Source organism: Psychrobacter sp. 1U2, from assembly GCF_051847575.1.
In genome coordinates this window covers 1-57,671 of record NZ_JBPYDC010000017.1, presented here as the reverse complement: position 1 = coordinate 57,671, position 57,671 = coordinate 1, and the positions used below count along the sequence as shown (strand labels likewise).

The 57,671-nt window shown below is 44.9% G+C and carries 52 protein-coding genes (1 of these 52 running past the window's edge); 26 read left to right on the top strand and 26 right to left on the bottom strand.

Features of this window, described 5'->3' with window-relative positions; genetic code table 11:
• A protein-coding gene (locus tag ACS8FD_RS09350; RefSeq protein WP_439275574.1) for an NRDE family protein crosses the window boundary here: on the top strand, window positions 1-715 show its 3' portion. Its footprint begins 134 nt before the window's first position; only the last 715 of its 849 coding nucleotides appear in the window; the start codon falls outside the window, past its left edge; its stop codon occupies window positions 713-715.
• Window positions 716-829: 114 nt separating this feature from the next.
• Here the strand turns inward: ACS8FD_RS09350 and ACS8FD_RS09345 are convergent, their stop codons facing one another.
• Entirely contained in the window at window positions 830-1,351 is a 522-nt protein-coding gene (locus tag ACS8FD_RS09345; protein WP_025646064.1) for an RNA pyrophosphohydrolase, read from the bottom strand.
• Window positions 1,352-1,729: 378 nt separating this feature from the next.
• Here ACS8FD_RS09345 and ACS8FD_RS09340 point away from each other — a divergent pair, with 378 nt between their 5' ends.
• Entirely contained in the window at window positions 1,730-2,143 is a 414-nt protein-coding gene (locus ACS8FD_RS09340; RefSeq protein ID WP_439275573.1) for an OsmC family protein, read from the top strand.
• 15 nt (window positions 2,144-2,158) lie between these two features.
• On the top strand, window positions 2,159-2,584 hold the full coding sequence (locus ACS8FD_RS09335; RefSeq protein ID WP_439275572.1) for an MAPEG family protein: 426 nt from the start codon (window positions 2,159-2,161) through the stop codon (window positions 2,582-2,584).
• A 117-nt stretch (window positions 2,585-2,701) separates the two neighbouring features.
• On the opposite strand, the gene ACS8FD_RS09330 is transcribed toward ACS8FD_RS09335, so the two are convergent.
• From ACS8FD_RS09330 to ACS8FD_RS09300, 7 genes are all read right to left on the bottom strand, one after another.
• Entirely contained in the window at window positions 2,702-3,721 is a 1,020-nt protein-coding gene (locus ACS8FD_RS09330) for a tRNA dihydrouridine synthase (protein ID WP_439275571.1), read from the bottom strand.
• A gap of 86 nt (window positions 3,722-3,807) precedes the next feature.
• On the bottom strand, window positions 3,808-5,304 hold the full coding sequence (locus tag ACS8FD_RS09325) for a UvrD-helicase domain-containing protein (RefSeq protein ID WP_439275570.1): 1,497 nt from the start codon (window positions 5,302-5,304) through the stop codon (window positions 3,808-3,810).
• A gap of 260 nt (window positions 5,305-5,564) precedes the next feature.
• The gene (gene tatC / locus ACS8FD_RS09320; RefSeq protein WP_439275579.1) at window positions 5,565-6,302 is read right to left on the bottom strand and encodes a twin-arginine translocase subunit TatC; all 738 of its coding nucleotides are present in this window, start codon (window positions 6,300-6,302) and stop codon (window positions 5,565-5,567) included.
• A gap of 137 nt (window positions 6,303-6,439) precedes the next feature.
• Window positions 6,440-7,120: a Sec-independent protein translocase protein TatB gene (tatB, locus tag ACS8FD_RS09315; RefSeq protein WP_439275569.1), complete on the bottom strand. Its 681-nt coding sequence runs from the start codon at window positions 7,118-7,120 to the stop codon at window positions 6,440-6,442.
• 75 nt (window positions 7,121-7,195) lie between these two features.
• Complete coding sequence (gene tatA / locus ACS8FD_RS09310; protein ID WP_439275568.1) at window positions 7,196-7,477, bottom strand: Sec-independent protein translocase subunit TatA; 282 nt, start codon at window positions 7,475-7,477, stop codon at window positions 7,196-7,198.
• 246 nt (window positions 7,478-7,723) lie between these two features.
• Entirely contained in the window at window positions 7,724-8,563 is an 840-nt protein-coding gene (hisIE, locus tag ACS8FD_RS09305) for a bifunctional phosphoribosyl-AMP cyclohydrolase/phosphoribosyl-ATP diphosphatase HisIE (protein WP_439275567.1), read from the bottom strand.
• Window positions 8,564-8,696: 133 nt separating this feature from the next.
• Entirely contained in the window at window positions 8,697-9,149 is a 453-nt protein-coding gene (locus ACS8FD_RS09300) for an acyl-CoA thioesterase (protein WP_439275566.1), read from the bottom strand.
• Window positions 9,150-9,566: 417 nt separating this feature from the next.
• Here ACS8FD_RS09300 and rpmI point away from each other — a divergent pair, with 417 nt between their 5' ends.
• The 8 genes from rpmI (at window position 9,567) to ACS8FD_RS09260 (ending at window position 16,594) form a co-directional block, all read left to right on the top strand.
• Window positions 9,567-9,764 carry a 50S ribosomal protein L35 gene (gene rpmI / locus ACS8FD_RS09295; RefSeq protein WP_439242378.1) on the top strand — a complete coding sequence of 66 codons (198 nt, stop codon included), beginning with the start codon at window positions 9,567-9,569 and terminating at the stop codon, window positions 9,762-9,764.
• A gap of 52 nt (window positions 9,765-9,816) precedes the next feature.
• Window positions 9,817-10,173 (top strand): 50S ribosomal protein L20, encoded by a 357-nt coding sequence (gene rplT, locus ACS8FD_RS09290; protein WP_439242380.1) that lies wholly within the window; start codon window positions 9,817-9,819, stop codon window positions 10,171-10,173.
• A gap of 270 nt (window positions 10,174-10,443) precedes the next feature.
• A complete protein-coding gene (gene pheS, locus ACS8FD_RS09285; RefSeq protein ID WP_439275565.1) occupies window positions 10,444-11,496 on the top strand; it encodes a phenylalanine--tRNA ligase subunit alpha in 1,053 nt (350 codons plus the stop codon).
• A 98-nt stretch (window positions 11,497-11,594) separates the two neighbouring features.
• Window positions 11,595-14,000, top strand: a complete 2,406-nt coding sequence (pheT, locus tag ACS8FD_RS09280) for a phenylalanine--tRNA ligase subunit beta (RefSeq protein ID WP_439275564.1) — start codon at window positions 11,595-11,597, stop codon at window positions 13,998-14,000.
• A 242-nt stretch (window positions 14,001-14,242) separates the two neighbouring features.
• Window positions 14,243-14,542: an integration host factor subunit alpha gene (locus tag ACS8FD_RS09275; protein ID WP_439275563.1), complete on the top strand. Its 300-nt coding sequence runs from the start codon at window positions 14,243-14,245 to the stop codon at window positions 14,540-14,542.
• 378 nt (window positions 14,543-14,920) lie between these two features.
• Window positions 14,921-15,529: a hypothetical protein gene (locus tag ACS8FD_RS09270; protein WP_439275562.1), complete on the top strand. Its 609-nt coding sequence runs from the start codon at window positions 14,921-14,923 to the stop codon at window positions 15,527-15,529.
• Window positions 15,530-15,597: 68 nt separating this feature from the next.
• Window positions 15,598-16,128 carry a BLUF domain-containing protein gene (locus ACS8FD_RS09265; protein ID WP_439275561.1) on the top strand — a complete coding sequence of 177 codons (531 nt, stop codon included), beginning with the start codon at window positions 15,598-15,600 and terminating at the stop codon, window positions 16,126-16,128.
• Window positions 16,129-16,162: 34 nt separating this feature from the next.
• Window positions 16,163-16,594, top strand: a complete 432-nt coding sequence (locus tag ACS8FD_RS09260; RefSeq protein WP_439275560.1) for a BLUF domain-containing protein — start codon at window positions 16,163-16,165, stop codon at window positions 16,592-16,594.
• A gap of 119 nt (window positions 16,595-16,713) precedes the next feature.
• On the opposite strand, the gene ACS8FD_RS09255 is transcribed toward ACS8FD_RS09260, so the two are convergent.
• Window positions 16,714-17,070: a hypothetical protein gene (locus tag ACS8FD_RS09255; RefSeq protein WP_439275559.1), complete on the bottom strand. Its 357-nt coding sequence runs from the start codon at window positions 17,068-17,070 to the stop codon at window positions 16,714-16,716.
• 588 nt (window positions 17,071-17,658) lie between these two features.
• Here ACS8FD_RS09255 and ypfJ point away from each other — a divergent pair.
• Window positions 17,659-18,546, top strand: a complete 888-nt coding sequence (ypfJ, locus tag ACS8FD_RS09250; RefSeq protein WP_439275558.1) for a KPN_02809 family neutral zinc metallopeptidase — start codon at window positions 17,659-17,661, stop codon at window positions 18,544-18,546.
• 138 nt (window positions 18,547-18,684) lie between these two features.
• Here ypfJ and ACS8FD_RS09245 read toward each other — a convergent pair whose 3' ends face one another.
• The 3 genes from ACS8FD_RS09245 to trxA all read right to left on the bottom strand — a co-directional run bounded on the left by ACS8FD_RS09245 (window position 18,685) and on the right by trxA (window position 21,493).
• Entirely contained in the window at window positions 18,685-18,927 is a 243-nt protein-coding gene (locus ACS8FD_RS09245) for a hypothetical protein (RefSeq protein ID WP_439275557.1), read from the bottom strand.
• Window positions 18,928-19,389: 462 nt separating this feature from the next.
• Complete coding sequence (rho, locus tag ACS8FD_RS09240) at window positions 19,390-20,661, bottom strand: transcription termination factor Rho (RefSeq protein WP_439275556.1); 1,272 nt, start codon at window positions 20,659-20,661, stop codon at window positions 19,390-19,392.
• 505 nt (window positions 20,662-21,166) lie between these two features.
• Window positions 21,167-21,493: a thioredoxin gene (trxA, locus tag ACS8FD_RS09235; RefSeq protein WP_439275555.1), complete on the bottom strand. Its 327-nt coding sequence runs from the start codon at window positions 21,491-21,493 to the stop codon at window positions 21,167-21,169.
• 340 nt (window positions 21,494-21,833) lie between these two features.
• Between trxA and ACS8FD_RS09230 the strand changes: the two genes are divergently transcribed.
• Window positions 21,834-22,610 carry an RluA family pseudouridine synthase gene (locus ACS8FD_RS09230; protein WP_439275554.1) on the top strand — a complete coding sequence of 259 codons (777 nt, stop codon included), beginning with the start codon at window positions 21,834-21,836 and terminating at the stop codon, window positions 22,608-22,610.
• 159 nt (window positions 22,611-22,769) lie between these two features.
• Window positions 22,770-24,302 carry a flavin-containing monooxygenase gene (locus ACS8FD_RS09225; protein ID WP_439275578.1) on the top strand — a complete coding sequence of 511 codons (1,533 nt, stop codon included), beginning with the start codon at window positions 22,770-22,772 and terminating at the stop codon, window positions 24,300-24,302.
• Window positions 24,303-24,313: 11 nt separating this feature from the next.
• Here ACS8FD_RS09225 and ACS8FD_RS09220 read toward each other — a convergent pair whose 3' ends face one another.
• Window positions 24,314-25,258, bottom strand: a complete 945-nt coding sequence (locus ACS8FD_RS09220) for a D-2-hydroxyacid dehydrogenase (RefSeq protein WP_439275553.1) — start codon at window positions 25,256-25,258, stop codon at window positions 24,314-24,316.
• Window positions 25,259-25,306: 48 nt separating this feature from the next.
• Window positions 25,307-26,260, bottom strand: a complete 954-nt coding sequence (locus tag ACS8FD_RS09215) for an NAD(P)-dependent oxidoreductase (protein ID WP_439275552.1) — start codon at window positions 26,258-26,260, stop codon at window positions 25,307-25,309.
• A 299-nt stretch (window positions 26,261-26,559) separates the two neighbouring features.
• Here ACS8FD_RS09215 and rapA point away from each other — a divergent pair, with 299 nt between their 5' ends.
• Both rapA and ACS8FD_RS09205 read left to right on the top strand, forming a co-directional pair.
• On the top strand, window positions 26,560-29,469 hold the full coding sequence (gene rapA, locus ACS8FD_RS09210; protein WP_439275551.1) for an RNA polymerase-associated protein RapA: 2,910 nt from the start codon (window positions 26,560-26,562) through the stop codon (window positions 29,467-29,469).
• A gap of 267 nt (window positions 29,470-29,736) precedes the next feature.
• On the top strand, window positions 29,737-30,648 hold the full coding sequence (locus ACS8FD_RS09205; RefSeq protein ID WP_439275550.1) for an acyl-CoA thioesterase: 912 nt from the start codon (window positions 29,737-29,739) through the stop codon (window positions 30,646-30,648).
• A gap of 57 nt (window positions 30,649-30,705) precedes the next feature.
• Here ACS8FD_RS09205 and mutY read toward each other — a convergent pair whose 3' ends face one another.
• The 5 genes from mutY to ACS8FD_RS09180 all read right to left on the bottom strand — a co-directional run bounded on the left by mutY (window position 30,706) and on the right by ACS8FD_RS09180 (window position 38,062).
• A complete protein-coding gene (gene mutY / locus ACS8FD_RS09200) occupies window positions 30,706-31,962 on the bottom strand; it encodes an A/G-specific adenine glycosylase (RefSeq protein ID WP_439275549.1) in 1,257 nt (418 codons plus the stop codon).
• A 118-nt stretch (window positions 31,963-32,080) separates the two neighbouring features.
• A complete protein-coding gene (locus ACS8FD_RS09195) occupies window positions 32,081-33,001 on the bottom strand; it encodes a GIY-YIG nuclease family protein (protein WP_439275548.1) in 921 nt (306 codons plus the stop codon).
• A 45-nt stretch (window positions 33,002-33,046) separates the two neighbouring features.
• On the bottom strand, window positions 33,047-34,000 hold the full coding sequence (gene ylqF, locus ACS8FD_RS09190; protein ID WP_439275547.1) for a ribosome biogenesis GTPase YlqF: 954 nt from the start codon (window positions 33,998-34,000) through the stop codon (window positions 33,047-33,049).
• Window positions 34,001-34,087: 87 nt separating this feature from the next.
• Window positions 34,088-37,150, bottom strand: a complete 3,063-nt coding sequence (locus tag ACS8FD_RS09185; RefSeq protein WP_439275577.1) for a DUF2339 domain-containing protein — start codon at window positions 37,148-37,150, stop codon at window positions 34,088-34,090.
• A gap of 171 nt (window positions 37,151-37,321) precedes the next feature.
• The gene (locus ACS8FD_RS09180) at window positions 37,322-38,062 is read right to left on the bottom strand and encodes a dienelactone hydrolase family protein (protein ID WP_439275546.1); all 741 of its coding nucleotides are present in this window, start codon (window positions 38,060-38,062) and stop codon (window positions 37,322-37,324) included.
• Window positions 38,063-38,239: 177 nt separating this feature from the next.
• Between ACS8FD_RS09180 and ACS8FD_RS09175 the strand changes: the two genes are divergently transcribed.
• Entirely contained in the window at window positions 38,240-38,824 is a 585-nt protein-coding gene (locus ACS8FD_RS09175) for a YcgN family cysteine cluster protein (protein WP_439275545.1), read from the top strand.
• A 16-nt stretch (window positions 38,825-38,840) separates the two neighbouring features.
• On the opposite strand, the gene ACS8FD_RS09170 is transcribed toward ACS8FD_RS09175, so the two are convergent.
• On the bottom strand, window positions 38,841-40,139 hold the full coding sequence (locus ACS8FD_RS09170; RefSeq protein ID WP_439275544.1) for an Lnb N-terminal periplasmic domain-containing protein: 1,299 nt from the start codon (window positions 40,137-40,139) through the stop codon (window positions 38,841-38,843).
• 298 nt (window positions 40,140-40,437) lie between these two features.
• Between ACS8FD_RS09170 and ACS8FD_RS09165 the strand changes: the two genes are divergently transcribed.
• The 5 genes from ACS8FD_RS09165 to ACS8FD_RS09145 all read left to right on the top strand — a co-directional run bounded on the left by ACS8FD_RS09165 (window position 40,438) and on the right by ACS8FD_RS09145 (window position 47,632).
• Window positions 40,438-41,337 carry a CBS domain-containing protein gene (locus tag ACS8FD_RS09165; protein ID WP_439275543.1) on the top strand — a complete coding sequence of 300 codons (900 nt, stop codon included), beginning with the start codon at window positions 40,438-40,440 and terminating at the stop codon, window positions 41,335-41,337.
• A gap of 180 nt (window positions 41,338-41,517) precedes the next feature.
• Window positions 41,518-43,092, top strand: a complete 1,575-nt coding sequence (lnt, locus tag ACS8FD_RS09160) for an apolipoprotein N-acyltransferase (protein WP_439275542.1) — start codon at window positions 41,518-41,520, stop codon at window positions 43,090-43,092.
• Window positions 43,093-43,217: 125 nt separating this feature from the next.
• Window positions 43,218-43,676 (top strand): hypothetical protein, encoded by a 459-nt coding sequence (locus ACS8FD_RS09155; protein ID WP_439275541.1) that lies wholly within the window; start codon window positions 43,218-43,220, stop codon window positions 43,674-43,676.
• A gap of 354 nt (window positions 43,677-44,030) precedes the next feature.
• A complete protein-coding gene (locus tag ACS8FD_RS09150) occupies window positions 44,031-45,593 on the top strand; it encodes a peptide MFS transporter (RefSeq protein WP_439275540.1) in 1,563 nt (520 codons plus the stop codon).
• A gap of 221 nt (window positions 45,594-45,814) precedes the next feature.
• A complete protein-coding gene (locus tag ACS8FD_RS09145; protein WP_439275539.1) occupies window positions 45,815-47,632 on the top strand; it encodes an aminopeptidase P family protein in 1,818 nt (605 codons plus the stop codon).
• Window positions 47,633-47,759: 127 nt separating this feature from the next.
• Here the strand turns inward: ACS8FD_RS09145 and ACS8FD_RS09140 are convergent, their stop codons facing one another.
• The 3 genes from ACS8FD_RS09140 to ACS8FD_RS09130 all read right to left on the bottom strand — a co-directional run bounded on the left by ACS8FD_RS09140 (window position 47,760) and on the right by ACS8FD_RS09130 (window position 51,391).
• Complete coding sequence (locus ACS8FD_RS09140) at window positions 47,760-48,524, bottom strand: hypothetical protein (RefSeq protein WP_439275538.1); 765 nt, start codon at window positions 48,522-48,524, stop codon at window positions 47,760-47,762.
• Between the two features lie 137 nt (window positions 48,525-48,661).
• The gene (gene fabF, locus ACS8FD_RS09135; RefSeq protein WP_439275537.1) at window positions 48,662-49,984 is read right to left on the bottom strand and encodes a beta-ketoacyl-ACP synthase II; all 1,323 of its coding nucleotides are present in this window, start codon (window positions 49,982-49,984) and stop codon (window positions 48,662-48,664) included.
• A 93-nt stretch (window positions 49,985-50,077) separates the two neighbouring features.
• A complete protein-coding gene (locus ACS8FD_RS09130; RefSeq protein WP_439275536.1) occupies window positions 50,078-51,391 on the bottom strand; it encodes an anhydro-N-acetylmuramic acid kinase in 1,314 nt (437 codons plus the stop codon).
• Window positions 51,392-51,511: 120 nt separating this feature from the next.
• On the opposite strand from ACS8FD_RS09130, the gene tyrS reads away from it, so the two are divergent.
• On the top strand, window positions 51,512-52,723 hold the full coding sequence (gene tyrS, locus ACS8FD_RS09125; protein ID WP_439275535.1) for a tyrosine--tRNA ligase: 1,212 nt from the start codon (window positions 51,512-51,514) through the stop codon (window positions 52,721-52,723).
• 85 nt (window positions 52,724-52,808) lie between these two features.
• Complete coding sequence (locus ACS8FD_RS09120) at window positions 52,809-53,057, top strand: DUF1653 domain-containing protein (RefSeq protein ID WP_439275534.1); 249 nt, start codon at window positions 52,809-52,811, stop codon at window positions 53,055-53,057.
• Between the two features lie 63 nt (window positions 53,058-53,120).
• On the opposite strand, the gene ACS8FD_RS09115 is transcribed toward ACS8FD_RS09120, so the two are convergent.
• Window positions 53,121-54,089, bottom strand: a complete 969-nt coding sequence (locus tag ACS8FD_RS09115) for an alpha/beta fold hydrolase (protein WP_439275533.1) — start codon at window positions 54,087-54,089, stop codon at window positions 53,121-53,123.
• A gap of 311 nt (window positions 54,090-54,400) precedes the next feature.
• On the opposite strand from ACS8FD_RS09115, the gene ACS8FD_RS09110 reads away from it, so the two are divergent.
• Entirely contained in the window at window positions 54,401-55,075 is a 675-nt protein-coding gene (locus tag ACS8FD_RS09110) for a hypothetical protein (RefSeq protein WP_439275532.1), read from the top strand.
• Window positions 55,076-55,122: 47 nt separating this feature from the next.
• Here the strand turns inward: ACS8FD_RS09110 and ACS8FD_RS09105 are convergent, their stop codons facing one another.
• Complete coding sequence (locus ACS8FD_RS09105) at window positions 55,123-55,869, bottom strand: SDR family NAD(P)-dependent oxidoreductase (RefSeq protein ID WP_439275531.1); 747 nt, start codon at window positions 55,867-55,869, stop codon at window positions 55,123-55,125.
• 80 nt (window positions 55,870-55,949) lie between these two features.
• On the bottom strand, window positions 55,950-56,597 hold the full coding sequence (gene upp / locus ACS8FD_RS09100; RefSeq protein ID WP_439275530.1) for a uracil phosphoribosyltransferase: 648 nt from the start codon (window positions 56,595-56,597) through the stop codon (window positions 55,950-55,952).
• A 193-nt stretch (window positions 56,598-56,790) separates the two neighbouring features.
• On the opposite strand from upp, the gene ACS8FD_RS09095 reads away from it, so the two are divergent.
• Window positions 56,791-57,462, top strand: coding sequence for a DNA glycosylase (locus tag ACS8FD_RS09095; protein ID WP_439275576.1), 672 nt, complete (start codon window positions 56,791-56,793; stop codon window positions 57,460-57,462).
• Window positions 57,463-57,671: the final 209 nt, after the last annotated feature.

Sequence of the window (57,671 nt, the reverse complement as noted above, 5' to 3'; positions counted from 1 at the left end):
TGACAGCCAAAGCGGCGGCACTTGGTTAGGCATTTATCGACAAGAGCGTCAACAACAGAATCAGCAGTCTACCGAAGACAAACAAACCCATCTTCATCAGCAAAACGGACGCTGGGCGGCAGTATTAAACTTCCGCGATGGCGTACAAGCCAGCTCTGATGAACGCTCACGTGGTGAATTAGTGACCAGTTTTTTGACAAGTAAACTAAGCCCGATGGCTTTTGCACGGCAGATTAGGCTACAAGATTATGCAGGATTTAATCTAATTGTTGGTGACAGCCAGCAAGCGGTTATTGTCAATAATCGGGGTTATGCGCCAACCGCTTTGCATGCAGGATTACACGTCTTCTCAAACGGACAGCCTGATGAAGGTTGGTTCAAAACCGAAAAGCTACGCGCGCGCTTGCGTCAAGAAGTCCTGCCGCTCATCGCTGAGGATAGCTCGCTTGAGTATTGGCAAGCGGCTGCGCTTAATGCGATGTCGGATAATACCTCAGCGCCTGAAGAGAAACTGCCGGAAACGGGCGTGCCAAAAGCCATAGAGCAAGCATTATCGTCCGTGTATATCGATGCGGTCGCTCTGAGTAATACGGATACGCCAATGCCAAGTTACGGCACGCGTACGCAAAGCATTTTGACCTTGCATCATGGAAAAGATCAGTCAGCAATAAAGGCGCAATTGATTAGCCGTGAAACTGATAACAGCAATAGCTAAGCCACCAAAGTCAGCTGTATAAAGCCTTTATAGAATATAGTGACATAAAAAATGCCCGCCATAATACCTAATAGTTTAGATATTACAGCGAGCATTTTGCATATAAAAGAGCGTCTATTCCATCAATAAATGATTATTTTGTTCGGGGATAATCAGCTCTTGTCTAAGGGGTAATTCGCGTGCCAGCTCTTGCAAAGCACGACGATACACCCCGCGTTTAAAGTGAATCACTTGTCCGAGCGGATACCAGTAGCTGACCCATTGCCAATGGTCAAATTCAGGTTTACCCTCGTCGAAGCGGATATGTTGAGTGTTCGGCTCATCTAAGCGTAGCAAAAACCATTTTTGTTTTTGCCCAATACATAAAGGATACTGCCCATGGCGCACGTAGCGCTTTGGCAAGCGATAGCGTAACCAGTCTTGAGTGACCGCCAATAAGTCGACATGGCGCGGATGCAGCCCGACCTCTTCCCAGAGTTCGCGATACATCGCATCCATTGGCGTCTCGCCGCGGTCGATACCGCCTTGCGGAAACTGCCAAGCGTTGTGACCGATACGCTTTGCCCACAATACTTGCCCTTGTGTATTTGCCAAGATGATGCCGACATTGGCGCGAAAGCCGTCTGCATCTATCATGACTTAACCTTTTCATTTGTTTAAAATAACTTATTACAAGGTGACATCCGATAGCCAACATAATTATTATAGGGTAGTGAGTATTGATGCCATATTAGAATAAGTTTTATTACCCTTATTAAAACAAGAAATGGTCAAAATGTGTAACGATAATTTGCTATAAAATGTTTCACAAATTTAACGATTTAAAATCAGCCACTTATAAAATAACATTTGTTGAGTATTACCAAGGGTATTAATCACAAAATTTGCTCACTTTGGCTCAGGCAGGCTTTGAGGTTATTATTCTAGACAGACCCTAGATGCAACTAATGCTAAACTAGTGCTAAACTAAGCGTATGAATCATTACAGCAAATAAATAAGACTAGGATAAGAAAATGGCACAATCAAAAGCGAGCGTGACTTGGCAAGAGAATAAAGCTTTTATGGGCGTAGCGCCATCAGGGCATAACGTTCAGATCGACGCTGATAAAGAGAAGGGCGCAAGTCCCATGGAGCTCGTACTATTAGGGCTTGGTGGCTGTGCCAGTTACGATGTGGTGTCTATTTTACAAAAATCGCGGCAAGAGGTACAGAGTGTGCACTGTGAGCTGACCGCACAGCGGGCGGAAACTATCCCAGCAGTGTACACAGATATCCATCTACATTTCATGGTTACTGGACAAGATATCGCTGAAAAACAAGTTGAGAAGGCGATTAAACTATCCGCTGATAAGTACTGCTCAGCTAGCCGTATGTTGGTAGATGGCGGCGTCAACATCACTCATGATTTTATAATAACAACAGGCTAAGGGGCAGAGTGACAGATGAATGTACTTTTTGGCTTTATCCCTGATACTGCCGCTGCAGCGATCTGGGCAATGGTGGTCGCCAGTTTATTACCGCTACTGATGGCCCTAATGGCAAAGGTCTTGGGCGGCTTTGGTCTCTCGGATAATGCCCAACCGCGAGATTTTCTGAAGCAGACTACGGGCGCTTCAGCGCGTGCTGATGCCGCTCAGCAAAACAGCTATGAGACGCTACCGGTATTTTTGGCAGCGGTCATAGTCGCGATGTTGTTCTTTGTGCCGCAGTCTATTATCAATATTCTAGCTTGGTTATATGTGATTATTCGTATCGGTTACTGCGTGGCTTATATGACCAATTTAGCGACTTTTCGTTCTATTCTTTGGGCGCTATCAATGGCCTGTCCACTGATGTTATTTTATCTTGCGATTCGGATTAGTGCTTAAGCTCAGAGTTGGACTGTTTAAGAGTTTGGCTGTTAAGGCCAAATGCTAAGCACTAAGTGCTAAAGCGCCAAGGATTAAAAGTAGAATTTAACGACCCCCTTGATTTAGCTTTCCTGATCAGCGGCTAGCTTGTAAAGCGGTGATAATAGCCGCTTTATCTTTCTCCCTTTTAATCTCATTCCATAGGCTTTGTGCTTCAATATACCCTTTGGTCAGCATCCCAAGCCACTGCTTATAACGTCCGACTAGCACCACATCATTTTTTGCTTCGCCCTGCAAAAACTTAATCTGATGAGTGATTAAGTCTTGCCAAAGTAGTACCGGTTTTTTTAACGATTTATCCTTAGGGAAATCTGTTTTATCCACTTGCGCAATCAAATCGGGACGAGTTACTGCTCCGCGTCCGAGCATCAGATGGCTGGTGCCTGATTGCCTGATACATAACTGCGCTTGCTCACTATTCCAAATCTCACCATTGGCAATCACTGGGATATCTAGGCTATTAAAGCTTTGAATCTTTTCCCAATAAGCAGGCGGCTTATAGCCTTGCGTTTTCGTGCGGGCATGAATGGTCAGCCAATCCGCGCCACTAGCTGCAATCGCTCCTCGAATATCGTCCATACGGCTGGTATCGGTATAACCCAAGCGTATCTTTGCCGAAACAGGAATATCTTTCGGAACCGCTTTTCTAACTGTACTGATAATCTCATACATCACTTCGGGCTCATCGAGTAGCACTGAGCCGCCGCGATGACTATTGACAGTCTTGGCAGGACAACCAAAATTAATATCGATCGCAGGAGCGCCAAGCTCGCAAGCATAAGCCGCGTTTTCCGCCATTAATTGGGCGTCGCTACCAAGCAGTTGAATATGAATAGGCGTACCCGAGGCGGTCTTAGCATTATGATGTAGCTCGGGTACATATTTATAAAACACGTGTGCGGGCAAGATAGTTTGGGTGACACGGATAAACTCGCTGACGGACCAATCGTAAGGGCGGCCTAAATCGGCGGCAATCTGCGTCAAGATCTGGCGCATCAAAGGATCGGTCAAACCTTCCATTGGCGCGAGCAGGCGCACAGGGTTATTGAACAGTGCATGAGAATAATTGAGCGAAGGTTGTAAGTTAGTAGTCATTAATAATTAATCATAAAAAAATAAAAGCAAAAGTAGTAAGGAGGCTCTCTGTTAGTGCCATTTTCCAATGTTGAACAGACGCTAGGCTAAGAGCCAAAAATGACCTTCTTGCCCGTTTGTAATCCTGAGATCAGTGGTTGAATATTAGCAATATCTAAGTTGCTTTGCGCGCGGGTACAAGCCACATATAGCAAGCGTAATTCTTCTGGGCTAATCTTAATGCCATTTGTGGTGACGTCATAATAAAAATCATCATCGAGCTGTACTTTTCCCCACTCAAGCCCTTTGGCCTTATGCGCGGTTGAAATCACATAATCAGCGTTCTCAACACGGGTTAAGCTATTGACCGCGCGAGTTAATACGCTAGTGCCATGATCATCAACGAGCTTGACTAAGGTCTTGAGATCGCTACCTTCATTGGTCTCTGAATACTCTTGCACATCTGACCAATTATAAAAATACGCCAGCTCTGGCACCCCATAAGCCGATTTACCATTTTTAAGATTCTCTGCGGCTTGGCAAAATTTCAGCATGCGCTCGGTATCGGCTTGTAAGGCGACGCGGTGGCCTAACTTTAGACCGGTTAACAACTGCGCCATCGCAGCCGCATTAGTACGACAAAGGATGGCATCTTTTTTACTGTGGACAAGACCTTTTTCGGTTGAAGACCTTCTATCAGGATTACCTTTGAGAGGCACGTCCTCTTGTAGCGCTTTGAGGAGAGTATTAGCCACCTCAGCAATAGGTTCACCAAAGCGGAATGACTGTGTCAATAAGGTTTGCGGCAGCGGTAGCTTTTTCATCGCGTTGACCGCGCCGCGCCATTCATAGATCTGCTGATGGGCGTCGCCAACATAGATAACTTGCTTTGATTGCTGAGTCAAGATGCCCATCATTAATGGATCAGCATCCTGCGCCTCATCAAATAAGATAAAATCTGCCGGAATAGTGGGTTTTGATAACGCCCACAGTTTAAGATAAATATCATGGCCAATACCGGCAGGATGACGCGCGTCAATCGACTGTAGCCAGCGCTGCTCAACCGCTGGATAGAGCATCTCTCGTAGCTGCTCAGCGTCACTATCATCGAGCCAATTCGGGAAGGTAAGATGCCTAGGTGCTGGGTAGCTGGCATGAGTACTACAAAAATTACTAACCGCATCACTGACAAATCTAGCGAGCCGTGCTGGCGTCAAAGTGATGTATTTATTTGAGCCTTCTATTTGCCGACGCACTTGCACCGGCTGTAAACCCAAATCATCACCTAAGCGTTTCGGAGAAAACCGAGGCAAAGATAACTTAGCGGTAATATCTCGCGGCACATGACGATAGGCGAGCGAATGAAAGGTTCGGCAGTCAACATGCGGCGGAAACTTGGCGCGCGCATCATTAGCAATAGCCTTGTTAAAGGCTAAATACAAACCGCGACCGCGTAGCCGCTCACCGATGAGCTTAAGAGTCGTGGTCTTACCTGCGCCGGCATAAGCCACTACCTTAAACGACTTGTGATCCATCGCCATATTGAGCGCGGCAAGCTGCTCATCGGTAGGATCACTCATATAAGCGGGCATAGATGCGGACATAAAAAACTACCTAAATGTAAAGACAAAGTAAAATAAAAGGCACGGGGCTAAAAAAAGCCACTGCGTAAACAATGGCTCATTAGAAGAGAATAGACGTAAAAAGAAGCGCTTTCTTAATTAGAATAATATAAAAACAGGCAAATGAATGTTGATTTTAGCAGATTAGCTCCCTCTTTATGATCAAACATTTGCTACAAGCAGTCATTGTCGGATAACGCCCTAATCATTTTATAAAAGTATTTATTTCGCTTTGGCTTTTGTTAACGATCTGAAGGGTCAGTGATTAGATCTTCTTTTTTCTCTTTAAGCAGAATCTTCGCTAGAAATAAGCCTAGCTCAAACAACAACCACATCGGAAACGCGAGCATCAACATCGACACGCCATCCGGCGGCGTCACTACCGCCGCTATAGCAAAACAGCCGACAATGATATAACGGCGTTTATCCTCTAAGCTTTGAATGGAGACAACACCGACCAATATCAACAGCAAAGTCACCACTGGAATCTCAAACGTCAGCCCAAACACCATAAACAACTTGAGGGCAAAACTCAGATAACTATCAATATCGGTCATTGGTAACACGTTTTGTGGTGCAAAAACGATAAAGAATTTAAGGACGCCTTTGAGGACGATAAAATAAGCAAAAGCCACGCCAGCATAAAAAAGAATAATCGATGACAACAGTACCGGAATGGCGACTTTTTTCTCTTTTTTGTACAGCCCTGGCGCGACAAAAGACCAAATTTGATAAAGGATATAAGGCATGGCAAAAAAGGCCGCTACAAATATAGTCAAGCGAATCGGCGCCATAAAGTTAGAAGTGATATCGGTGGCGATCATCGTTGAGTTAGCAGGCAGCTGCGCCACTAGTGGATCAGATAAAAAGTCATAAAGCTCACGCGAGAAACCAACCAACGCTAAAAATATGATCAGTATCGCGACACAGATCTTGATCAGATGCCGGCGTAGCTCGATCAAATGCTCAGTGATGGGCATATCCGCTAGAGAGCCTAATAAATCATCGGTTTTTTCGTCTTGAGCACTTCTGGCATCAACACTGTCAGAAGAGGCACTATCTACTGGCTCTTCATGAGCTAGTTTTTCTTGCCGGCTTTTTTGTCGTTTAAATAATTTCATAGATTCGCCTCTCCAGTATGAGGCGCTGAATGACCCTCATCGGTTTGGCTGTAGAGCAAAGTGTCGGCCTTATAGTTTGGCAAATAGGGCGGAGCAGGGAGGCGACGCGCTTGATCATAAGCACCCAGACGAAACCACATGTTCTCCCATGGACGCGTCAGGGTCGGTTGATTGAGGTCGCTAGTGGATAAAACGTCTACTGCTTCAGTGTTAGTAGCAGTGTTCTTTTTTTGATAGCCGTAATCATAATTAGAGCCTGCGGAATGTACTAGCTTGGAGTCAGTCTTAGCAGCAGTGCTTTCATTATTAAGGGAGCGTTCTTTATCAGCAGAAGGGCTTTCTGGGTTTTTGGAATCGGTAGCGTTAGCTTCTGTGCTTTTTAAGCTTTGATTCTGTGCCGACTCAAACTCTTGCATACTGCCGCGCATCTCAGCCATCTCGCGCTTCATTTGCGCTTCGGTCTCACGAATTTTGGCCATCTCTTTTTGCATTTGCTGGCGCGTTTCTGCCAGATCAAGCTCAGCTTCTATTTCGGACTGTAGCGTTGAGACGGTACGGCGAATTTTGCCATACCATTGCCCAGCAGTGCGCGCGGCTTGTGGCAGCTTTTCTGGGCCAAGCACGATTAAGGCAATAACGCCGAATAAGAGTAATTCTGAGAATCCGATATCAAACATAAGGACTGAGCATCACTATCTATAGAGCAAGTAAAGATAACCGTTACAGCGGTTGATACTAACTACTCTGTCGAACTAAACTTTATGTTGATCATCGTGTGTAGCAGGACTGATCTCAATATCATCAACTTTGGTGCCGTGAGTTTTATTAGCATCACTGTTGGGGGATACACCAGCTTCATGATCGAGTACGCGGTGTTTTTTAGCATGTTCGGCTTCTTCATCCTTGACCGCTTCTTTGAAGCCTTTGACCGCGCCGCCCAGATCTTTACCGGCATTTCTAAGCTTAGAGGTACCGAATACGACTACCACAACGACCAAAAGAATGAGCCAATGCGTAATGGAAAAACTACCCATAACGTTATCCTTATCACTTAATATGCTGAGTTTATTGATTGTTATCTTGACGAGTATACTGAGACGCTAGCAAACTCACAATGATAATCATCAAAGTAAAATAGCGAAGCACAATAATAATCTTAAGTATAACAAGGCGCTATTATAACCTGCATAAAGTTTTTTAGGTAAAAACAATGAGTTAAGAGATTCGCTTACCGCTTATAGAGCTATGTCACTCTTTCCTATGAACATCATAGCCCACACTTAGCGAGCGTTTTTTTCATCAATACCTGAAAGGCCAAAACGCCGTCCCAACTCATCGAGTACGGCTTTAGACTCAATATCGAACCAAGCCAGGCCAATTAAACTATGGAACCAGACATCAGCCACTTCGTAAATAAACTCGTGACGCGCGGCATCATAAGCTTCTTTATCTAGTTGCGCGTCACTACTGGCCAAATCTTTGGCAGCAATAATGCTCTCGGTCGCTTCTTCGCCTACCTTTTCTAATATCTTGTTGAGACCTTTTGCATAAAGGGTTGCAACATAAGAGCTATCGCTAGCTGCCTGCTTACGGGCAATGAGCACTTGATCGAGCTGCTGCAAAATAGATCCTTCAGCTCGCGGGCTTTGGTGATTTGCATTAAAAAGGTTAGTGTCCGTTTTACTCGTTACGTCTGTAGCATCAAGACTTTGAGGATTAGCGCTATAAATATCGGCAGGATCTTTTAATACCGGATCCACTGCTTGCCAAGTAGGCTCTGAGCCCGACAAGTCCAAGCGCTGATAAAAACAAGACTCACGACCAGTATGGCAAGCGATACCGCCCATTTGAGTGACGCTCAATACGATAACATCAGCGTCACAGTCTAAGCGAATATCATGAACTTGCTGTGTATGCCCTGAGGTTTCGCCTTTATGCCACAGCTGATTGCGAGAGCGCGAAAAATAGACCGCCGTTTGCGTTTGTGCAGTCAGTTGCAGCGCTTCGCTATTCATCCATGCCATCATCAAGATACGTCCTGATTGATGGTCTTGTGCGATTGCTGGAATGAGTCCATCGGAGTTGAAGGTGATAGCAGTGAGCCAAGCCGGTACAGTCATAGTGTCTCTAGCATCTGATAAAAATAAGGGAGGGCGGTGGATTAGCATTAAGCTAGACAGATAATACTATACGGGTCGCTTGAATGCGATACGATAATAAGAAAAATAAGAAGAAAAAGTAGCAAAGCAAGGCTTAGGCATTAGTATGTTTACACTGATCGAGAGCTTGTTTGATTGTCTTGTTCAGCGTTGTCACTTTACCCGAGCGATAATCATAATTGACAAAATGCTGGCGTGATTTAGCCACCAAAGAGCCATCATCCATACGTGTAACCTTAATATTGATATCGCAGCCTTTAGTAGATAACTGCTGCACACCCACCTCAAATAAGAGCGCTTCACGCGTGCGCACCATACTAAAAAGGTTCAATTGCATATCAACGATGATGAGACCTTGGTAATCGGCATGAATCTGCTGGATGCCTTTAGCGTACAAGAACCGTTCTCGAGTCTCAGACAGTAGATGGGCTAAAGACTCTGGCGTCAAAAAATTACCGACACCAATCTCGTTATTTCTCACCCGCATGACCGTCTCAAAGACGAATACAGTATCGTCGAAGACTAATTCTCGGTCTGTTGGTATCATCGATAGTATCTCCTAAAAAGATGCTTAAAAGGTAGAAGTTTGGGAATGCCCTCGCCGAATCATTAATGCCACGTTATTGATATAACAATTATATAGAGGCTTACATATATTCTAATATATGAATATAATGATATTTAAGCATAGCAGTAGGCCAATTTCAATATATTTAGCGATAACCTGTAGCTTTGCACGCTAAAAGGAGAAATAGGACGCTATTAAGAAAGATTTACTCCTATAAAAATGCTTATTTATTTAAAGCTGAAAATTGAAAGTTTGGTTGGCAAATCAGTAGTGAGTCTGTTAAAATAGCGCCTCCCACCTCGAGGCAAATGGTTGATTGATGAGCGAATTTTTATTAATCGCTGGTAACAATCGTTTGACGACCAGGTTCTATCAAAGACAAAGAGGCAACTCATCATGAAAGTTAAGATGAAAACTAGAAGCGGCGCCGCAAAACGCTTCAAAAAAACAGCGAATGGCTTCAAGCGCAAGCAAGCCTTCAAAAGCCATATTTTGACCAAGAAATCTCCTAAGCGTATTCGCCAGTTGCGTGGTCTAAAGATGGTGGACAAATCTGACGAAGCAGCAGTTCGTCGTATGTGCCCATACATCTAATCGATCTTTGCAATTTATCGCTTACTATATCTAAAGAATCTTGGAGTAAATTATGGCCCGTGTAAAACGTGGTGTACAGGCGAATCGCCGTCACAAAAAAATCCTAAAACGTGCAAAAGGCTACTACGGTGCCCGTTCACGTGTTTATCGTGTAGCAGTACAAGCCGTAACGAAAGCGGGTCAATACGCTTATCGTGACCGCCGCAACAAGAAACGTACTTTCCGTCGTCTATGGATCGCACGTATCAATGCTGGCGCGCGCTTAAACGGTTTGAGCTACAGCCGCTTTATCAACGGTATGAAAAAAGCCAACATCGATATCGATCGTCGCGTTCTAGCTGACATCGCTATGCATGATGCGGCTACTTTTAGCGTACTAGTTGAAAAAGCGAAAGCAGAATTGGCTTAAGTATTAGCTACCCTTAGGCTTTATCGTTAAGCGTTTAAGGGCAAGTTAATAAATATGATTAGGTCAATATAAAAGAAGCTACCGCTAGTCGGTGGCTTTTTTTATATCTTTGTACCGTCCTTAAACAAGCCAAAAATTTACAATAGCCTATATCGCTATATTCAGCATTTAAGTTATTCATCGCCCAGATAAAAAGACGGTAAATAATTTGCAATATTTGCGCAAACCCTTACAATCTATACTCTGTTTATACCAGGAATAATGCGTCTTATGACTACCCCTGTTGCTACCGATTTGTCGGCGCTACCGACTCTATCTTCGCAATTAAATGAGCTCGATGAAGCGCAGTTAAATGGTTTTGCCGATGCTGCTATAGCGCTTATTACGCAAGCGACTGCCGTGCCTGAACTGCAAGAGTTACGGGTACAGCTGACCGGTAAGAAAAGCTCGCTTACCAGTTGGTCAAAACAAATGGGGCAGCTTGATGCCGATGACAAAAAGACTTATGGCGGCTGGTTGCATCAAGTCCGCAGCCGTATTAGTCAAGCTTTGAGCGAGCAGCAACAGCAACTCGAGATTGCAGCCTTAAATGCTAAGCTTGCAAAGGAGAGTATCGATATTACTTTGCCTGCTCGCGGCGGTCAAAAAGGTCACTTGCATCCAGTGACTATGATTACTCAGCGTATGCAGCAGTTCTTTGTGCAAGCAGGCTTCAACGTGGCGACTGGCCCTGAAGTTGAGAGCGACTATTATAACTTTGAAGCGCTAAATATCCCCTCGCATCATCCTGCCCGCGCTATGCACGATACCTTTTATTTTGACGCGCACTATTTATTGCGCACGCATACTAGCCCCGTGCAAATTCGTACGATGGAACAAAGCGCGCCGCCGATTCGTATTATCTGCCCAGGCCGCGTCTATCGTAACGACTCGGACCAAACGCATTCGCCGATGTTCCATCAGTTAGAGGGGCTCATGGTCACTGAATCGAGCACCTTTGCTGAGCTAAAAGGTCTGATTAGCGAATTCTTGCAAGCGTTTTTTGGCAAAGAGCTCACCGTCCGTTTCCGTCCTTCATTCTTCCCGTTTACTGAGCCTTCTGCCGAAGTTGATATCTTAGACGATAATGGTAAATGGCTAGAAGTCATGGGCTGCGGTATGGTACATCCGCAAGTGTTAACCAATTGCGGCATCGATAGCGATAAATATACAGGCTTCGCTTTTGGGATGGGTATTGAGCGTTTTGCGATGCTCTATTACGGTATCGATGATTTGCGTCTGTTTTTCCAAAACGACGTACGCTTTTTGCAGCAATTTGGCTAGATGCTTGACTGCTATTAAGTTGTTTTTACGGCACTGACTACTGATACGCCTCTTCTTACTATAGAATCTTTATTATAAAATTCAGATCCGAGATATTTATGAAAATTAGCGAACAATGGCTACGTCAATGGGTAAATCCTACCAATACTAGCGAACAGTTAGCTGAGCAGCTAACGATGGCAGGTCTTGAGATTGACGATCGTTTTGCAGTTGCCCGCGCTTTTAGTGGGGTGGTCGTCGGTGAAGTTATCAGCGTGGAACAACATCCAGATGCTGATAAGCTGCGCGTCACTCAGGTAAATATTGGCGGCGCTGAACCATTACAGATCGTCTGCGGTGCACCCAATGTTTACGCGGGGATGAAAGCGCCTGTTGCTACCGTTGGTGCTGTGTTGCCAAGTGATGACCAGACAGGTTTTAAAATTAAAAAAAGTAAACTGCGCGGTGTGGCTTCTAACGGTATGCTTTGCGGTGCCTCTGAGATTGATTTGGTTGATGATATCGATGGGCTGCTTGAGCTACCTGACGATGCCCCGATTGGTACTGATATCCGTGAGTATTTAGGCTTAGACAATCAAATATTAGATATCTCTATTACCCCGAACCGCGGCGACTGCTTCAGCGTACGCGGTATCGCTCGTGAAATAGCCGTTATTAATGAGCTAGCAGTACAAACGCCAGAGATAAATTTAGCTTTTACTGCTAGTAAAGATATTAAAACCCCTAATGTGAAGGTTGCGGCCGCTGAGCAGTGTCCGCGTTATTTGCTGCAAGCGATTGGCGCTATCGATCGTAGTATCGATACCCCAAAATGGCTGAGTGACGCGCTCACTCAATCAGGTCTACGTACCCATAACTTTTTGGTCGATGTGACTAATTATGTGTTGATGGAGCTAGGACAGCCTTTGCACGCTTTTGATGCCGATACGATCAAAGGCGATATCCAAGTGCGTTTGGCGAAGCCGCAAGAAAGCCTTACCTTACTCAATGATCAGACGCTAACTTTAGTCGGTGATGAGCTCGTCATCGCTGATGATACAGGTATCTTGGCGCTTGCTGGTATTATGGGTGGCAAGCGTAGTAGCGTCACTGAGACAACGACCAATATTTTGCTAGAGAGTGCGTTTTTTAGTCCGCTAGCTATCGCCGGTCGTGCCCGCCGGTTTGGTCTGCATACCGACGCCTCTCAGCGCTTTGAGCGTGGCGTTGATTTTGAATTACCACAGCTCGCTTTAGCACGTGCTCGCGAATTAATCACCGCAGTCACAGGCGGCATAGCGGGATCTATAGTGAATGCTGAGAATCCTACAGAGCTGCCTGCTAGGGCGCCGATTTCTTTACCGATTGCCAAGGTAGGCGAGGTAATAGGTATCGATATCGAACCTAAAGTGATGATACGTATTTTGACTCAACTTGGCTTTGAGATAGAGCAGCAAGGTGAGGTTTTAAAGGCCACGCCGCCATCGCATCGTTTTGATATGAGTATCGCCGAGGATTTGATAGAAGAGATTGCGCGGATATATGGTTACGATAATATTCCAAGTACCTTACCTCATCTACAAGTCAGCATGAATTATGACGATACTGCAGATTTGACCCATGAGATGAAGCTGGCCTTAGTCGATATCGGCTATATGGAAGCGATTAGCTTTAGTTTCAGTGATGCAAAAATAGAAGCGCTGATCGAAGATGAAGCGCTAGGGGAGGTACTAGCGCTGGCCAATCCGATATCGAGTGATTTAGCCGTGATGCGCCGTACGCTATTATCTAGTTTGCTGCCTTGTGTTCAGTATAACCTCAACCGCCAACAGTCGCGTGTACGCTTTTTTGAGACTGGCCTAAGCTTTGTTGGTCATAGCATCAGTGAATTAGTACAGACGCCTAGCATAGCTCTCGTTGCTGTAGGGAATGTTTGGGATGAGCAAGCCTACCAAAACCGTGCGGTAGATTTTTATGATCTTAAGCATGATGTAGAGCAGCTGCTACCTGCCTTAATTGACGGCACGCGTGTACGTTATGAGCGTAGTGAATTGGACTTTTTACATCCAGGTCAAAGCGCTAAGCTCTATATCGATGATCGCTACGTAGGGTGGCTCGGTCAACTGCATCCTAATACCGCCAAGCAGCTTGATCTGCCAGCGACTTGGGTCGCCCAGCTCTCACTAGTGCCCTTATTAGAATTAGCTCGTGAACAGCAGACGATCACTACCCCAAGCAAGTTTCCACAGATACGCCGTGATATCGCTATTTTGGTCGATGATAATATTAGCTTGCAGACCCTACAAACCACGATACGTAGCGCGGCAGGAACGTTGTTAACTGATTTATGGTTATTCGATGTCTATCAGGGCGATAACGTACCTGCAGGTCAGCGTTCACTAGCGTTTGCACTGGTATGGCAAGATCATAGCCAAACCTTGTCTGATGACACGGTAAAAACAACCACCGATAAAGTGGTTGCTGCTTTGAGCGAGCAGCATGGAGCGCAGTTGCGCGATAGCTAAGCGATACTAACTGATGCTAACTGGTTATTATTAAAGAATTTTATGATAACTAGTCATCAATTTATAAAAAAATCCTTTATAATGATAGGGGTTATAAATCAATTCTTTCTTGCGCAGCTTGCTTTATACCACCGCAAGTTAAAGCAGGCTCTCTTAGCCATATCCTTGGCACAGTGTCTATCAATTGTGTCGCTATATTATTGTATTTGAGAGAGCCTACCGCACCAATCAGGAGTCGCACTGTGAGTACCCTAACAAAATCGGATATGATTGAACATTTAATGGATCATCTCAACCTAAGCCGTCAAGAAGGGCGCTGTCTGGTTGAAAATTTTTTCGATGAGTTATCTGAGAGTTTGATTGACGGTAAAGAGGTTAAACTTTCAGGCTTTGGTAACTTTGAGCTCAAAGATAAAAGCAGTCGCCCAGGCCGTAACCCCAAGACTGGTGAACCTGTGGCCGTATCAGCACGAAGAGTAGTCACTTTCAAAACGGGCCAAAAGTTTCGTCAAAAAGTCGATGAACATCTGTTTGAAGCCTAGTTTAGGCTTATAGCTCAATCGTTTATATCAATTTTGCGTCGCCTGAAAAGCCAATATAAGTTAAATCCATCAAAACTTCTATAAATAACGATTAGTGACATTAATCACTATCTATCATTTGTAGAAGTTTTTTTGTGGATAGTCTTTTAAAATGCCTATTGCACGATAGTTGGTATAACCTTTCACTACGTTATATCAACCGTCTATCGTATATATTTTTTTATGACTCCTCCTTTTCAAAGCTACCACTATATAATTGATATAAATTAAAGCAGCAATGTTTTAGAAGTATTTTGACTTATAAGTAGCATTGAGTTTTATTTAGTCAGTACTTTGTTATAGTAGAGATTAAGTCAATATTAGCGTTGGGTATAGATAATGAAATATAGTGATATTTTTATAAAAAGTGACTTAGGTCGACAAGAAATCAAATCCCATGCTTTAGGTATTTTGCCTCGAGAAGCTAGAACACTGCTGATTATGGTTGATGGTAAGAGAAGCTATCAAAGCTACCTAGATACCTTAGATAACGGTAAAATGTTTGTAGAATTTGGCGGAGTAACACCACTATTTGAGTTACTGTTAGAGTTTGGATGTATTGAGATAATAGGGCAACAACGAACAGACATTGATCAGGCAGCAGATACTCAGACACAGCCTGTACCCGTAGCCAATCCTGAGCCGGTAAAAGAGACGAGCGCGGCTGAATTTGATAGGACCTTTAATAATCCAGAAATGAGCGCTGTGAGCACTTCCTCGTCATCTTTAAATAAAGATGCTAGTTATGAGGCGACCAAATCAGAGCTGGCCGCTCATATCGAACAAAATGCCTTGCCTGAGGAGGCGTGGGGTTATCTGCTCAGCTTAGAGCAGTGTAATGCGCCCTCAGAGCTACTAGTACTAATACAACAAATGCAAAGCTCATCAAACCGTCAATTAACCAATAAGATGGCTGACTTTGCGCAAAAGATAAAGCCCTATACTTAAATTCAATGACCATAACCGCTTAGATGCTTAAGCTCCACACCTTTTATGATAACCACTTGGAGTAACCGATGGAAGCAGCTCAACTATCAGCCGCTGATCAAGCGAAACTGCGTAATGGTGAGCACATCATCTTACGTCTGACTTATATTAGCCGCTATAACACTGACAATGAAAATGGTGAGGTGACTCGTATTCTTACTCAAGCACAAGAAAATAACACGCGAAATGGCATTACCGGCGCTCTGGTCTTTAATCACAATTACTTTTTGCAAAGCATTGAGGGTTCTAGGCCTACTATTAATGCACTCTTACGAAAACTAGTTGAGGATAACCGTCATTACGCGGTACAAATTATTGAATGCTGTGAAGTGGATGAGCGTCGCTGGAATCAGTGGTCAATGAAATATTTGACGCCTACCGAAGAAAACAATTCTCAATCTCTTAGGTTCTCTACTGGTACTGAATTTAACCCTTACTTGATGAGCACCAACCAAATCATGATGCTGATCGACTCGCTATCTACGATGCAAGAGCAGGAAAAACAACGAAAAGAAGTAACTGCTCCTGCACGGAAAAAATCTTGGTTTTCTTTCGGTTAGTCGTAATCAATGTTATTAATAAAAGAGATAAAATATGGCACAGTCACATTCAGATGCACACATTTTAGTAAGTATGACCTACGCTAGCCGTGCAAACCCAGATGTATCTGCTAAAGATTTCAATGAAATACTGCAGCAGGCCAATGTAAATAATGCCGCTAATGGCATCACCGGTATGTTGGTATTCAATAAAGATTATTTTTTGCAAACGATTGAGGGGCCAAGAGCGCAAATAAATCGATTGCTATATAGCCTGATAGCAGATACTCGTCATCATGATCTACAAGTCATTGAGACTAGAGAGATAAGACATCGAGATTGGGCTAAGTGGTCAATGAACTATGCTTCGCCAACAGAAGCCAATGCAGCGATCTATCTAAAATATTCTACTACAGTAGATTTCAACCCTTATTTATTGAGCGCAGAAGCGGCAAGTAATCTGATGCGCGATCTTAGCCAATCTTAAGACGGGCAACGCGCTGCTATTTATATCGCTTTTGAGTCAATTTTGAAATAATAGACACAAAAAAAGAGAGCCTAAGCTCTCTTTTTTACATCTATAACTTTTAATTTAAGTCATAAATCTTATTCTTCAACAACAACAACTTCGTCAGCAGCATCTACAGCAGCAGTATCAGTTTCGCTAGCAACGTCCATACTAGTAGTTGTACCGTCGACAGGAACTTCAGCGTCCATCTCGTCAGTAGCAGTAGCAGCTTGTGCTTCAGCAATGTCAGCTTCAGCGTCAGTTACAGCAGCTTCAGCGTCAGCAGAAACAACTTCGCCTTCAGCACCAGCTTCATTTAGCTCTTCTTGAGCATCTTGCACTTCTTCTTGTGCGTCAGATAAATCTTCAGCAGCGTTTTCAGTGCTGCTATCGCAAGCAGTCAAGCCAAAAGTTGCAGTCATGATACCGGCTAATGCAAGTAATTTAACGTTCATAAGGTTTTCTCCAGAAAATGAAATAGTATGATAGCTATAATAAAAGGTTGAATACGATGGACACTTAACGCTAGATACTCATAGGTATCTTTATATTTAAGTATCTTAATATTCAACCATCAATGGTTACAGCTACTCAGCTTCCACGCATTCTATACTCTTTTTTTGAGAATGAAAAGACTTTATGTGATTAATAAGCAATAAAAATGTAAACAATATTTACAAACCCTAGCCTGGTCCTTTTTTTCGTATAAAGTAATGGAAATGACTCCGTCAATACTTTTAATCAAAGGCAAAACTGTACTAAAGCTCGCTTTCAGATAGTTTCAAGATAGTTTTTTAAGCTTCACTAAGTTTTAATATCACACTCATAAATGAATGCAGCTATCGATACAAAATACAATAAATAACGTAAGTTTAATCTAACTTTGTATTGTCTGTGCCGATAAAGATTGTACTATTAAAGAAAAATGGTTGCCGTTTAAAGGTTTGAGTTTTTGTTGAGGTTTTGTAGTTCGCAAAATAGGTTGAACTTTAGGTTGCTGGTTAGTTTTAGAATAAATAAATATTTTATAGAGGATAGCAGTTATGAAATGGAGAGGTAGAAGAGGCAGTACCAACGTACGTACTAGCAGCGGCGGTGGTAAAATGATAGGCGGCGGTATTGGTGGTATTATTATTGCTGGTATTTTATGGCTAGTATTTGGAGTCAATCCTATGACTGCGCTACAAACGGGGCAAGTTGTAACTGGCGGCGGAGGCAGTTCTGCAACTGAAGTAGCGACTAGTGACGATCGTGATACCCAATTCGTGCAAGTAGTGTTAGCCGATACTGAAGAGGTTTGGGGACAGATTTTTAATGAAGGCGGAAAAACCTATCAAGAGCCGTCATTAGTGTTATTCAATGGTCAAGTGAGCTCAGCTTGTGGGAGCGCGACCGCAGCGACTGGGCCTTTTTATTGCCCAGGAGATCAGACGATTTATCTTGATACTACTTTTTTCCAGGAGATGCGTCAAAACTTAGGTATTAGTGGCGATCAGCAAGGCTCTGGTGAGCAAGAAAACCAAGGTAAGGCAGGTGACTTTGCTCAAGCTTATGTTATTTCTCACGAAGTAGGCCATCATGTGCAGACGCTATTGGGTATCAGTCAGCAGGTCAATCAAGCTCGTCAGCAAGTGACACAAGCACAAGGGAATCATTTGTCCGTATTGCAAGAGCTACAAGCTGATTGTTTCGCAGGGGTATGGGCTAACCGTAATCAACAACGAGTACAGTTCCTAGAGCCAGGAGATATCAATGAGGCGATTAACGCCGCCGGACAAATAGGCGATGATCGTCTAGCACAAGCTAGTGGCCGCGCTGCAACGCCAGATAGCTTCACCCATGGTACTAGTCAGCAGCGAGTGGATTGGTTCACGCGTGGCCTTGAGAGCGGTAATGTGCAAGCTTGCGATACTTTTAGCGGGGCTTTATAACGGATAATATTTAGCAGTGCTTTATAAGGAGAGGCGCTGCCAGTGATTGTTGATCATGAGCAATAAAAAAACCTACCCTTTACAAGGTAGGCTTTTTTGTTCAAGCTGTCTGGTCATTTATAAATGACAGAAGCTGAGTTATCTTCTGCTGTTTTCAAGAATATAAGCACCTGCGCCACCAATTGCAGCACCACCAAGTGCGCCGCGAGCGATGTCTTTACTATCGCCGCCACTTCTAATAAGTGCACCAGCCGCTGCGCCAGCAGCTGTGCCTTTAGCAGTGTTGCTTAGGCCACTGTTATAACCAGTAGAGTTACAACCCGTCATAATTAATGCTGAACTTGTAATCGCAGTCATGGCAAAAGTTTTAGCAAATTTCATATCATCACCTATTAAATTGTAAAATTGATCACTATTTTTTGTCACTGATAACTAGTCATTGCTAGCTATTTATTATCGATAAAAACGCTTATTCGAACTGTCACTACTTATCATTGTTATGGTATACGAATGATAAGGTAGATAGCTATCAAAATAGCAATTATCAATAAAGATCAGTACAGAAAAATACACTTGTGCTACAGCTCATAATAACTACATTATAGGATTTAGTCGTATCGAATACGCTATTCTTTACAGCTGAGGTGTAAGCGATGTGTCTATACTGTTTCCTTAGTAGGACTTTGACTAAAGTCACTTGTCAGACACGCTATAGTAAGCTAACTGTTTTAGTTAGGATGTTTCTACTTGTTATCAGTTAGTACTATTCGACTTGAGTAAATATAGGAGCTTAAATTAGAAAAGACCACTATAAAGTGGTCTTTTTAAAATAAAAAGTTAATTCTAGTTGACCTTAGATTTACGATTCATTTGTTCAAAGAACTCATCATTGGTTTTCGCCTCTTTAAGGCGATCGAGTAAGAACTCCGTCGCTTGTACGCCATCCATCGGCTGCAGTAACTTACGTAAAATCCAAACTTTGCGTAATTTATCTTCATTGAGCAAACGTTCTTCGCGGCGCGTGCCAGATTTTTTGATATTAATAGCTGGAAAGACGCGCTTTTCGGCCAAATCACGCTCAAGGGTGATCTCTTGGTTGCCGGTACCTTTGAATTCCTCAAAGATAACGCTGTCCATCTTACTACCCGTATCGATAAGGGCACTCGCGATAATGGTTAAACTGCCGCCTTCTTCTACATTACGCGCCGCGCCAAAAAAGCGTTTTGGACGCTCAAGTGCATTGGCATCGAGACCACCGGTCAAAACTTTACCAGATGATGGCATTACCGTGTTATAAGCACGAGCAAGGCGGGTGATAGAGTCTAGCAAAATAACCACATCTTGCTTGTGCTCGACGAGACGTTTGGCTTTTTCGATGACCATGTCCGCCACTTGTACGTGACGCTGCGGCGGCTCATCAAAGGTAGAGGCGACCACTTCACCGCGTACGGTACGCTCCATCTCAGTCACTTCCTCAGGACGCTCATCGATCAATAGTACAATCAAATAGCATTCAGGGTTGTTACGCGTGATCGATTGAGCAATGGTCTGCAGCAGCATCGTTTTACCGGCTTTTGGCGGTGCGACGATAATGGAGCGCTGACCTTTACCAATAGGAGCGATCAGATCGATAATACGACCGGTCAGATCTTCAGTAGTACCGTTACCTAATTCTAATTTTAACTGTTCGGTAGGAAAGAGCGGTGTTAAGTTCTCAAAAATGAGCTTATGACGTGAGCGATCTGGGGTATCAAAGTTAATCTCCCCGACTTTTAGCAAGGCAAAATAGCGCTCAGAGTCCTTTGGCGGGCGAATAGTTCCCGCTATGCTATCGCCTGTCTTGAGACTAAAGCGGCGGATTTGGCTAGGGCTGACATAAATATCATCAGGACCGGCCAAATAAGAGCCTTCGGAGGAGCGCAAAAAGCCAAAACCATCCGGGAGGACTTCTAACACTCCGTCGCCATAGATAGCTTCGCCATTGCGAGCATGAGTCTTTAAGATGGCAAAAATGATGTCTTGCTTACGGCTACGCGCCATATTATCAAGCCCCATTTCTTTAGCGATAGCCAAGAGCTCAGAGATTGATTTTTTCTTTAATTCAGTTAAATTCATAGGAAAGTCATTAGCAGGTTATCAGGCGAGAGAGGTCATAAGCAGCACAACCCACGACATTGATTCAAACAATATTAGGGAGAGGGTGTGCAAAGCGTTGGGTTTATGTTGCCTTGAATTTTTATATCAGCTCAGCGCCAATTGTAGGATGTTACAACAGGAACGCTCAGAATAAATATAAAGAAGGTGACATAAGAGTCTTCGATAAGAGCTCAGTATCAGTAATTGTATTTGGTAATAGTGCTTAATAATGATAGTTGTGTTTTGTAGTTACAAACACGAGGAGACTTGCGACAAGACGCTTATGAAAAACGGTTGTATTACTCTTGTCAGCAGACTATACGGTTATAGGTAGGGCGTTGTCAATTATTTTTGCTAAAAAAAGTCGTTAATTGATTTATTTGTGCAAAAAGTCAGCAAAAAGCCACTATCTGCTACAGATAATGGCTTTTTGAAATAGATAACCGGTTATCAACTGATTACCGTAGTGCTATTTTCGTTTAAATTATAAATGCTTATCAAGTACTTTAGCCAATTCTGCTTTTGGCTGTAGACCCATAACGGAATCTACTTTTTCGCCATCTTTGAAGACAAATAGCGTTGGAATGTTACGAATACCGAAACGGCTAGCGGCTTGTGGGTTATTATCGACATCAACTTTGACGATTTTGACTTTACCTTCATAATCGGTTGCCAAATCTTCTAAGATAGGCGCGATAGATTTACAAGGACCACACCAAGTTGCCCAAAAATCTACTAACACTAGCGTGTCAGCTTGTAGTACATCTTTATCAAAGTCGGTATCGGTAGTGTTGACGATTAAATCTGACATAATATGTCTCTCTTTTTTATTAAGTTTAAACTTTTATTCTTAGGTAAAATATAACCTTGTGATTAAACTTATCAAGGCTATATGGAAGCTAGTAGTACTATTATTAATTAAAGGTTATTACTAACGTGAATACCCATGAATGAATAATGATATAGTAACATATCTGCTAAACCTTAATAGCGTTTGCCTCGTTAAAATGCTTAACAATTAATATTAGTACAATCAATCGAAACATAAAACAACAGCGCAGAATTCATCAAAGAATTTAACTACAGCAGCATTATTATCTACTGTTTTGTAGTTATTACTCTCTACCACTACTGTATAAATAAGCTCTTTTATGCTCTTTACTGAAGAAGAAACTGCCGCTCTTAACGAGCGAGAACAAACTTACCCGCTAGCGTTTTTTCAGGATTTCGCTAAAACGATAACCGTTTTTGAGGACGACGATATTTGGGTGGTTGATAAGCCTGCAGGGCTATTAAGCGTCGATGGTAAGACCTTAAAGGTAAGCTTGCTTGCTAGGCTTGAAAAGGTCAATCCAAACGTTAAGCTCATTCATCGCCTCGATATGGATACTTCGGGGCTATTGATATTTGCCAAAAATGCTGCGGCGCAGACGCATATCAGTAAGCAGTTTATCGAGCGTCTGCCGCAAAAGTTGTATCAGGCTCGCGTGTTTGGGCAGTGGCAACAGATAGGAGCAACAGGCAAGATATCTGCACCAGTGCGCTACGAGCCGACGCTCAAACCGCGTCATATCGTTGATCCGGACTGGCCAAAGCAGGCTTTGACTCATTATGAAGTGCTCGCGCACGAATGCCTTGATACTCAATCCGTCGATGCTCAACCTATCAATGCGCCTAGCGTCAATACGCGAGCAGCTCAGCCGCCGCAAATGGTGACTCGCGTCGCCCTAAAACCTATCACTGGCCGCAGTCATCAGCTACGAGTACACATGGTGCATATGGGTCATGTGATTATCGGTGACCCTATTTACGCTGAAGGATCGGCGCTGACGATCGCGCCGCGTCTTAACTTACATGCTCAGCAATTGCGCTTGAAACATCCGGTGCTGGAAGCTTGGATGGACTGGGAAAGTCCCACGCCTTTTTAATAAAGGTTAGTATACATAAGGAAAGTGATTATGATCGATATAACGACAACTAAAAAAGCGATAAAAAATACCATCAAAAACCGCTTAGCGGGCCATGAGGCCTCATCAGCTCCATCTCCAGCCTATCAGGCTAATAGTGCTAAGCCGGTAGATTGTAAGATGCTCATTATCGGAGCAGGGGTCGCGGGTATCGGCATGGCGAGCCGCTTGCAGCAGTTCGATAATAAAAAAATATTTGGTCAAAATATCGGTAAAAATACTGATTCGAGTGCTGCTAACACTAATGCTACTGAGCGCTTTATTCTTTTAGAAAAAAGGGCAGATTTAGGAGGGACTTGGGATTTATTTAACTACCCTGGGATCCGCTCCGACTCTGATGCATTGACCTTTGGTTATAGTTTTCGGCCTTGGCTCGATAGTCGTATGCTCGCAAGTGGCGCTGATATTAAGGACTACATTAGTAAGACGGCTCATGAGTTTAAGATCGTGCCGCATATTCGCTACCGTCATGAAGTAGAGCAGCTATCTTGGTCAAGCGAGACCAAACACTGGACTGCCACTGTTATCAATCACGCTAGTGGAGAGTGCATAACCTTAACAGCTCATTTCGTGGTAGGGGCCACAGGCTATTATAACTTTGAACAAGGGTATAAGCCTGATTACGTAGGTGAAGCGGATTTTGCGGGGCTTATCGTGCATCCACAAAAGTGGCAAGACGTGGATTATCATAATAAAAAAATCGTCCTTATCGGTAGCGGCGCCACAGCGGTGACCTTGTTACCGGCCCTTGTAGACGCCAGCGGTGAGCAGACGGCAAGTCATGTCACTATGCTACAGCGCTCGCCTTCATATATTGCTAGTGTGCCGGCAGATGATTACGCGATGGAGACGTTATCGGGTAAATTCTCGCCCTTATCCAAACAGCAAGCCTATAAGCTCGTGCGCGCGCGCAATGTGTTAGTACAGCAAGCGACTTATCGCGCCTCTGTTTATGCGCCAAAGCTTATGAAAGCCTTAATGAGCTATGGTGTCAAAAAAGAGCTTAAAGGCAGTGATGTCAATCTTGAGCATTTCTCTCCTGATTATAATCCGTGGGATCAGCGGGTGTGTGCCGTACCTGATAGTGATTTTTTTACAGCGCTACAAAGCGGACGCGCAGCAATCGCGACTGATGAGATAGATAGATTTACCGAAACTGGTATTCTTCTAAAGTCGGGGGAGCATCTTGACGCTGATATTGTCATCTCAGCGACTGGTCTTAACTTACAGGTGCTTGGCGGCGCTAAAGTGACTATCGATGGAAAGGATGTCGATATCGGTCAGCGCATGACCTATAAAGCGGTAATGTTAGAGGAAGTGCCTAATATGGCGGTGCTATTTGGCTACACCAATGCTTCATGGACGCTAAAGATAGATATCGCCTGTCAGTATGTCCTACGCCTGATCAGCTACATGAATAAGCATCATTATCGGGTCGCTATGGCAACCGCGCAAGCCGATGGTGAAAACGTACAAATGCAAGAAGATACGGTGTTAGGCTCGTTGTCCGCAGGGTATGTCGCGCGCGCAAGTAAAGTGCTACCAAAGCAAGGCGATCGCTATCCATGGCAGGTGATAAATAACTATCTTCTCGATCGCATTATGCTCAAATATCGCAAAATCGATGATAAATGGCTTCACTTTACGCGTTAAATGTTTAAACCTTACCTCTTTCTATCAATAAACTCGCTGACTTGCTTGCTAAGTATCTGCCACAGCGTGAGCTGCGCGCTGTCGCTACCCCACGCATTATGCGGACTAAAGATAACGCGCGGATGATCTTTTAGGCTAAGTAGCGGGTCGTCCTCAGTGATAGGCTCTGCCTCAAACACATCGCTTGCATAGCCCAATATTTGCTCATCATTAACGGCATTGGTTAGCGCTTGGCTGTCGACGATGCCGCCGCGAGCGACGTTGACTATCAAGGGCTGCTTTTGCATTTTTGCCAAAGTGTCTTTATTAACTAAGTGTTTGGTGTCCTCGTTTAAGGGACAGTGCAAGCTAATGACGTCAGAGCAGGCTAGCACCTCGTCAAAGGCAGTGTAATCCTCATTACGCGGCGCTTGACCTTGATGCTCCGCCCACAGTACGGTCATGCCATAAGCGCGGGCAATCTCGGTCACTCGTTTACCGATAGTGCCAGCACCGATAATGCCTAACGTTTTTTCTTCCAAATCTATTAGCGGCACATCTAATAGACAAAAGCTGCCGTCGTTATACCAAGAGCCATCGATGACCTTTTGATGATAATGGATAGCGGCGCGCATCGCCATAGTCATCAGCATAAAGGTGTGCTCGGGCACGCTTTTGACCGCGTAGCCTGCAACGTTGTATAGCGTCACATCGTGCTTATCGCAAGCCTCTTTATCAACGTTATTCATACCAGTAGCCGTCAGTTGAATCAGCTTTAGCTTGGGCAAGCTACCAATGACCTCACCGCTAATCTTAATCTTATTGGTAAAGATAATGTCCGCATCTTGGCAGCGCTCGACTATAGCTTGAGTATCCTCTTGGCTGTCGCTGTAGACCACATAATCTGTCACTCCTGCTGGCGCTGGCAAGTCTAAATTCTGAGAAAATGTGCCTCTATCCAAAAATACCGCTTTCATACTGCCTCCTTACTTATTCTTTTTATGACGACTTGAGCTGTCATTTGATTATTCATTGTAGTTATCGATAAAGGTATTGATTTGCTGTTGGACAATGTCCCATAACTTATGATGAGCGTTTTTGCTACCTGAAGCCACGTGCGGGCTAAAGATAATCCGTGGATGCTGCTGCTCTGCCAGTTTAAGTAAAGGATCGTCTGCGGCGATTGGCTCTTTCTCAAAAACATCGGTGGCATAACCGAATACTTGCTGATCCTCTATCGCCTTCGCCATAGCCTTAGAGTCGACGACCGCGCCTCGTGCTACATTGACGACTAGCGGTTGCTTGCTCATTTTGGCTAAGGTATCGGCGTTAATTAGATGCTTAGTCTCTGGCGTGAGCGGGCAGTGCAAGCTGATAATATCGGCAGCAGCAAGCACAGTCTCAAAGTCAGTATAATCATCGCTGCGCGGCGCTTTGCCTTGGTGCTCTGCCCAGAGTACGGTCATACCAAAGGCTTTTGCGAGTTCGCTCACTCGCTTACCAATGGTCCCTACGCCAATGATACCTAAGGTTTGACCCTCGACATCGATCATCGGCGCTTGATTGATCTGTGAGCTGCGATCTTTACGCCAACTACCATCGACGACTTTTTGGTGATAATGAATGCCAGCACGCAGTGCATTTAACATCAGCATAAAGGTATGCTCAGGGACGCTTTTAACCGCGAAAGCTGAAGCGTTATATAGCTCAACTTTATTTTCCCTGCAGGCCTCTTGGTCTATGGTGTTCATGCCGCTTGAGCTTAGCTGTATGAGTTTAAGCTTAGGTAACGCTTCAATGACTTCACGTTCGATCCTAAGCGTACCGCAGATTATGATGTCGGCATCTTGGCAGCGCTCAATGATCACTTTATTGTCTTGCGGGGTTTTGTCAAAGGTCACGTATTCGCTTACCTTTGTAGGCTTCGGTAGCTCAAGACCTTCTAGAAATCTAGCTTCGTCGAGTAATACCGCTTTCATAGGTAATCCTTTTTAGTTTTAGTTATGAGTAATAGTTATTTTATAAGCCTCTAATGTAGCATGCTGCAGCAAAAAGCAAAACTGACCCACTAAAGCGAAGTCTTTAGCGAGCAGAATGCAAATCCTAAAATAACGGCTGAGCGATAAGCTCTTGAAAAACACAATTAGCGCAACCATCTAACCGCTAACGCTATATAATAGTGCGACTTTGCAGCGACGTTGCTTGTTGTTAATTATCTATAGCTGTGACTACTTCCATCTTCTATTTTTATCATTTAAGTACAAAAAGATACCGCCCTATGACTATTTCTGCCGCCTCATTACTCAGTAGCGAATTCGCTGTTGGTCAACGTTATTTATCCGATACCGAGTCTGAGCTTGGTTTAGGTGTAGTGATCGACGTCGATGATCGCTGCGTGCACATCTTGTTTCCGCAAAGCGAAGAGACGCGTGTCTATGCTAAAAACTCAGCGCCGCTCTCGCGCGTAGTTTTCAAAGTCGGCGATAGCATCGCTGATCAACAAGGTCACAGCTATACGGTCACCGGCGTCGATGAGGTCATGGGCGTACTCAAGTACAGCGTCGAAGATGATGATAAAGGGGTGGAAGTTAAACCGATTATGGAGACGCGTTTGGCGGCGAATATTACGCTTGCCAAGCCCCTTGAGCGTTTGCTAGCCGGCCGTATTGAGCGTAGTGACTGGTATGATTTGCGTCAAGATATTTTGCGTATGCAGTCAGCATTAGCCGGTCATCCGCTCAAAGGTCTCATGGGCGCGCGCGTCGATATTATTGAGCACCAGCTCTATATCGCGCATGAAGTCGGCAAGCGTATCGCGCCGAGAGTATTACTCGCTGATGAAGTAGGTCTGGGCAAAACGATTGAAGCCGGTCTTATTATTCATCAGCAGCTACTTACCGGTAAGGCTGAGCGCGTATTGATACTCGTGCCTGATAGTCTGCAGTATCAATGGATGATTGAGCTGCGCCGTCGCTTTAATCTTAACTTTGCGCTATTTGACTTGGTACGTACGGCGGCGATAAAAGAGCACGATCCAGAACAAAACGTCTTTGCCACTGAGCAATGTATCATCGCTGGCATGGACTTATTGCTTGATCATGACGATCTTTACGAGCAAGCGATAGAGGCAGGCTTTGATTTACTTGTCGTCGATGAGGCGCATCACTTGCATTGGGACGCGTCGCAAGGCGGTAATGATAAATATGAGCTAGTCGCTGACTTTGCCAACGAGACCCCAGGGGTGATGCTACTGACTGCCACTCCGGAGCAATTGGGCGCTCAAAGTCATTTTGCACGTCTGCGTCTGCTTGATCCCAATCGCTTTGATGATTTAGATGCGTTTATCGAAGGTCAGGATGCCTTTGCCGAAACGGCGGCGGTCGCCAATATCTTAATAGAAGATAAGCCTCTGAGCACGGCGCAAATTACAGCTTTAAGCCATTTACTTGATATCAGCACCGATGAGCTAGCAAACATTAATGAAGATGAGAAGCTGCGTAATTATGCGCTAAATGAGTTGCTAGATCGTCACGGTACTGGGCGCGTTCTATTCCGCAATACCCGTGAAAGTGTCAAAGGCTTCTACGGGCGTAGTAGTCAGCCGCATCCATTGCCGCTACCAGAAGCTTGGGTAGACAGCTATCAGACTACGGGTAAACTGCGCGAGCAGCTATGGGGTGAGGAAAATCAGCCTGATGGCGGCTGGCTAGAAGACGACCCACGCGTGCCTTGGCTGATCGATATCTTAAAAGGCGAGCTTAAGCAAGAAAAAGTATTACTCATTGCGCGAAGTGGCGCGACGGTTGAGAGCTTAGAGGCGGTACTGCGTTTGCATGCCGGTATTAAGACCGCTATCTTTACTGAGCAGATGACGCTGCTTGAGCGTGACCAAGCCGCCGCCTTTTTTGCCGATAGAGAAGGGGCGCAAATACTACTGTGTTCAGAAATTGGCTCAGAAGGCCGCAACTTCCAGTTTGCAAGCCAGCTCATTCTTTGGGACTTGCCTGCTAATCCGGATACCTTAGAGCAGCGCATTGGCCGCTTGGACCGTATTGGTCAGACGCAGCAGATTACGCTGCATGTGCCTTATGTTGAGAGCACCGCGCAAGAGCGTCTCTATCACTGGTACAACAGCGCGCTCAATATGTTTAACCAGATATCGCCAACGGCACAAAGTGTGCAAGAAGAATATATTCAGACCTTGAAGCCCTTGTTAGAGGGGCTAGAAGGCGCGGATACGTTTGATAATCAGCAAGCGCTACAAGACGTTATCGCTGAAGCGAAGCAGACGCGTCTAGGGTTAGAGGCTCAGCTACAAGCGGGCCGCGACCGTCTGCTTGAGTATAACTCTTGCCGTCCGCGTGTAGCTTCGCGTATCAAAGACGCAATGGTAGATTTTGATAGTCACAATCTACTACCGCAGTTCGTTGAGCGTTTTTTAGCGTCCGCTAATATCGATCATAGCGTACAGCGCGATGGCTCTTGGGTGATTACGCCGATTGATAGCACAGAGATCAATGAGTATATGGAGAGCTTGCCGCTCGGTGAGGACGGCATGAGCTTAACCTTCGAGCGCGAGCTGGCTTTGCAGCGCGAAGAGATTGATTTTATCACTCATGAGCATCCTTTGATGCGCGCCATCTATGAGCTGGCCAGTACGAGCACCTTTGGTAACACCACCGTCGGTATGTTAAAGAGCGCCGCGATGCCGCAAGGTACAGTACTGCTTGAAATTAACTTTCGGGTAGAAACTATTGCGCCAAAAGTGCTGAATCTTCCTGCGACCTTGCCAACACAAAGCATTCGCGTGTTTATGAGTGAACAGGGTAGCGATTTGTCGAGCCGTATCAGCTCGGAGATGATTATGCCGCATATCGAGCGCTTAGATAATAATCGAGCGCGGCAAGTGATCAAGGCGCGTGGTGATATTATTGAGCAGCGCTATCATGAAGCTGAAGCCATTGCCCGTAGTCAGCTGTCTGAGGTAGGAGCGCAGGCCAATGCTCGCTTTACTCAGCAGTGGTCCCGTGAGATCAAGCGTCTCAAGCACTTACAAACCATCAATCCGAATGTGCGTGACAGCGAGATTGAGCGCTTAGAGCAGCTGCAAGCGCAAGGCGAGCAAGCACTGACAAACCTGCTTTTAGTGCCAGACTCTATCCGGATTTTGGTGGCGGTAAAGCCCTAGTTTAAGTTGGCATTGGTATAAAAAGAGGTGCTCATTAGCGCCTCTTTTTTATGTTAGGATTTAGCCTAAAATAGAATAAATCTTAGTCTGAACAGTCATCATAATAGCCGCTGAGTCGTATGACATCACTGGTCAAAAATGTCGATATTGGTTACTATGTTTAACTTTCATTAAACTCTCTAAAGTGATCATTTTTACTAACAAGTATTGTCATCTAAAGCGAAAATGTTTGTTAGTAGAAATATTAGAATAAGGAAAATAAGCGTCATGTCTGATGTGTTTGATAACTCGCAACTTATCGACGAGCTGTTAGCGACAGTCGCATTGACTGAGCTCAGTCCGGATGTTTTTGAAGGGGCTAGCCATGATTATGTTGGTTCGCGTATCTTCGGCGGGCAAGTGCTTGCGCAAGCGATAATGGCGGCGTCTCACACTTTAAATGAGGACAAGCCTTGCCACTCTCTGCACGGGTATTTTTTACGTGGCGGCGATATCAAGCAGCCTGTCATCTACCAAGTGCGCCGCTTGCGAGACGGTCGTAGTCTGTCAGCACGCGAAGTGACAGCTATTCAATACAAGCAAGTAAAAGGAAAACAGCCTGTTGAGCAAGTGATCTTTTCGATGATAGCGTCGTTCTCACCTGCCGAGGAAGGGCTTGAGTATCAAGAGAGTATGCCGGTGTACCCGCCGCCAGAAGATCTGCCCTCAGAACAAGAGCTAAAAGATGAGCACGTGGGCAAAGTACCAGACGCGCTCAAAGCGCGGTTTATGCGTCGTCGCCATGTAGAGATCAAGCCTGTTAAACCGCGTGATCCGATCAACCCAACCCCTATGAAACCTAAGCAAGCCAACTGGCTACGTATTCGCGAGCTTGGCAATCAGCCTGTGGCTATTCAGCAAGCGCTACTCGCGTTTTCGTCGGACTTTTATTTAGTAGGTACTGGGCTAATGTCGCATGGTGTCAGCTTTATGACCAGTGGCCTGCAAGCAGCGAGTATCGATCATTCGATGCATTTTCATCGCCCGTTCGATCTCAACGACTGGCTACTCTATGATATGTGGAGCGACACCACTTCTAGCTCAAAAGGCCTCAATCATGGCCAGTTTTGGCAAGATGGCAATCTCGTCGCCACTGTGCAGCAAGAGGGCCTCATGCGCTTGCGTGTGCCAAAGTCTTAGTTTGCTGATTGTTTTAGTTTAATAATTATAATATTGAAGAGCGCTTCCTTATCAGTTCTAAACTTCGATAATCTTCATCATTGCGCGCGGTAGTCCGAGACTATCACGCGCTTTTTGCTTACTATGCCACTTAAAAGCAATCTCTGCTGCTGATAGTTTTTGGTTCAGCTCTGCAATCCTCGCATCATCAATAACCAATTTTTGCGGCTGCAAATACCAATGGAAATGGGTCAATGAATGCTTAATCGGCGCGTCATCAAGTAAGGTATTACTCACAGACTCAGCGACCAGTGTATTCTCTGTTAGCCATTCATTGATAATCTGCTCAGCGGTAGTGAATTCTGCTTCATAGACTATTTCATTACTACTCACTTGCAGTTTCTTTGATTGTTCTTCTAAAGTCTTAGCTACTTTATTAGCTGTCACCTTTTCTACAAACTCTAAGGGCAAACTCCACAGTCCGCCCCAAATGCCATTATCAGGACGCTGTAGCCAAAGAATCTCGCCTTGCGTATTTTCGATAATAAGCGCATTGCTAAACTTGCTCGGTTTGGGCTGTTTTTTTGCTTTGACTGGATAATCAGTCTCGCGCCCCTCAGCGTGTGCTATACAATCGTCTTTTAGCGGGCATAGCGAACAATTAGGGCTACGGCGCACGCATAAAGTGGCACCCATATCCATCATCGCTTGCGCGAATAGCCCTGAATTCTCGATAGGCGTCAAGCGCTCCGCCAATGCCCATAGCTGTTTGGTCGTCGCAGACTTAGTAATATCACCATCAATCGCCGCCCAGCGTGTCAATACGCGTTTGACATTGCCATCGCAAATGACACCGTATTTGTGTAGCCCCATTGCCATAATCGCGCCTGCGGTTGATGGCCCAACGCCTGAAATCGCCTCCCAGCCTGCTAGAGTTTGCGGATAGTCGCCCGTCTCGTTTATGACATCGACCGATTGCTTCGCGCCTTTATGCAGATTTCGCGCTCGCGCATAATAGCCCATACCTGCCCAGTGCTCAGCGATGGTATCCCATTCCGCCGCTGCTAAATCCTGCACCGTCGGGAACGAGTCCATAAAGCGCGCAAAGTAGGGCAGTACGGTTTTGACTTGCGTTTGTTGTAGCATGACCTCTGATAGCCAAACGATATAAGGGTTGGGCGTGTCAGTTTGGTGTTGTTGCCATGGCAAGTCGTGGCGACCGTTCGTTTCGAACCAGTGGAGTAGGCGCCGGGCGAAGGAGTTTAGGGATTGGGTAGAGTGAGTAAAGGTGTCTTCTAGTGTTTCGTTATTTGAGCTAAAGTTTTTTTGGGTCATAGAGTTGGTCTTGGCAGCTAGGGTGCGCCTCGCGCACCGATAAGAATATTTTGCTGATATTTGCGGGCGTTTAACTATTCTTATATGAGGCTCATACACATAATGTAAAGGTAACTAATTAACGATAAACGTTGTCTAGATTTTCACCCGCTTCATTTTTCCATTCAATCCAACCATTAGTAGAACGTCCTGAGACTAATGAACTGGCTCCACTGGGAGTTTTGAAAAGCTGGTTTTCAGTTAACTTGTAACTCTTATTATCTACTGCTATTAGCTTGCCAGTATTTAATAAATTCTCTTTTAGTTTAACTATAAATGGTGGAGCTGACATAGCTTGTGCTTGTCGTACTAACGATCCTGCTAATATGACAAAGCCATCATCGTCATAATAACCTTTGGCATCACCATCTTTCGCCTTATAGTAAAACAGTGTTGGCTGTGAATCAGCGATAGGCAAGGCATCAGCAGTACTGATTGAAGAAACAGCAACGTCACCCGAAGACTGATTCTTAATGTTGTTATTTTCTTTAATATTTAAAGACTCAAAAACGGGTTGCCCTAAAGTCGATAATAAAACATCGAGAGTGTAAAAAAGCTCTTCACAATCTGCTTTTAAAGGGTCAGGAGTATGTGGCTTATTACCAGTATTGCCGTTTTTTATCTCATAACGTCCAACTTGCGTAGCAGTCGCTATAGCTTTATGTTCCATATATAACGCATGAGTTTGCGTCATTGAATTATTGGTTGAAAGCATAACAAAGGCACGCGTCCAAAAATCTTTATCATCATGCTGGTTTAACCGTCTTTTGAGATCACCAGTCTGCCCGATGTAAAGTAAAGGCTTATCAGCAGTTTCTGTTTCACCAATTAAAAAGTACAATCCCACTTGATTGGCATCGGGCATCGCAAAAAAATCATCGATATGAATACGTGGAATCTCAATCAAACGAACCGTACGCGTCGTCATTTCGGCCAAACGTAATCCGCGCGGATTACCTTTAGGTAGATATATTTGGATGGTTTTAGCAGAAGGAATCATAGTCGCCTAATTGGTTTAAAAATTTTAGAATTATAGAGCGAAACCCTACTTCCGATTCTTCCGCGCCCGCTTTTTACGCAGTCTTTTTTCTTCAAGTTTCGCTTCTTTTTTCGCTTCGGCTTCTAGCCTTTGCTGAGCGACCACTTCTTCTTCCGCTGCCATCATCTCAGGCGTCTCAAGCGTGATACGACCGAGCGTGCCGCTGCGTAGCTCATTAATTAGAATCTCTGACATGCGATAAGTATCGACGATACCGCCTTTTTTCAGTAATCCTCGATTGCGTCCAGCAACTTCAAAAAACTCCCAATCGGTTTGCGGTAGATCTTCAATTTTATAGCGCTCTTTAAGTAGCTCGGGATAATCTTTGATTAAATACTCAGCGGTGTAGCCCGCCACATCAGCGAAGTCAAAGGCAGTATCACGAATGCCGCCAGTCGCTGCCAAACGATAGCCTGAATGCTCGTTCTCGACTTTTGGCCAAAGCATGCCGGGTGTGTCATAGAGCATGATGCCGCCATCTAGTTTGATCAGTTGCTGCGATTTGGTGACTGCAGGTTCGTTCCCAGTCTTAGCGACTGAGCGACCGGCTAAGGTATTAATCAAAGTGGATTTACCGACATTAGGAATACCCATAATCATCGCTTTAATCTGCCGGCCGGATTCTGCTTTATTCGGCATGATTCTTTTGCACAGCTCAATGATTTTATGCACGTCATCGGCTTTATTATCATCGAAGGCAATGGCTTTGACACCGTTTTGTGCTTCTAGATGATTGAGCCATATTTGCGTGCGCGCGGGATCAGCGAGATCGGCTTTATTGAGGATTTTAATCACTGGCTTTTGCCCACGCAGAGCAGCGACCATAGGATTTTCGCTACTATAAGGAATACGCGCATCGATAACTTCGATGACGATATCCATCTCTGGCATGATTTCTTTGACTTCGTTGCGGGCTTTATTCATATGCCCAGGGAACCACTGAATCGTCTCTTTAACCATTGTTTTACTGCCTTTTTTATAGTTACCTTATTTTATAAAGGGTACTGCTGATATGTAAGAAGGATTAGCAGCATTTTACTACAGAAGCTACTGCGTCTCCGCATCTTTCTCAATCACTTCAGGTGGTAGTGGTGCAAGATAACCGATGAGCAGTATTAAGCTGCCCGCCACCAAAAATGACAGCACCCGCCAAATCGCTTCGGTCTGCGAGAGATCGACTAACACCAGTTTCAGCACCACCACGCCCAATAGGCCGATACCCATGAACCAAGGCGTGCGTTTTGATTGACGGCTAGCAACGATCGTCGCGATGAGCGCAATCAGTGTCCAAAGAATGGTCAAGCCTGTCTGTACTTGCTCGCTATCCCAAGCGCCCAAAGGAGTATTGTGCCAAAGCGGTGTACCGATAAAAGCATGCAGCGATCTAATGAGCATACTAGAGATGACCCAAAAGCTAACCAAACCTAAGATAATGAGTATAGGCTTCGGATTCAATACTTTTTTATTGATATCCTTGCCTTGTAAAGCAGAAGTGTTTTGAGGATCTTTATAACTGAGGTAAACCGTACTTAGCCCATATATCACCACTAACCATAAGCTGATATCGTATAAATTCATCAATGGAAAATAGGGCAAACCCCAAATCACACCATCATAGGACCAGTTAGTAACGACGACCCAAAGTAGGGTAATAGGCACAAATACTTTCGCGCAGTCAATTAAGGCTTGTTGCCAATCAAACCAAAGGGCTAAGCCTAAGTTTTTTTGAGAGTCTGTAGGATTAGTTGTCGGAGACTTATCATGACGATAGCTGAAATATAATCCTCCTAGCATCAAGGCTACTGGTATTAAAACAGCCATTATTCCTTGCGAAGCCGGTAAGCCGTAATGCACCGCTGCAGCTAGTACGAAAATGCCAGTAGCGAGCCAACTGGCGCTATCAAAACGCGATAGCTGATACTGCTGATACCAAGTTTTTAGCCAAAGTTGTCCAATTATGAACCAACCGATTAGAAGGACGGCAAACAGCGTCCAGTTCATGCTATGCCACTGATAACCAAACTCAAACTTCTGTGGCAACTGTAGAATAAGCGCGGTATAGAATATGACCAATAAACCTTGGCTTAGCTGCCGAATTTCTTGCCATGGACGGTAGCGACTGATTAGCCAATAAACACTAACACTCAGCAGCGAAGATAAAGCTATCAAAGTCGTTGTCGCTACTTGCTTATGACTCAACCACTGCTGAAAGTCAGCAATCCCTACATATAGCGCCCAAACTACCGCGATAAAGGTCAAAAAGCTTATGAATATCGGCCTACGCCAAACTATACTGAAAGCGCTACTTTTTTCGTTAATACTATTGACCCACTGATAGGCCGCCGATTGGCTAATCCCTAAATCTTTGGCATAAGTAGTGATAGAATCGCTCATTTTTATATTAGTTTTTTGCTCAGCTTCTTGTGCATTATTTTTAGACTGCGCTGAATTATAAATAGTAGGCGAGTTATTGACTCGCAAGATAAATACTGACGCCAAGAAGGCTAGAGCAGACACGCTTAGGGCTAACGTTGGATGATTTTTATAGGAGAAAAATAGTGTTACCATTAGCATAGCGATACTGACTAGCTGCAATAATAAGCCAAATAATACCGACCAAGCGCGCAATGAACGACGACCAAACCAAACTAAGGCTAATCCTTGCACTGACCAACCAAAAGCGATCCATTGGGCATCTAACGCTAATGGAATGACTAAGGCTAGAAAGCCAAATCCTAACGCCAACATACCCTCAGTGATGAGCGCATAGTGCTGGCTACGTTTGACAAATACTAAGCCAAGGCTTAGATAAATCGCTGCCAAAATCGCACTAGTCATCGTTAAAGCGTGAGGGATATCTTGTAGCAGCACTGAAAATAAACCAAAGGCGAGTAAGGGTACAGAGAACAATAAACCTGTATCGATAGGGAATAAGTACAAGCTATTAGCCGGTTTAGAAGTATTTAACCTCTGGGCGCTTGTTAAATGAGCAGTAGTTTCGCTATCTGTTTTGTGAAGCTGATTGTAAGCGATGATTTGCTGGGCGTAACGAATGACGACGAATAGATAGAGTGCTAAATGTAGCGCCACTAAGGTAACCAAGCTCCAGCGCTGCGACTCGATAACTGGGCTCAAGTCTTCGCTGATGCCCCAATAATAAGCCAGTCCAAAAGTCACTAATGCGCCAAATAAATTTAACACTTTCCAAGTGCGATAATGGGCAATAATAGCAATGGTGACGTTGAGCAGTAAGTAGTAGCTAAATAGCGCCGTCAAGCTGCCGGTATCATCGGCGGTCAATATCGGCGCAAAAAAGCCACCCGACAAGGCCAGTAGCGCTAACGGGAAAGCGTTTTGCCGCACAGCGAGACCAATAGTAAGCGCGGATAATACTCCAAGACCAATAAAACTTGGCAGGCTAGGCAGAACCTGATAAACGCTATAGGCAAAAAAGGTAGTTAAATAAGCGATGGCAAGGCCCGCGCCTTGTAAAGTAATGCCGTAAGCAAAACGGTTTTTGGCGAGTTTAAGTCCTAAGGCCGCTAAGCCTAAACCAATAGCAGCTATCGCTATAAGCTTAGATTCTATCGATATCTCAATATAGTCGCTAAGCAAACGTAGCAACAGTACGACGCCGATGAGTAACACGATAACGCCAACGCGCACCACTAAATTACCACCAAAAAACCAATTCTTAAGCGAGTGAAAAAGCGAGGTAACAATAGGTAAAGATTGCTCGTCTGGCTCTACAGGTGATGATGCTTTTGTGACAAAGGCATCAGGGTTTAAGCTTGAATGATCTATTAAAGGAGGGTCTGTAGCCTTATTTTCATTTAATGATATAGGTAGGGCAGACGATGAAACAGTAGACGGCAGAGGCGGCGGTACTGCGCTTTTTGGTTTACTTTCTATATCAGAGTTTGTAAGGGGCGGATTTGTAATATTAGTATTACTAGCAGTAGCGTCTGCAGTAGTATTTTGCTTTTGCAATTCAGCTTGTAAGCGCGTAACTTCACAGCGCAAGTCAATAAGCTGTTTATTCAACTTATTATGCAATACGATAATAATGATTAGTAAAATAATAAAGCTGATTAAGCCTAACATCGTCATCACTCAATTTATCTTATAATAAAACGATGATGACGTTATTTTAGAATAAACACAACTTTGCAGCCTTTTATAAAAGAGCAAACGGTTTATATTTAGGGCATAAAAAAGCAGAGTATGACGGTCATACTCTGCTTTACTGTGATCAATCTTCGCTTAGCGAAGCAATTTACTCTATGATCCTAGGTTCGATTTCATAAAGTCCATCATTTTATCCCAGCTCTCTTTTGCTGCTTTTTCGTCGTAGCCAAGATCGACATCGTTTTTTGCCGCGCGCTCATCAGCATGCGGATTGCTAAAGCCATGCTTAGCGCCTTCATAGACATCGACCGTATAATCGGCACCGACATTATCCATCTCTTTTTTGAAGTCTTCGACGGCGTCCATCGACACCATACTGTCATCGCCGCCATGGGCAACGAGTACTTTGGCTTTGAACTTGTCATCGGCTGCTTGCTTAGGCGCTAGATTGCCATGGAAAGTAGCAACGGCTTTGAGCGGCATGCCTTCGCGTGCCATATCTAATACCACTTTACCGCCGAAACAAAAGCCGATGGCGCCTAAGTTATCACCATTAACTCCCAACTGATCGCCGAAGTCATTTAAAATCAAACGGCAACGCTCCATCAGCATATCTTGATCGGCGAGGACTTGCTCCATCCACATATTGGCCATAGCCGCGTCTGTGGTCAGTTTACCTTCGCCATAGACGTCCATCGCCACTGCGGCATAGCCGGCTTTGGCTAGACGCTCAACCACTGATTTGGGATGATCGACCACGCCCCACCATTCTGGAGCCACTAAGATACCGGGTACTGGGCTATCGTCTGTTGCCTTCTCTGGGAGAGCGACATAGCTAATAAGCTCAACGCCGTTATCGGTCGTACTTACTAATTCCAAAGTCTTAATTGACATCTTATTGTCCTTATTATGTTATGAATTTTAATTGTATTTATAGCGTGATTTATAGGGTTGCTTTTTCACTACCCAACCACCTTAACGCCCATAGCGGACAAAAACAGCTATAATACTGTAACGCAATTTATCAAAATAGTTTTTGCTAGCAATCAGAACGGAAACTATGGCTACTTTATGAGGTTGAATGTGTTATCGCACCCCAAAGCAAAACATCAGACGGAGTTGATTGTAAACTTAGAAACTGACGTTACAGTAGCTGATGTTAAAGTCAAAGCTGAAGACACTTTGCGTCCACAGTTTTGGACTCAGTATACTCTTGACGAGCTGAATCATAGCGAATGGGAAGCGCTGTGTGACGGCTGCGGCTGTTGCTGCTTGATCAAATATATCGATGAAGACGAGCAGGGCGAAGTGAACGAAGAGTTGGTGGAGTATACCGATGTCGCTTGCCAGCTGATGAACTGCGAAACCGGTTACTGTCAGCATTATGACACGCGTCAAGAGTATGTCCCGGACTGTATTCAATTGACTATCGATAAGCTGCCAAAAATGATGTGGCTGCCATCGCACTGTGCTTATAAGCGCCTTTATAAAGGACAGTCGTTGCCAGATTGGCATCTCTTACTGACTAAAGATGCGGTAGCGACTCAGCAGCAAATGCGCGCGGCAAACATTGGCGTTGCAGGACGCTGCATATCTGAGGTTGGTATTTCTGATGAAGAGATGGAGGAGCGCGTGGTTAATTGGGTGACACCTTAGCTATCAGCGTGTTGGATCACTCCCTAGAGAGTTTAGCTGCCGATTTAGCGAGGCTCTCAGCCTCTAACTGCGAGTCAGCAAGCGGCGGAATAGGCAAACCCTCCCGAATCTGCTTAGAGAATTGACGACTATTCTCGATAAGCTGCTGATCATTTATCTGCGCGTCTGCATAATTATCGAATCCTTGTACTTTGGGATTAATATGGGTGCGCTCATACCAAGTATCCATCGACCAAGGCTGTCCTTGTTTGGCAGGATTGGCATCTAACATACCAATATCAAAAAGATAATTGGGCAGCCAACCTGAGACCCAGATGCGATAATCCCATGGTAGCCGCTCGCCGCTGACGATACGCGCCATATAAAAGATAATATTGGTACAGTTAGTGGTAAAAGTATTGTACCAAGACGGCTCGGCGACGAGCTCATCAGCAGCTTCTAGATAAGACTCAAATAGCGCCTTAACTTCATGCTTTTGCAAATGACTAATAGGAAATAAGTAAACTTGCTCACCGCGAGCATTACTACGAGTGTAGATAATGTCACGCTCCTCCGAGGCAATAAGGCTCAGCTCAAAGCGCCGAAAAAACCCTGCAAAAGCGGAGAAGGACTCATCATCTTCTTTACGAATCTCAAAGGAAAAAGCGAGCGGCCTATCATCCTCAAAGCGAAAGCTCACTAAAGTATGCGCAATTAGCGGCCCCATCCAATAAGAGTTGGTGATATCAACGCCCGATAGCTTTGAGATATCAACGGTACGACTCTCCCAGCGCTCGGTTGCTAAAATCTCTGGCGCGCCGTCAGTCTCTTTATCTTCGAGATACCAATCAAAATTCCTGACCTTATTAAAGGTAATCAGATTAGGGTTATTAGCATCGCGAGTATAAGATAGCACTTCGCTGACTTCCGGCTGCCAGTCGCGATCGCTCTTGGCTTCGATAGAAAAATACCAGCCGACGCCTACTAGCCAAAGTCCACTATACAAAACAGTCAGGAATTTACTTAGTTTTTTGGTTCTAAGCGTTTTATTAGTTATTTTATTCGCGAGTGTTGGTGCGTATAGCAATATCATTATCGAGGCCAAAAAGCCAACAATGAGAATGCTGGCTAGCCAAGTGATAGGACTGAGCGCACCGAATTGATACCAAAGCGCAAATAACAGCCAAAGTGCCGATAGCATCAAGGCAACGACGATAAAAAAGCGCACGATACGGTATAGCCAACTATGATGATTAGCTAAGATTTTGGTATTTGTAGCGCTATTGGCTTGACGACGCGGCGCTAATAGCCGAGAGAAAAACGAACGACGTGACATAAGAATGAACTACGTAAATGAAGGCTTTGACCATAGCAAAGTTTATAACACACTGACAGTACAATTTGGATAAATTTGTCGTTGAATGTCGTTAAGCCTTGGGCTAAAGTGAAGCTAAAGAGGGGAGTGTTTTGCGCTATTGTCGAATAGTTGTTTTTATTTACGATTTCATCCCCATCTATACTCGGTTTAGTAAAGATTTTATAGTCGCTGTTTTATAAGTAGTTACTGTAATAGCAGTAACTTGAATAGTACTTATTTCCCTGTCCATAAACTTAAGAGGTTAACTCACATCACTATGTCTGATGATGCTCCCAGTCCGAGTAGTTGGTCGATGCGCGGCTTAAAACGCTGGCTATCGACCGCTCCTGAAACCCGCGATGAATTGATCAGCTTGGTGCAGCAGTCGCGCCAGTTTTTAGAGCCTGATACGGTTGATATGTTAGAAGGCGTATTAGATCTACCAGCGACGCAAGTGCGCGAGATTATGACCCCGCGCCCGCAAGTGATAGGCCTGCACGAAAGCACAAGCCTCAAAGAGGTCATGGATATCATCCTTGAGACCACCCACTCTCGCTATCCCGTATTTGACAGTCAAGATGATGATGCGGTCATTGGTATTTTATTGGCCAAAGATTTAATCCCCATCTTAGTACACATGATGCGTGATCAAGAAGAGAAGATCGATAGCAAACGCCTCAAGGACCTAGTACGTCAGCCTTTGTATATTAGTGAGACCTCGCGCTCTGATACCTTACTGCGCTCTTTGCAGCGTACGCAGGTGCATATGGCAATCGTCGTTGATGATTTTGGTAATTTTGCCGGCGTCGTGACTATGGAAGATCTGCTGGAGGAAATCGTCGGTGACATCGTTGATGAGCATGATGATTTCGATGAAGATAGCGACATTAATAATATTGTCGTGCATCCAGAGAAGCCAAATACGTGGCGGGTGCAAGCCTCTACGGTGATTGAGGACTGTAACGACGAGCTCGGTAGCCATTTTGATGATACTGATGTCGACACTATGGGCGGCCTAGTGATGCAAGCGCTGGGTTACGTCAGTGATCTAGAAGGCGAGAGCGTCACTATCGATGATTGGCAGATTACTATTACCGATGTCGATGGCCGCTCTATTAATGATCTTGAGGTGACCAAAACCAGCGCCGACTCTCATATTCTCATAGGCAGTCACTGAGGGAGAGGGGCGCAAGCTGAGCCATTCTTTTTTAGCTTATAAAAACACGATTGCGGTCGTGTTTTTTGCTTTTTTACCCTTTTATGATGACAGGCTGTTATTATGAGCCCATTTAATTTGCAACCGTTATTAATAGCCTCTCATCGCGGGCTCAAAGATTTAGAACTTGGATAATTTGCTATGCGTCTGTCTACTGATGATTTACAAAAACGTTTAAACCCCAAACAGGCCTATCAGATGCCACTTGGCCTTACCGCTATCATCGCCGCTTTGGCAGGAGCGATATTTATATTTGCGCTCGCGCCTTATGGCTTTTGGCCGATTGCTTTTATTTCGCCGGCGATTTTATATGCGCTATTATTGCCAGAGATGAGCGGCAAACGTGCTTTTATTATCGGTGAGGCTTATGGCACTGGGCTTTGGTGCGTTGGTGCCTTTTGGCTATTTACCTCAATCAATGATTATAGTGAGACGCCGACATGGCTAGCACTGATTTTGATTGTGTTAATGGGCTTAGGGATGGGGCTATTTCATGGCTTCTTAGCGCTGATATTTAATCGTTTCGTTGGCCGTCAGCCTTTCTCTTTTGCTGCATTATGGATCTTACAAGAGTGGATGAAGACTTGGCTGTTTACCGGTTTTCCTTGGCTATTCTTAGGCTACGCCTTTACTGAGCAGTACTGGTTATCCTCATTAGCTCCGGTGGCTGGCGTGTTTGCCGTCTCTTTTGTGGCGGTGCTGCTAGCGGCAAGTGCTGTCGAGCTACTGCGTCGCCGTGCTGGTTACCTCGTAGTGTCATCGGTGCTATTGCTATTGAGCATTAGCTTATGGCTGATTAATCCGCAATGGACCAAACCTAAAGGCACACCAGATCTATCGGTGTCCTTGATTCAAGGTAACATTCCACAAGATATGAAATGGCTGACTGAGTATCAGTTCGAGACCTTAAAGATTTATGCTGGATTGACGCGTGATGAGTGGGACCGCGATCTTGTGATTTGGCCGGAGTCTTCTATCCCGATGTTCCAGACCGAAGCGGTAGGCTTTATCAGTGAAATGGTAAAAATGGCTAAGGAAACGGATACCACTTGGGTGACGGGCATTCCCTATAAAGATGAGGCCGCCTTTGATCCGGCTACAGAGAGCTATCCGCCGTTTTATAATAGTGTAATAGCGCTTGGCAGCGACGCTAAAGGCATGTATAAAAAGCAGCGACTAGTGCCGTTTGGTGAGTATATTCCTTTTCAGGGGATGCTCGATATATTGCCCAGTCTTGCCGGCAGTCAAGAGATTCTAAGCTATAGTCGCGGCGGCGCTCAGCAGTCGCCACTACAAGTGCGCGGGCATAACCTAGGTGCCGCGGTCTGTTATGAGGTCGCTTATCCCGATACCACGCGGCGCAATGCCATTGGTACGGATTTTTTATTAACGATTTCGAACGACGCTTGGTTTGGTACTTCAGCAGGTCCGCTACAGCATCTACAAATGGTACAAATGCGCTCGCTGGAAAATGGCCGCTGGTTTATGCGCGCGACCAATACTGGCGTGACAGCTATTATCAATCATAGAGGACAAATCGTTGAGCGCGCGCCGCAGTTTGAGCGCACGGTGCTACGCGGCAATGTGCAAGCGCGAGTGGGCAACACTCCCTTTATGGTTATGGGTCATTATCCTATTTTGCTTATTATAGCGCTATTACTGGGTCTGAGTTTCGCCAGTAAACGCTCAACCAAACGCGCAAGACTAGGCAAGTAAGGCGGAAATGAACGGCCTGACTAATAATAATACCTTTAATTGGTTAAGGGATTTAACAAATCGCTATAAATTGCGATATAATGGCTCAATATTTCAAATATTCTTTGTTGTAAGGTAGATAAGCTATGTCAGAGCATGTTGTCAATAACAATCCAAAAAAAGAGTTTCTATTTGCCTTAGGCGGCGTTGGCTTATTTTTAGGCATCGTGTTACTCATTGGTATTTCTGCATTTTTGCGCCCAGCGGGTGAGCATATTACCGCTGAGCCTACTGAGGAGACAGTAGTAGCTGCACAAGCAGAAGCTGGCACTACAGAAGAAGAAGCTGAGGTTGATACTACTGGGGTTGCCACTGCCGATGCAGAGACTATTGGTGCAGGAGAGGCAGTAGCAGATACACCTGCTGACGCTACGGTTACGCCGGCTCCGAGTAGCGGTGATGCAGTGGTAGCGACTGGTTCAGCTGCTGCTACGGCTGACGGTACGGTAGACCAAGCGGCTGTGGCTGATGCTGACTTAACAGCAGAACAAGCCGATGGTGACGCCGATGCTACTGCTGAGGTCGAAGACACAGCAGCCCAGTAAAGCCAACTTATCGTTATTTATTTCTAGCGACGTATTTATAATGAATGAGTGATAACGACTATAATAAGTACTGCCAATATCGACGACGCTGCTGAGTTAGTCCGTTTTAGTACGACTGATTATAAGATGTATCTAAAGCATTACCCTTACTACTGAACTACTGACATTCAAGTTTGCATAACGCCCTGCTCTTTAACGAAAGCAGGGTTTTTTTGTGAGTATTTGTGTAATTATTGAGCAATTGCTTGTTTACTTGAATTTATACAAATGAAACAATGTCGCGCTTATATGACCATTGGTCGTCATTATTAATCACTTCGTCATAAATAAAATGCTTTTTGAAGGGATAAAAGTATGAGCAAAACATTAAAAACCCAGGGAAGTGACGCTGAGCTAGAAGCACTAGAGAACGGCTTTATGGGACATCCTAAACCCTTACGCCCGCTGTTTTTTACTGAAATGTGGGAGCGGTTTTCTTATTATAGTATTCGGCCGCTATTAGTCCTATTTATGGTGGCTACTGTTGGTAGCGGCGGTTTCGGTTTCGATGAAACGACCGCTTCTGCTATTTATGGTATTTTTGCAGGGTCATTATATTTAGCAGCCGTTCCTGGAGGCTGGCTGGCAGATAACTGGTTAGGGCAAGAGCGCGCATTATGGTGGGGTAGTATCATTATTGCGCTAGGGCATTTATCCATTGCCTTGTCCGCCATGTTTGGTATGACCCTATTTTTTGTTGGTCTTATCTGTATTGTCTTAGGGTCAGGCTTATTCAAGACTTGTATTTCTGTCATGGTTGGCGCACTTTATCAAAAAAACGACAGCCGCCGTGATGGCGGTTTTACCTTGTTCTATATGGGTATCAATATCGGCGCGTTATTAGCCGCGTTGATTGTTGGTGTCTTTAAAGAGCAAGGCTTATGGCATTTAGGCTTCGGGGTTGGTGGCCTTGGGATGCTAGTCTCGCTACTGGTTTATCGATTCTCTGCACAAAAGGCAATCAAGAGGTTTGCGCAAGTCAAAGGCATTAAGGCTGATTGGGAAATAGCCAATGGCCGTTACCATAATATAGGAGCGTGGGTTGGTGGCTTATTGGCAGTGCTTGCTGTTACCGTAGTGTTAGTAGCTAGCGGTATTGTGCCTTTTAATGCCCAGTTAGTAGCGCAGTATATGACTTATATTATTGCAGGTGTCGTGCTGTTATATTTTGCGGTCATGTTCCTCTCTCCGAGACTAGATAAAACCGATAAGCTGCGTTTATTAACCTGTTTTATTTTGATTATCGGCTCAACTCTCTTTTGGTCAAGCTTTGAGCAGCAACCGACGTCTTTTAACTTGTTTGCCGATAACTATACCGATTTAGAGGTTATGGGTTTTAATATTCCTAGCATTTGGTTTCAATCGCTAAACCCATTGTTTATTTTATTACTAGCGCCGATCGTTAGTATTATTTGGGTCAAGCTAGGCAATAAAGGTCTTGAGCCTAATAGTATGACGAAGTTTGCGCTGGGTATGTTCATTACCGCAGCAGGATTTTCGTTGATGATTTTCGCATCAAAGAGTATTTTGACTAATGAAGGCGGCTTGGCATCGCCATTATGGTTAGTAGGCAGTCTATTATTATTGACTTTAGGCGAGCTTGCACTGAGTCCGGTTGGCTTGTCTTCCATGACTAAGCTAGCACCAAAAGGTATGCAAGGGCAGATGATGGGGCTGTTCTTTGCTTCGGTAGCGATGGGTAATTTAGTGGCAGCGTTTTTTGGTGGTTATGTCTCGGCGGATAAAATTGAGAGTTTACCGGCGCTATTTACCACTATGACTGTATTTTTGGTGGTGACAGCGGTGATTTTATTATTATTAGCTAAACCTATTAATAATATGCTCATAAAAAGCGAGCAGGCCGATCAGCTCAGCTAGCCATAAGCGCATGGTAAGTTTATAGACGTGTTACCCTAGTTGGTAACACGTTTTTCACTTTAATCATAAAGATATTTCACGCCAGCTATTGAAAGCTCTTTATCTGCCCAAACCTTTAATAATACGCTGATTCAATCCCAATATTATTACAACCAGACGATTACTGATAATCGCTATGCATAACAAACCGCTAAAAATTAAAAATCTATAAGGAACACTCAATGAGTAAACAGACTATTCACGACCGTATCGACAGCCTACGCCAAGAGCTCACTAAACAGGATCTTAGCGCTATTATCGTCCCTTCTGCAGATCCACATTTATCCGAGTATCTGCCGGAATATTGGCAAGCCCGCCTATGGCTCTCAGGGTTTACCGGCTCTGTAGGTACGCTGGTGGTCACTGCTGACTTTGCGGGGCTATGGACCGATAGCCGCTATTGGGTACACGCCGCTGACCAGTTAGCAGATACTGGGATTACCCTAGAGAAGCTCGCACCCAAGCAGCCCAACCACATTGACTGGTTGAGTGAGCATTTAAGCGAAGGTGATAGCGTAGCGATTGATGGTAATGTACTCTCCATCGCTGAGCAAGACCGTCTATTGGATGCTTTTGAAGCTCACGACATTACTTTGATTACTGATCGTGATGTGTTGACTGACATTTGGGCAGATCGTCCAGCATTGCCAACGGCGAAGTTATATCAGCATGACGAGCAGTTTGTTTCGCAGTCTACCGCTGATAAACTCAGCGCGGTTCGGGGCGGTATGGCAGATAGCGGTGCGACGCACCATCTATTATCGAGCTTAGATGATATCGCTTGGCTGACTAATTTGCGCGGCTCTGATGTCGATTATAATCCTGTATTTTTGGCACATATGCTCATTGATGCAGAAACCGCAACGCTATTTGTTGATAATAATAAAGTCAGTGCCGATATCAAGCAAAGCCTGCAAGATAGCGGCATAGCACTTGCTGATTATGACGCGGTACAACAAGCGCTTGGCGGACTGACAGCCGACGACTTACTATTATTAGACCCGAGTAAAGTTGCTGTTGGCACCTTATCGCAGATGGTCGATGGCGTTGGTTTTATTGAGCAGATTGCGCCGAGCACTTTACTTAAGTCCGTCAAGTCAGATGCCGACGTGGATCATGTCCGCGAGGCGATGCGTCAAGATGGCGCGGCACTGTGCGAGTTTTTCAGTGCGTTCGAGGAGCGCTTGGCAAGCGGTGAGCGTTTGAGCGAGTTGGATGTCGATAGCATGCTGATCGATAAGCGTAGTCAGCAGCCCAACTATATCTCGCCAAGCTTTCCAACCATTGCTGGCTTCAATGATAACGGCGCTTTGCCGCATTATCGTGCGACGCCAGAGAAGTTCAGCTATCTTGATGTCAATGATGGCGAAGGCGGCTTATTGCTGATTGACTCGGGTGCTCAGTATCAAAACGGTACGACTGATATTACTCGCGTGGTCGGTATTGGGCAAGTAACGAACGAGCATAAGCGCGACTTCACTACGGTACTCAAAGCGCACATTGCCTTAGCACGCGCGCACTTCCCTGACAGTATCGCTTCCCCACTGATTGATGCGATTTGTCGAGCGCCGCTATGGCAAGCTCAGATGGACTATGGTCATGGTACTGGGCACGGCGTTGGTTACTTCTTGAACGTCCATGAAGGCCCGCAAGTTATCGCTTATAGTGCTAGCACGCCAAAAGAGCGCGCGATGAAAGTGAATATGATCTCAAGCAATGAGCCGGGACTCTACCGCGAAGGTAAGTGGGGGATTCGTATCGAAAACTTAGTGGTTAATAAAGCCGTGGCTAAACCTAACGAAACAGAGTTTGGTGATTTTCTGAACTTCGAAACAGTGACTTACTGTCCTATCGATACCCGTCTCATCGATAAGTCGCTTCTAGATCAGACAGAGATTGACTGGTTAAATGACTATCACAGCCAAGTCTATGCTGAGCTAAATAGCCGTGTAGAGGGAGCTGCGCTTGAGTGGCTCACGAAGCGTACGCAAGCTATTTAAAAAAGCTGTTTTGGTAGTGAATAACTATAGATTCTGACCTATCAAACATAAAAAAAGCGCTCAGCTATTTAAGGCTTGGGCGCTTTTTTTGAGCTTGTTTTTGACTTTTTTATTACATATTAAAGGTTTATTGCTTTTCGCTTAACTGACGCGTGACTTCCGCGCGTAGCCAAGACTTTAGCGTTTCGGATAACTGCATCATCTGTTCGGTTAAATAATCATCGATATGAACTTCTAGCTCATGAATCATTTGTTGATCAGCTGTACTAAGTTGCGTGTCTTTTAACGATAAGTCGATAGAAGACGCTGCATAAGAAGCTTTAGCATCGATTGCTTTAATCAGCTGCTCATCGTGAGCAGTAGTCGTTTTATTATCAGTCACTGCGCCAAACCCAGTACCCAGTTCAGACTTTAGCTCAGTACCGATTTCTTTCGAAGCGTCAGCTTTGTTGTTATGAGTGTTGTCTGAGCTTTGCTTCTCTTCACTAGCGCTTCGCTCTTGAGGGTCTTGCTGCTGACTGGCTTGCTGTTTTTGCAGCTGTTCATCCTCTGCTTCAGCTCGCGCTTTTTCTTCTGCCGCTTGCTGCTCAGCCTGCGCTTTGACTTGAGCTAAACGCTCTTCTTCTAAACGTTGCTGTTCAGCCTCAGCCCGCAGTGCTGCTTGCTCGTCAGCAAGCACTTTTGCCGCGGCTTGCTGCTTCTCGTGCGCACCGTATAAGTCATCAAGATGAGCATCGAGATCATGATTACTAAAGACGAACTGCTCGAACGAGGTATCTGTCTGCAATAGCGCAGTGATATCTTTCAATTCTTGCACAATAGCGGCGCGTACTGGCTGAGGAGCTCCTGTCCAATGCTGATAGAATTCATGAGAAAAAGAATAGCTCGACATAATGGCTTCCATAAACTGCTAAAAATTACCCCTTATCATACGCAAGTATAATAAGGGGCTGCAAGAGGACAAACGTAGCAAAACGATTATAAATCTTACGCTAATAAAATGAGCTTGTTAAAATGAAGCGTTATAGGCTAAGACCAACGGGCAAAAATAAGCGACCCATTAGTACCACCAAAGCCAAAACTATTAGATACCGCATAATTCAAATCGTCAACCTTGCGCGATTGATTGGCCACATAGTCTAGATTACAGTTGTCTTCGATATTATCTAGATTAATTGTTGGCGGAACCTCCTGATGTTGCAAAGCAAGTACCGTAAATATCGCTTCAATACCGCCTGCCGCGCCTAGTAGGTGCCCAGTCATAGATTTGGTTGAGCTGACGAGGATGCTATCTTTTACCGCTGAAAATACGGACTCAATCGCTAAAGATTCAGCGACATCACCTGCTGGGGTACTAGTGCCATGCGCGTTGACATAGCCGACTTTTGAGGGCTCGATACCCGCGTCATTGAGCGCATTTTGCATCGCGCGCGCTGCACCGCGACCATCTTCTGGCGGCGCGGTAATATGACTGGCGTCGTCGCTCATCCCAAAGCCGACTAGCTCTGCAAGGATAGTTGCGCCGCGAGCCTTAGCATGGGCTAAGCTCTCTAACACTACGACACCTGAGCCATCGCCTAGTACAAAACCATCGCGATCTTTATCGAAAGGACGTGAGGCACGAGTCGGCTCTTCATTGCGCGTAGAGAGCGCATGCATAGCGCCAAATCCTGAGATACCTAGTGGGCTTGAGCCTTTTTCACTACCGCCTGCGAGCATAACGTCAGCATCGCCATGAGCAATCAGACGCGCGGCTAAACCGATAGCGTGCGTCGCAGTGGTACAAGCGGTGGAAGTCGCTAGATTTGGGCCTTGTAATTTATGCTTAATGGCGACTAAGCCTGCTGCCATATTGACGATAGAGCCTGGAATAATAAAAGGCGAGACTTTTTTAGCGCCTTTATCACGTAGCGTATCACGGCTATTTTCAATGGTTTGAATACCGCCAATCCCTGAGCCTAGAATAATTCCAAAACGTTCTGAATCAACATTAGCTACAGGGCTATCGCCGGCAGTGACCTCATCTATGAATCCCGCGTCTTTTAGCGCCATGCTCGAGGCAGCTATGCCGTAATGAATAAATTCATCGTAACGCCGCGCATCTTTGGCATTCATAAACTGCTTGGCATCGAAGTCTCTGACCGTACCTGCAATTTGCGTACGATAGTCGCTGGCATCAAAGTGTTCAATAGGAGTGATGCCGCTTTCACCAGCCAGCAGGCGTGTCCATGTACTGTCGACGTCTAAGCCTAGCGGAGTAATCGCTCCCATGCCAGTCACTACCACTCGCATCTCATCGGAACGCTCATAGTGCGGCTGCTTTTGACGCGACTTTTGCTGCTGTTTGCTCATACCTATATCCTATTCTGACTGTACAAAAATGATATTATTTTAACAGCCAGTATAATATATATTAGTTTACGTTTGTAAACCTAAAGTACCGGTTTAAGCAAAACAAACTTGACCGAGTACCACACCTTTGCGCGCGCCGGTGACCGCCGGCAAGTTACCAGTCTCGCCCATCAAGGTTTGCCGCGCAAGCCAAGCAAAAGCGACCGATTCTACCCAAGTCGGCTGCAGTCCCAATTCAGTGGTGGTAGTCACAACGCAGTGCGGAAGATGCGCTTGCAGACGCGTCATCAAATAGCTATTGAGCGCGCCGCCACCGCAAACATAAACGTAGCTCTTCTGTTGATTATTAATAAACTTATTGATCTGATCGCAACCGCTGATAGCGGTCAGCTCGGTCAGCGTCGCCTGTACGTCAGCCGCTGAATAGCGCGTATCGGTCGCTGTTTTATCAAAGGTTTGTAGCTCAGCTTGTAGCCAAGCTAAATTAAAGTCTTCGCGTCCGGTACTTTTAGGATGAGGCTGGGCAAAAAACGGATGCTCTAAGAGTTGATTAAGCAGTGGCTCGATCACTTGTCCTGACTGCGCCCATCTACCATCTTGATCATAGTCTTTATCGATATGCTGTTTGGCCCAAGCGTCTAATAACAGATTAGCAGGACCAGTGTCATAACCCTCAATGCTGTCAGACGATGACGGTAGGACAGTGATATTCGCAATACCGCCTAAATTCAGTAAGATACGAGTGCTAGCGGCGTCAGAAAATAAAGCCTTATGAAAGGCGGGCACCAAAGGCGCGCCTTGACCGCCAACTGCCATATCGCGGCGCCGAAAATCACTGACGACGCTGATAGCGGTACGCTCAGCGATAATATTGGCATCGAGTAGTTGTAAGGTCACCGCCATTTGTGGACGGTGACGTACGGTTTGCCCATGACAGCCAATGGCGAGCACAGATTCAGAATCGGTATTGGCTTGCTGTAATAAGGTATTGACCACTTCGCTGGCAAACTCACTGTACTCGCGACTGGCCCAACCGAACCAGTCCAGCTCGCTCACCAAATCATTAGGCTCATCGAAGTTAGGAGTTAGAGCAGCAGTGCCGTCTGGTTGGCACAGAGCCAGTAACACCTCACGTAGACGCGCTGGAAAGTCTTGGCTATAGCTTGCGATGAGCTGCAAGGGCTGCGGAGTGGTTTCGCTATCGCCTGTAAACTGACACAGCACTACATCCATGCCATCTAAGCTCGTCCCTGACATCATACCGATATATAGACCGTCGTCGAAGTTCTCGAATACCGTCTGTTCAAGGGCGTCAGTGAGCGCGGTGTAGTCTAGGTCGTCATAATCGTTAGTAGTCAGCTCAGAGTCATTATTATTTGTATTTATAGTAGGTGCGGCGTTACTCATGGCAATTTCCCTTAAAAAAAGCTAATATATCTCTCAAATTCTAACACTTTTTATAAGCCTTCAAGATTCTAAAAGCCCGTAAGGCATCCACCATTTAATAAAGATAAACAAGAGAGCAACATGACAGAGCAGTCCTACAGCCTAGAAGAACAACTTGCCCTGATTCAGCGCGGTACCCAAGAGATTTTGTCCGAAGAGGATTTAGTCGCTAAGCTTAAGCTGAATCGCCCGCTACGTATCAAAGCGGGATTTGATCCTACCGCACCGGACCTACATTTGGGTCACACGGTGCTGATCAATAAGCTCAAGCACTTTCAAGACTTGGGTCATGAGATTTATTTTCTTATCGGCGATTATACCGCCAAGATTGGTGATCCTTCGGGCAAGAATAGCACACGTCCGCCGTTGACCGATGAGCAAATCAAAGTCAACGCGCAGACTTATGCAGAGCAAGTGTTTAAGATTTTGGATAAAGATAAGACTAAGATTGTCTTTAACTCCGAATGGTTCAAGGATATGTCAGCGGGCGATATGATTCAGTTATCAAGCCAGCTGACCGTCTCGCGGATGCTTGAGCGCGACGATTTCTCCAAGCGCTACGCGGCGCAAACGCCCATTGCGATTCATGAGTTTTTATATCCTTTAGTGCAAGGTTATGACTCTATCGCGCTAAAAGCCGACGTCGAGCTTGGTGGTACCGATCAGACCTTTAATATTTTGATGGGTCGCACTTTGCAAGGTCGTTATGGCCAAGAGCCACAAGTCTGCATCACCGTGCCAATCTTAGAAGGCTTAGACGGCGTTAATAAAATGTCGAAGTCACTCGGCAACTATGTCGGCATTTATGATGCACCGGGCACGATGTACCAAAAGCTACTATCGATGCCAGATACCTTAATTCGCCGTTACTTCGAGTTTTTAAGCTTTAAGCCGATGGAAGAAGTCGAAGCGTTGATGGCAGAGATGGAAAACGGCCGCAATCCGCAAGAGATCAAACGTATTCTTGCTGAAGAGTTAATCGAGCGTTTCCATGACGCTGACGCAGCAGCTAATGCGCATAAATCAGCCGGTAACGTCTTAGCCGATGGCGAGCTACCCGTCGATTTGCCAGAGGTGATGTTGGACTTAGAAGGTGCGGACGCGCTATTTATCACGCAGATATTGAATCAAGCAGAGCTTGCCAAAAATAACTCAGCAGCCAAAGATATGGTCAAACGCGGCGCGGTAAAAGTCGATGGTGAAGTGGTTGATGGTGGATTTAGCTTAACCTCAGGTCAGAGCGTCGTTATTCAAGCAGGTAAAAAGGGCTATGCGAAAGTTACAGTAGCATAGAGCGCATAAGATTAATAAAGGTAAATGAAAACAAGGTTGACGGTAGTTAGCCTTGTTTTTTTAAGGTTAAAACAAGGTAATAGTCATGACGGAAAACTCTCAAACCATTGATCAGCACGTCCCCCAAGGCATCTACCGCCACTATAAAGGCAATCTTTATCAAGTCCTGCATACGGCTCAGCACTCCGAAACCGAAGAGGCGTTAGTCGTTTATCGTTGTCTGTACGGCGAGTATGGCGTTTGGGTTAGGCCTTTTACGATGTTTACCGAAATGGTTACCCGTGATGGTAAGCAAATATCACGCTTCGAGCTTATTAAAGCCTTAGCGGGTTAATCTTTAAGTTTTGGCAACTTCTCATAAAAAAGCGACTTTACTAAGTCGCTTTTTGGTTCCTACTCATAAATCATTCTCAAAAAATCTCTTTAACACCTTGTGAAAACCAATAGGCTCATCCAGCGGTATCGCATGACCAGCTTTGGGCAACACAATCTCCCTAGCATTAGGCAACATCTGCGTCACTTTATGCTGCCATTTTGGATCGTAGAGCTTGGAGCGCCCGCCAATGAGATTGACTACCGGAATCGTCACTTTATCTATCGCACCGCGAAAGTCATAAGGTAAGCTCAGATAGGCTTGCAAGCATTGCCTTTTATGATTCCAAATACTATGGTCATATAGCGCAAGCTTAGGATCGTTCTTATAAGTCATCGCTTGTATAAACGCTTTTGAACGCGTGCGATTCACCGATAATAGCGAGAATAAGCGCTCGACATCAGTAGCATGGCGTTTAAGCGTGAAAGGCAGGTGGGTAAAGCTCTCGGCATCCGCATAAGGCACACTCATATCGATGACACTACGAAAGATATCGAATACCTCTTGCTGACGCGAACCAAAGAGCCCGCCTTGCCAATCATCTTGATTGTGAATGGCAGGGTTTTGATCGATATTGAGGTAACGGCTGACTCTTGCTACACCAAATTTCTCAAAATAAGACCACATCACTTGCGCGCCCATCGAGATAGCAGCGACAGGTATAGTCTCGACTTGCCGCCATTCACAAATTTGCTCGATTATAGAGCCAACATCTTCTGCATATTGACGAACAAAATCAAACTGCGTAAGACCGATAGGCTGTGCCAGCCCAAAGCCGCGCAAATGCGGTAAATAAAAGGTATGTTTGCGGGCAAGCGGTAAAATAAAGGGCAAAAATTCACGCGCATCCATACCATAAGCATGCAGCATGAGCACAGGCGAGCCTTGACCAATGATAGAGATGGGTAGTAGCGCGCCATCAGTAATCGTAATATGAGCAGTTTGCACTTGATACTGGTCGGGTATCGGTAACGTGAGTAATTTTTTTATCATGATTGTTTACTTGTCTGCCTCCAAATGATTGCCATAATAGATTTCGCGCCTTTTGTGAGGTTACAAAAGCTAGGTCAGTATCAGAATCAGCAATGTATTCGCTAGGATCTATTTTGGAGTTTATTTTCAGAACGGATATAAGTGCGCTAAGATTGTTATAGTAAATCAGTTCATTGACCATAGCACAAAATATAGCCTGCAATGAGAGTACGAATAGCCGCTGCCGTCTAAGCGCCAATGTTCAATAATGGTTCGAACATGAGTATAACGATAAAATAGCGACGACAACTCGTCAAAAAGGAAGCGTAATAATGAGTAGAGCGACTTTAGCTTCGTTAGATATGAGCCTCTATCCGCTAGTGTGGCAGCAGCAGACTTTTATAGATTCGCATCAGCTATTGCTGGCAATACTGACAGCTAGTATCGATCTGACTGCCGATGCTTTTGCTAAGCAGCTACTAAAAAACCCTACCTATCAAGAGTGGATCAATGCGACTGTTTTTGGGCGTTATATTCAGCGTAGTTTTGCCGCTTTCTACCAGCAAACCGAAGATAGTTTCAATATGGATATGCCCGCGCTATTTCGCACTGAGCTGACACGCCATGCTCAATATCTACCACTTCATCAAACTTTATTTTTTGCAGGTGAGATGCCCAAAAGCGCAAGACAAGAGAGGCTATTCACCACTACGGTTAATCCTGCTACTGCGGTAGTCGCCGCGCAAAAGCTCCATCAACACCCGTTAAAATCTGCAAAAGTAACCCATCCGCACCTTATTATCAATCAGCTGACTATAGCGGGCAAGCAAGTCATGGGGTTTCCGATACGCCATAATAAGCGTACCAGCGAGCGCAGTCGTAATGAAGTGTTGATACTGGGCTTTCATGATTTGCGTTTAGTTAACGAAGAGCTAATTGAGACGAGCGAGATTAAAAAAAGCAATATAGCTGAGACTATATTGCTTCGTTATTATGAATTACGCTGATAAGTGCTGTTTAAAATGAATTAACCTTGCCATTTTATTCTTTAATATCAGTCTTTAGCAATCGTCAAACCATTATAGGTCTGCGCCACTGGCATGACTTCCAAGCGATTAACGTTAATATGCGCCGGCGACTCAATCAACCACAATAAAATATCGCCGATGTCATCACCCGTCATGGTTTTAAAGCCATCATAGACCTGCGCCGCTTTTTCATCATCGCCATGATAGCGTACGTTTGAAAACTCAGTGCCCGCGACGTTACCCGGCTCAAGATTAGTCACTCGCACTTGTGTACCTAGTAGATCCGCGCGCAAATTGAGGCTAAACTGCTTTACAAACGCTTTGGTCGCGCCGTATACGTTGCCACCATAATAAGGCCAAGTGCCGGCAATAGAGCCGACATTGATGATATATCCGCTATCACGCGCAACCATAGTAGGCAACACCGCGTGAGTAAGCGCCATTAAGCCTTTGACATTGGTATCGACCATTTGCATCCAGTCATCGAGCTTGGCATTCTGCGCAGGCTCAGTGCCGAGCGCCAAGCCTGCGTTATTGACTAAGACATCAATTTGGCTAAAGTCTTTTGGCAAATAAGCAATAATTTGAGCGATGGACTGGGTATCGCTGACATCCATAACGACTGGCAAAAACAGCTCGCCTAACGTATCTGTCATCTCATTCAGTTTATCTAGACGCCGGGCACAGCCGATAACGCGGTGACCTTGCGCTACCAACTTCTCCGCCAGCGCTTTACCAAACCCGGCACTCGCACCAGTAATTAATACATTCATGATTGATCCTTATTGCCTATTCTTGATAGCCTAAAGCGCACGTGATAACGAGTCACTAGCAGCATTATTGTCTACTAAAACTATTGTCTACCAAATATCTTGTCACCAGCATCACCAAGCCCTGGAATAATATAACCATGTTCATCTAAATGGCTATCGAGAGCGGCGGTATAGATAGTCACATCAGGATGCGCTTCATTGACCAAGCGTACCCCTTCAGGAGCGGCCACGAGTACCAAAGCTTTGATATTCTTACAACCATGGCGCTTGAGCATATCTATTGTCGCGACCATCGACCCGCCAGTAGCGAGCATAGGGTCGACAATCAATGCCGGGCGTTTATCCATGTGGCTGACGAACTTCTCAAAGAACGGTACTGGTTGTAAAGTCTCTTCATCACGTTGCAGGCCGACTACTGAGATTTTCGCGGTGGGGATCAGATCGAGCACGCCATCGAGCATCCCTAGGCCGGCACGCAAAATAGGCACAACCGTTGCCGTCTTACCAACGATTTGCTCGCCTTCTATCTCACCACACCATCCATTCATTGGAAAAGTCTCAATCTCAAAATCATGGCTTGCTTCATAAGCCATAAGACGCGACAGCTCTTTGGTCAAAGTACGAAACTTATAGGTACTACAGTCTTTTTCGCGCATCAAGCTTAACTTATGACGTATTAATGGATGATCGATGACGGTAATGCTTAAGTCGTTATTTAGCTCGCTCATAAGTGCTCTCTTATCTTTTGGGTATTCTTTAAAATAGGCTTTTAGCCTTGGTTCGATTCGAATATTAATCGTATGCTATGATAACAAAAAAACCGCTTTTCTAATGAAGAATGTTATGACCAGTGAAACTTATAAGACTGAAAGCCGCGATAATAAATTTGCTAATGCTGCAGATGAGAGGGGAAACACAACAATGGAAGCAACTACCAACGAAGCAGCTAACAATACTAACAACGCTACCGAAATAGAAACTCACCCTTTTGCGCCAGTATTGCCACCGAATGCGACCGTCATTATGATGGGCACGTTTCCACCTACTTCCGATAAATGGGCAATGCGCTTTCATTATCCTAACTTTTATAACGACATGTGGCGTATCTATGGCGGCGCCTTCTTTGATGATATCAATCATTTCAGAATCGAGGACGAAAAACACTTTGATCCTAAGCGTATCCGCGACTTTTTGTTTGAGCGTGGCATTGCTCTATGTCCCACAGTCAGGCAAGCCATTCGTGAAACGGGCAACGCCTCAGACAAAAATTTAACGGTAGTGACACCAGTGGATTTAGATACCATCTTGCCGCAAGTCCCTAAATTAGAAGCACTATTTACCACAGGCGGCAAAGCGACTGAGGTGCTGCTGAATTTATTGGATGAGCCGCCTATCAAGTCAAAGTATCCTAAGACCAACCAAAGTATCAACTATCCCTATCAATGGCAAAGCGATGACAAAGAGTTAGTAGTTAAACCGGTAAACGACTTAACCTTATATCGTCTGCCTTCTACTTCGCGCGCTTATCCTTTAGCACTTGATAAAAAGATAGCTGCTTATAAGGCCTTCTTTGAAAAGATGGGTAAGCTATAAATAGGAGGGTAGCGAAAGGTGCGGTTAGCGCAGCGCAACCCACCAATCCAAACTAAATCAAAATAAATCCAAAACAAAGCTTGACCCCGAATCGAAAGCGCGTATAATGCCACCCAGTCGAGAGGGAAGGCGGAATAATGAATAGCGCAGCTATTAAATAACCATCCAGCCCACTAAATTACTTTTAAAATAAAATAATTTAATCCTTG

Bases quoted from the DNA above. Each gene is read 5' to 3' on its own strand.
- ACS8FD_RS09345 (WP_025646064.1), bottom strand. From the start codon at position 1,351: ATGATAGATGCAGACGGCTTTCGCGCCAATGTCGGCATCATCTTGGCA.
- ACS8FD_RS09340 (WP_439275573.1), top strand. From the start codon at position 1,730: ATGGCACAATCAAAAGCGAGCGTGACTTGGCAAGAGAATAAAGCTTTT.
- ACS8FD_RS09335 (WP_439275572.1), top strand. From the start codon at position 2,159: ATGAATGTACTTTTTGGCTTTATCCCTGATACTGCCGCTGCAGCGATC.
- ACS8FD_RS09330 (WP_439275571.1), bottom strand. From the start codon at position 3,721: ATGACTACTAACTTACAACCTTCGCTCAATTATTCTCATGCACTGTTC.
- ACS8FD_RS09325 (WP_439275570.1), bottom strand. From the start codon at position 5,304: ATGTCCGCATCTATGCCCGCTTATATGAGTGATCCTACCGATGAGCAG.
- tatC (WP_439275579.1), bottom strand. From the start codon at position 6,302: ATGCCCATCACTGAGCATTTGATCGAGCTACGCCGGCATCTGATCAAG.
- tatB (WP_439275569.1), bottom strand. From the start codon at position 7,120: ATGTTTGATATCGGATTCTCAGAATTACTCTTATTCGGCGTTATTGCC.
- tatA (WP_439275568.1), bottom strand. From the start codon at position 7,477: ATGGGTAGTTTTTCCATTACGCATTGGCTCATTCTTTTGGTCGTTGTG.
- hisIE (WP_439275567.1), bottom strand. From the start codon at position 8,563: ATGACTGTACCGGCTTGGCTCACTGCTATCACCTTCAACTCCGATGGA.
- ACS8FD_RS09300 (WP_439275566.1), bottom strand. From the start codon at position 9,149: ATGATACCAACAGACCGAGAATTAGTCTTCGACGATACTGTATTCGTC.
- rpmI (WP_439242378.1), top strand. From the start codon at position 9,567: ATGAAAGTTAAGATGAAAACTAGAAGCGGCGCCGCAAAACGCTTCAAA.
- rplT (WP_439242380.1), top strand. From the start codon at position 9,817: ATGGCCCGTGTAAAACGTGGTGTACAGGCGAATCGCCGTCACAAAAAA.
- pheS (WP_439275565.1), top strand. From the start codon at position 10,444: ATGACTACCCCTGTTGCTACCGATTTGTCGGCGCTACCGACTCTATCT.
- pheT (WP_439275564.1), top strand. From the start codon at position 11,595: ATGAAAATTAGCGAACAATGGCTACGTCAATGGGTAAATCCTACCAAT.
- ACS8FD_RS09270 (WP_439275562.1), top strand. From the start codon at position 14,921: ATGAAATATAGTGATATTTTTATAAAAAGTGACTTAGGTCGACAAGAA.
- ACS8FD_RS09265 (WP_439275561.1), top strand. From the start codon at position 15,598: ATGGAAGCAGCTCAACTATCAGCCGCTGATCAAGCGAAACTGCGTAAT.
- ACS8FD_RS09260 (WP_439275560.1), top strand. From the start codon at position 16,163: ATGGCACAGTCACATTCAGATGCACACATTTTAGTAAGTATGACCTAC.
- ACS8FD_RS09255 (WP_439275559.1), bottom strand. From the start codon at position 17,070: ATGAACGTTAAATTACTTGCATTAGCCGGTATCATGACTGCAACTTTT.
- ypfJ (WP_439275558.1), top strand. From the start codon at position 17,659: ATGAAATGGAGAGGTAGAAGAGGCAGTACCAACGTACGTACTAGCAGC.
- ACS8FD_RS09245 (WP_439275557.1), bottom strand. From the start codon at position 18,927: ATGAAATTTGCTAAAACTTTTGCCATGACTGCGATTACAAGTTCAGCA.
- rho (WP_439275556.1), bottom strand. From the start codon at position 20,661: ATGAATTTAACTGAATTAAAGAAAAAATCAATCTCTGAGCTCTTGGCT.
- trxA (WP_439275555.1), bottom strand. From the start codon at position 21,493: ATGTCAGATTTAATCGTCAACACTACCGATACCGACTTTGATAAAGAT.
- ACS8FD_RS09230 (WP_439275554.1), top strand. From the start codon at position 21,834: ATGCTCTTTACTGAAGAAGAAACTGCCGCTCTTAACGAGCGAGAACAA.
- ACS8FD_RS09225 (WP_439275578.1), top strand. From the start codon at position 22,770: ATGCTCATTATCGGAGCAGGGGTCGCGGGTATCGGCATGGCGAGCCGC.
- ACS8FD_RS09220 (WP_439275553.1), bottom strand. From the start codon at position 25,258: ATGAAAGCGGTATTTTTGGATAGAGGCACATTTTCTCAGAATTTAGAC.
- ACS8FD_RS09215 (WP_439275552.1), bottom strand. From the start codon at position 26,260: ATGAAAGCGGTATTACTCGACGAAGCTAGATTTCTAGAAGGTCTTGAG.
- rapA (WP_439275551.1), top strand. From the start codon at position 26,560: ATGACTATTTCTGCCGCCTCATTACTCAGTAGCGAATTCGCTGTTGGT.
- ACS8FD_RS09205 (WP_439275550.1), top strand. From the start codon at position 29,737: ATGTCTGATGTGTTTGATAACTCGCAACTTATCGACGAGCTGTTAGCG.
- mutY (WP_439275549.1), bottom strand. From the start codon at position 31,962: ATGACCCAAAAAAACTTTAGCTCAAATAACGAAACACTAGAAGACACC.
- ACS8FD_RS09195 (WP_439275548.1), bottom strand. From the start codon at position 33,001: ATGATTCCTTCTGCTAAAACCATCCAAATATATCTACCTAAAGGTAAT.
- ylqF (WP_439275547.1), bottom strand. From the start codon at position 34,000: ATGGTTAAAGAGACGATTCAGTGGTTCCCTGGGCATATGAATAAAGCC.
- ACS8FD_RS09185 (WP_439275577.1), bottom strand. From the start codon at position 37,150: ATGACGATGTTAGGCTTAATCAGCTTTATTATTTTACTAATCATTATT.
- ACS8FD_RS09180 (WP_439275546.1), bottom strand. From the start codon at position 38,062: ATGTCAATTAAGACTTTGGAATTAGTAAGTACGACCGATAACGGCGTT.
- ACS8FD_RS09175 (WP_439275545.1), top strand. From the start codon at position 38,240: ATGAGGTTGAATGTGTTATCGCACCCCAAAGCAAAACATCAGACGGAG.
- ACS8FD_RS09170 (WP_439275544.1), bottom strand. From the start codon at position 40,139: ATGTCACGTCGTTCGTTTTTCTCTCGGCTATTAGCGCCGCGTCGTCAA.
- ACS8FD_RS09165 (WP_439275543.1), top strand. From the start codon at position 40,438: ATGTCTGATGATGCTCCCAGTCCGAGTAGTTGGTCGATGCGCGGCTTA.
- lnt (WP_439275542.1), top strand. From the start codon at position 41,518: ATGCGTCTGTCTACTGATGATTTACAAAAACGTTTAAACCCCAAACAG.
- ACS8FD_RS09155 (WP_439275541.1), top strand. From the start codon at position 43,218: ATGTCAGAGCATGTTGTCAATAACAATCCAAAAAAAGAGTTTCTATTT.
- ACS8FD_RS09150 (WP_439275540.1), top strand. From the start codon at position 44,031: ATGAGCAAAACATTAAAAACCCAGGGAAGTGACGCTGAGCTAGAAGCA.
- ACS8FD_RS09145 (WP_439275539.1), top strand. From the start codon at position 45,815: ATGAGTAAACAGACTATTCACGACCGTATCGACAGCCTACGCCAAGAG.
- ACS8FD_RS09140 (WP_439275538.1), bottom strand. From the start codon at position 48,524: ATGTCGAGCTATTCTTTTTCTCATGAATTCTATCAGCATTGGACAGGA.
- fabF (WP_439275537.1), bottom strand. From the start codon at position 49,984: ATGAGCAAACAGCAGCAAAAGTCGCGTCAAAAGCAGCCGCACTATGAG.
- ACS8FD_RS09130 (WP_439275536.1), bottom strand. From the start codon at position 51,391: ATGAGTAACGCCGCACCTACTATAAATACAAATAATAATGACTCTGAG.
- tyrS (WP_439275535.1), top strand. From the start codon at position 51,512: ATGACAGAGCAGTCCTACAGCCTAGAAGAACAACTTGCCCTGATTCAG.
- ACS8FD_RS09120 (WP_439275534.1), top strand. From the start codon at position 52,809: ATGACGGAAAACTCTCAAACCATTGATCAGCACGTCCCCCAAGGCATC.
- ACS8FD_RS09115 (WP_439275533.1), bottom strand. From the start codon at position 54,089: ATGATAAAAAAATTACTCACGTTACCGATACCCGACCAGTATCAAGTG.
- ACS8FD_RS09110 (WP_439275532.1), top strand. From the start codon at position 54,401: ATGAGTAGAGCGACTTTAGCTTCGTTAGATATGAGCCTCTATCCGCTA.
- ACS8FD_RS09105 (WP_439275531.1), bottom strand. From the start codon at position 55,869: ATGAATGTATTAATTACTGGTGCGAGTGCCGGGTTTGGTAAAGCGCTG.
- upp (WP_439275530.1), bottom strand. From the start codon at position 56,597: ATGAGCGAGCTAAATAACGACTTAAGCATTACCGTCATCGATCATCCA.
- ACS8FD_RS09095 (WP_439275576.1), top strand. From the start codon at position 56,791: ATGGAAGCAACTACCAACGAAGCAGCTAACAATACTAACAACGCTACC.